Raw genomic sequence first — 57671 nt, forward strand, 5'->3', positions numbered from 1 at the left:
CTCCTTTACGGGGTCAATTAAGCCCCAGAAAAACAATACAACCTATAACCTATCTACTCTGTGACTATCTATTTATTCTACTGATAATCCAGAGTTTTCACCAACTATCATTGAACAATTATCGTATCATCTCCTTTTTATCTTTCCAATATTTTAATAGCCTTTCTAGGCGTTTTATCACTCGATCTTTACCAATGAGTTCAATTACCTCAAATAATCCCGGACCATCTTTCCTGCCGATTAAAGCCACCCTTACTGGCTGGACCAACAGGCGCAGTTTTAAATTCAAACTTTCGGCTGCTGACCGAAAAATCTGTTCAATAGCTTCTTTTTGAAAATCAACCATCGGCCTTAACTTATCTAACAAAAAAGATACCTCTTTCGATGAATCAGTTTCGAGAATTTTTTCTCCTTTTTGATCATAGTTAAAGTCTTCAGAAAAACAAAAACGTGTTTTACCAACCAACTCCGATAAAGTAACCGTTCTCTCCCTAAAAAGGCCAGCCACCTTCTCTAAATATTCCCTACTTACTTCTAAAGGCAAAACTTTAGCCTCTTCTAAATAGCTTTTCATAAGATCAGTAAAAACTTTTGGGTCTTTTCTTCGAATATAGTCTCCGTTAAGCCAGTTTAGCTTATCCAAAGAGAAAACCGCACCAGTTTTATTTACCTTCTTTAAATCGAATAACTCTTGAGCTTCGGCCAACATAATAATTTCTTTATTTTCACCAGGAGACCAACCTAAAAGTAAAAGATAATTTACCAAACTCTCAGACAAATATCCGGCTTGCCGATACTCCCTTATTGATGTAGCCCCAAACCTCTTAGACATTCTGCCGCCACCAGGAGAAAGGATTAAAGGCAAATGGGCAAACTGAGGAATCTCAAAATCTAAAGCTTTATACATTAAAATTTGCTTAGGAGTATTAGATATATGGTCCTCGCCACGAATCACACAATTTATTTTCATAAGTGCATCATCAACCACGCAACTAAAATTGTAAGTTGGCGAACTGTCACTTTTAATTATCACTTCCTCAGGCTTAGGCAACTCAGTAAAGACAATATTACCTCTAATTAAATCATTTATCTCAATATTCTGAAAATCATATTTAAAAAATACGGCACCGTCTTTTTTATAAGCCTTACCTTCGTTAATAAGCTTTTGAGCATACTCTCGGTAAATATCAAATCTTTGAGACTGCTGATATATTTGGTCCCAATCCATTCCTAACCATTCAATACTTTCTAAAATTTCATCTAAATACTCTTTTTTGGAACGTTCCTGATCGGTATCTTCAATCCGCAGGATAAACTCACCTTTATTTTTACGAGCATAAAGCCAACTGAAAAGACAAGTCCTGGCCCCACCGATATGCAAATATCCAGTCGGCGAAGGGGCAAACCTGGCTCTCAAAATTGGTTTATTGTTAACCATCAAGGTCTCCTCCTAAGCTATCTAAACTTATCTTTAAACTCTCGGCTATTCTTTTGGCTCCATCAATATTACCCAACTTTAAGTAAATTTTCGCTAAAAGCCTATGGGCTTTATCGGTAGGGTGAAACAATAGGCTCTTTCGACAATGAATAAAGGCTTTCTGATAATCATCCTCTTGGTAGGCCATTTGTGAAAGAAGATAATAACTATCAGAGTCACCCGGTGAAACCCTTAGAATCTCTTCTAAATATTCTCGGCTCTTTTGATTGTGACCTAAGCTATGTAAAATATTAGCCATATTAAAATAACCTTTCAGGGAAATTTTTTCAAACCTAACCTCATTCAAAAGATCTAGCTTTTTTAACTCTAAGGAAGCAAAGTTAACTTGATCTTGCTTAAGCTTAGGATTTTTCTTAAAAAAATCAACTGAAACAAAAATTATCCCCTTTTGACCAAAATAAATACATTGATATCCTCGATCTCTTAACAGCTTGATTAACGGAGGTGGTGAGTCACGAAAATAAGTCAAGGCAAACCCTTCTATTTGATATTTCTCTACAATTTCATCAAAGACTTTCTCATTGGCCATAACTATTTCACGATATCGAGAAAAAAACTGATGACCGTAGAACTCTGCCCTTCCGTCAATGAAAACTTGCCGTTGCGGGAAAAAATTAAATATCATTGCTGCCCCGAGATTAAAACTATTAAACATCCTCTCGGGCAACTCACGACTCTTCATAAAATCAATCATATCCTTCGGATACACCGATAAGTCTCGAGAGAAAAATATGCTCCGCTTATTGATCTTACCATCTCTAGTGATATGGGCTCTGCCTAATTTAGGAAACTGTATAACTTTCTTGGCCATCGGAATAGAAAGATTGACTGAATAAACTACAAATAAAACCTCCAGCAAAAGTAAACCCTTTTTATGCAAAATTGTTCTTAAAACAGTCTCCTTAATCACTGGATAACGATCAACAAATATTGCTATTGCCACCGGAATAAAAAAATACATATTCCGTAGCGAGTTTATAGAAAATATAAGCATTAAGACGCCGAGGCCCAAATAAAACCAATTCAAGCTGCTTAAAAAGCAAAGGCACAATATAGCAAAAATAATAAAAATAAAAAACTGCGGTTGAGCATGAATATTACGTAAGGGGCTTTCCAACTCCTGTATATATTTATAAAATAGAGCTTGTTGGCCAGTAATCATACCCTTGATAACTGTTAACGGATAACCAATCACAGCTAGCGGCTGAGGAGTAAAAAGACAAGCAAAAATACTACCGAAAAAGACCACCTTGGCCATTTTGTAAAAATCTTTATCTTCGGAAACTTTATTGAACTTACTTAGAATTAAATAAAGAATCAAAATCAAAGGACCCAAAAAGAAAAAGCCGTGAACATTAACCCAAATCAACTGGACAAAAGGCAACAGCCAAAGCAACCACTTTTTCTTAAAAACAAAAGGCAACAAAAATATGATCATAAAAAGAAGACTGAAGTTGTCCGGTCGCAAGGTAAAACGCCTCAAAGCTAACTGCAGCCCATAAACCAGCAAAGGAAACCCAAATACCCAATTAGCCTTCAGAACCATCACCGTTAAAAGAAAAAATATCAAGGAAAAAAGCACTATTCTTAGAATAAAAAATCCTTGTAAACCAAAAGAATCATGAAAGCGATAAATTAAGGCTTGATACAACCATTCGTGATCAACCCAACCCTTACCATTCATAGTAAAAGAAAATATATCCGTCTTAGGGATAACTTTGCTGATAGTAATATATTCGCCAACCTTGGTGTGGAAAAAATAATCAGCACCACCTAAATTATAACAAGCACATAGAACCAGATAAGAAAAAAAAATGAATAAAATTGGGACTTTTAAAAATCTAACTATTGTTTGAATAACTTTCATGGCTTATTAAACCTTTCGCCCAGCTTAAAAGCTTTAAGGTTAACTTCAAAACTACCCTTTTTGCTAAAGGTTTCTTCCAAAATAGAAATTATTGTTTTTCTCGCTAGAAGCTTTGGCTTCAAAGCGCTTAAAACCCCCAAAACTATAATGTTAGCTACCTTTATATTCCCACACTCCAAGGCCATTTCATTTAAAGGTAAAGCTATTGTCTTTATACCTGTTTTTAAGTTTATTTTGGGAATCAAGTCGGAATTTAAAATAACTAAACTGTTTTGCCTGAATTCACTTCTAAATTTATCCAATGAAGGCTGGTTAAAGATAATCGCAACGTCAGGGCTATCCATAAAAGGAGAGGCTATCGATAAATCAGAAATTTTTACTAAACAGTGAGCGGTTCCACCCCGCATCTCTGCTCCGTAAGAAGGAAAAAAAATAGTATGCTTGCCTTCACAGGTAGCAGCTCTAGCTAAAATCTTACCCAAGCTCATTAAGCCTTGACCGCCAAATCCTGAAATTAAAATATCTGTCTTCACTATTCTTTAATAACTCCTAAGGGAAATTCTTTTACCATTTCTTCTTCAATCCATTTTACCGATTCCAACGCTGACTTCTGCCAAATTGTCGGACAACTACTTAAAACTTCAACTAAAGAAAAACCCTTTCTGGAAATTTGATTCATAAAGGCTTTCTTTATATACTGACGAGTCTTAACTACCTGTTTAGGACTACTAACTGAGCTACGAACAATATAAGTTACCCCGTTAAGATCTTTAAGCATTTCGCTTAGATGTAAGGGCCAACCTTCACCACTTCCAGGATCTCTTCCCCAAGGAGTAGTAGCTGTTCTTTGCCCAACGACAGTGGTCGGAGCCATTTGGCCTCCGGTCATACCATAGCAAGCATTATTCACAAAGATACAAGTTAAGTTCTCTCCTCTATTGGCAGCATGGACAGTTTCAGCCAAACCAATAGAAGCTAAATCTCCATCACCTTGATAAGTAAAAACTACGTTTTTCGGCAAGCAACGCTTTATACCGGTTGCAACAGCTAAAGCTCTTCCGTGAGCAGCCTCGGAAACATCAAAATCCCAATAGTCATAAGCAACTACTGCACAACCCACCGGAGCAACTCCAATAATTTTATCTCTCAAACCCAACTCATCAACAACTTCAGCTACTAACCGGTGTAAAATTCCATGACCGCATCCAGAACAATAATGCGTGCTGACGTCTTTTAAGCTTTGTGGTCGACTGAATTTTTTCTTCATATCTGTTTCTTTACGAATTTAACAATATCTAAGGTAGACGGAACCCCGCCGCCAGTTTTTCCTAAAAAATAAACTTCCTTCTCAGGCAAAGCCAAACGTACGTCGTCTACCATTTGGCCCAAAGACTGTTCTACAACCACTAACCTCTTTAACTTTTCAGCAGTCTTTCGTAAACCCTTTTCAGGATAAGGCCATAAACTTATTGGCCTGAAAAGACCCGAGTTTATGTTTTGCTTTCTTAAAATATCCACGGCTTCTTTAGCCATGCGAGCCTGTGACCCATAGGCAACGATTAAAATTTCAGCATCTTTAACCTTGTAAGTAGAGAATCTTTGTTCGCTTTTTTTAATTTGCTCCCATTTTTTCTCTAATTTCAGATTATGTAACTCAAGCAAACCTTCTTTCAAAAAGAACGACTTTACTACTTTAGGAGATTTTTTCTTTAAACAACCTAAAGCCCAGTCTTTTTTGGGCAAGTTTTTCTTAAATACTTTTTTAAATTTTAAGCTAACTGGTTCCATCATCTGACCAATAACCGCATCAGCCAAAACTAAAACCGGATTTCTATAGTAATCAGCTAAATCAAAGGCTAAGACAGTAAGCTCACCAGCCTCTTCAACGCTCCAAGGAGAAAGGGCCGGAGTAAAATAATCACCATGACCGCCACCGCGAGTAGTCTGAAAATAATCTGCCTGCGAAGGAGCGATATTGCCTAAGCCCGGTCCACCCCGCATCACATTAATAATTACTGCTGGGAGCTCGGCGCCAGCCAAATAAGAAATTCCTTCCTGCTTTAAAGATATTCCCGGGCTAGATGAACTAGTCATTGACCGTCGGCCAGTGCTGGATGCACCAAAAACCATATTTATTGCTGCCAGTTCACTCTCGGCCTGAATAAAGGCTCGACCACACTGCTTCATCGCCTTAGCCATATAAGCAATGATTTCATTCTGAGGAGTTATTGGATAACCAGCATAAAAATCGCAACCGGCCTTAACTGCAGCCTCGGCCATAGCTTCATTGCCAGTCATTAATCTTCTCTTTTGTTGTCGACTATTCTTCATGAACTTCAATACAGGTTTCCGGACAAATAAAAAAACAAAATCCACAACCAATGCAATTAGTTTTTGGATTTATTTCAATATACTTAACCCCTTTTTTATTTAAATCTAAAGACTGCTTAAGGTATTTGGTCGGACAATAAAAAATGCAAAGCTCGCAGGCCTTGCACCTATCCTTATCTACGATTATTCGGCAAGAAACCGGCCGGGATATTTTTTGATTACTGTTTTTTTTACGGCTGGTATACAGCTTACTCATTTTTTTACTGATCTTGTTTCCAATGCTTTTCTTATTTTACCACTAAGACTTTCGGCATCTAAACCATACATGTTTAGCAAATCTTTTCTTTTAGCTGCCGGTATAAATTCATCAGGGAATCCAACCCTAATCAATTTAGTTTTTTTAAGTAAATCATAGGACTCATATAATTCGATAACAGCACTACCAAAACCACCGGCTAAATTTCCTTCTTCAATGGTAATAATTAAATCATGATTCAAGACTAGTTGTTTTAATAGGTCCTCATCAAGAGGTTTTATAAAACGAGCATTTACTACTGTAAGCTTAATCCCCTCCTTAGCCAACAAATCGGAACATTCTACAGCTACTCTAACCATTGAACCAAGTGCAATTAAACAAACATCTTCTCCGGCCCTGATAAGCTCTGATTTACCAATTTCAATGGCCTGTTTTTTGTCTAAAGAGTAGGCTGCTTCGCGTGGATAGCGTATACTCACTGGTTTTTTAAGACTCGTGGCAAATTCTAGCATATTCTGAAACTCTTCGCCATCTTTAGGTGCCAAGCAAACCATGTTTGGAATGGCCCGTAAATACCCAATATCAAAAACGCCGTGATGAGTAGGGCCATCTTCTCCTACTACTCCGGAACGATCAATAGCGAAAATTACGCCCAAATTTTGCAAAGCTACATCGTGAATAATTTGATCATAGGCCCGCTGCAAAAACGTAGAATAAATAGCAACAACCGGTTTAAGACCCCGCTTGGCAAGGCCAGAAGCAAAACCAACAGCATGAGACTCAGCAATGCCAACATCGAACAACCTACCAGGAAATTTCTTACCAAATAAATCAAGCCCGGTTCCTTTTGGCATAGCAGCAGTTATCGCCACTATCTTAGGATCTTTCTCAGCTAAAATAATAAGTTTTTTAGCAAAAATATCACTAAAGGTCTCTTTGACTGGTCTATCCGACTGACCGGTTTCAACATCAAAGCCTGATGTTCCATGGAAATATTCAGGATTCTCTTCAGCATGGACATAACCCTTACCTTTTTTAGTTATGACATGCAAGACTCTCGGACCACTAAGAGTCGCAACGTTAATCAAAGTAGGAACTAAAGCTTCTAAATTATGTCCATCAATCGGACCAAAATAACGAAAACCTAACTCTTCAAAAAATATTCCTGGAACAACTAAACCCTTTACGCTTTCTTCAAATTTACGGGCTCTTTTTACTAGCCCTTTGATTAAAGAAAAATGTTCTAAAAAAGATTCCAATTCATTTTTTATCCGGTTATAAATCGGTGCTGAAATTATCTTGGTAAGATGTGCACTCAATGCTCCCACCGAAGGTGAAATGCTCATCTCATTATGATTAACAACTACTAAAACATCATTCTGAGAATGACCACAAGAATTCAACGCCTCAAAACACATCCCTCCAGTTAACGAACCGTCGCCGACTACGGCTATGGTTTTTGTCTTATCTTTTTCAAGTCGCTTAGCCTCAGCTAGTCCTTGAGCCCAAGATATTGCCGTAGAAGCATGGCCAGAAATATATAAGTCATAAGCTGACTCCTGATAATTAGGAAAACCGCTTATACCTTTATATTCTCTCAAAGTAGAAAAACTTTTTTTGCGACCAGTAATTATTTTATGAGCATAGGCTTGATGCCCTACATCAAAAATAATCGAATCTTGCGGTGTATCAAAACAATAATGCAAAGCCAAGCATAGCTCAACTGCTCCTAAAGATGAGGCTAGATGCCCACCTTTCTGAGAAACTACCCTAACAATTAAATCCCTTATTTCCTGACTTAAAAGTTTCAGCTCCTCAATGGTTAGCTTTTTTAAATCTTGACTGGAATTCACCCTATTCAAAATCATTGTTCTTTAGAAATAATTGCTTCGACTAGTTTTTTAATTAATTCTTGGTCTTTTTGACTAATTTGATAAAACTCTATTCCAGTATCATATCCTAAAGATTCAGAAGACTCTAAGTCTCGCCTAGGCACCATCCAAGTTACCCTGCCCTTGCAGCTCACTACGCTACTATTTACTTCAATTTCCAAACCAACCATCGAAGAAACCTCAATAGCTTCATCAATAATAACTCGAACTCCTCCGGCGCCGATATTTTCAGTTATAGTCGCGATGACACTCTCTTTTGGAGTATGGACAATTATTTTACAAGGAAGATTAGCTCGAGGAAAACGTCTTTTTTCTGTATTTTGCCAACTCATTATTTTTCACCTCACATCTTTTTTATACTCAACCCTCTTTATTGAAAGAGCTTTGCCGGTTTCTGGATCAGCCTCAAACAAAACCCCCTGTATGCGCACATCATCTTGGGCTAAATCAAAACGTATCGGTAGATTGGTAACAAACCGCTCAACAATCTGACCTTTCTGGCGCCCCAAAACAGAATCAAAACTTCCAGTCATACCACAATCAGTAATATAGGCCGTGAAGTCATCAATAATCCTTTCATCAGCAGTGGGTATATGAGTATGCGTACCAATAACTGCCGTTACCTTCTGAGCAAGAAAATAGCCCATAGCTAATTTCTCACTTGTTGCCTCAGCATGCATATCAACAACAATTATCTTAGCTTGACTGCGAATCTCTTCTAAGACCGCCTGAATTGCCTTAAACGGACAATCCGCCGGCTGCATAAAGACTCTCCCTAAGAGGTTAACTACTGCTATCTTACTGCCAGCGACCTCCTTAATCAAATAGCCTCTACCGGGAGCGGTTTCTCCATAGTTTAATGGTCTTAAGGTATCGCTATTCGCCAAAACATCTCTTGCCTCTTTCTTTTTAAAAATATGATCACCACTAGTAACCAAATCGATACCTGAGCTAAAAAGATCTTTGGCTGTATCAAGTGTGATACTTGAACCGCCGGCTGAATTTTCACCATTAGCAATAATAAAATCTAAGCTGAGTTCCTTCCTTAAAGAAGGAAGAAAATCATTAAGATAGATCCTGGCTGGCTTTCCAACAATATCACCAATAAACAATATCTTCATTTTTTTATTCCCACTCCTTTAGACTTAAAACCTGGACCTATTTAGCATAATCAACGGCTCTGGTTTCTCTAATTACGGTAATCTTGATATTGCCAGGATAATCCATTTCTTGCTCTAGTTTCTTTTTTACCTCATGAGCCATAATAGCAATTTCATTATCCTTAACTTTATTCGGCTGGACAATTACCCGAATCTCACGTCCAGCCTGAATAGCAAAGCTCTTATCTACCCCTTCAAAAGAATTAGCGATTGTCTCTATCTGCCTGAGTCGTTTAATATAAGTTTCTAAGGTTTCTCGACGGGCTCCCGGTCGGGAAGCTGAAATTGCATCAGCAACAAGGGCGAGAAGAGAATACAAAGATATAAAATCAACATCTTCATGATGAGACTCGGCGGCGTTAATAACAAACTCATGTTCGCCATATTTCTTTAATAGGTCAGCTCCAATTTCAGCATGCGTTCCTTCTACTTGATGATCGATAGCCTTGCCGATATCATGTAATAAACCAGCCCGCTTAGCAATTCGCGAATCAAGTTCGAGCTCAGAAGCTAAAATACCCATAATAATTGCAACTTCTTTTGAATGCTGAAGAGCATTTTGGCCAAAGCTAGTACGATATTTTAGCTTACCAAGAAGTTTTATCAATTCCGGATGCAAGTTGTGAATTCCAACATCAAAGGCTGCGGTTTTTCCTTCTTCCATCAGGCGTTTATCAAACTCCTGTTTAGTCTTCTCAACAACTTCTTCGATCCGGGCCGGATGGATTCTTCCATCCTGAACTAATTTTTCTAAAGCTGTTCGGGCGATTTCCCGACGAATAGGATCAAACCCAGAAACACTAACTGCCTCAGGAGTATCGTCAATGATTAAATCTACTCCCGTGGCCATCTCAAACATCCGAATATTGCGCCCTTCTCTTCCGATTATTCTTCCCTTAATCTCATCGTTAGGTAATGAGACTACACTCACTGTAGTCTCAGTTGTATGCTCGACGGCGCAACGTTGGATAGCCTGAGAGATAATTTCTTTGGCTTTCTGATCTGACTCCTCCTTAACAGCCTCTTCCATTTCACGAATCATTTTTGCTTTTTCGCCACGCAACTCTTCTTCATAGCGCCTCAACAAAAGCTCGCGGGCTTCCTGGGGAGTTAAAGAAGATATACTTTTAAGCTTCTCTTTTTCCTCCTCGATTAATTGATTCAAAGCTTGATTTTTTTTATCTGCTTCATAAGCCGCTTGTTTTAAATTTTCCTCTTGCTTAGTTAACTCATTAGATTTACTCTCAATAAAATCAAGCCGTTTTTCTAAATTCTCCTCTCTTTGAAGAAGCCGTTTTTCAAGTTGTACCAGCTCACTCTTCTTGGAAGAATTCTGCTTTTCAAAGTCTATCCTTAACTTATAAAGTAATTCCTTTGCATCAAGATCTGCCTTACGAACAATCTCCTCGGCTCTAAACTTAGCTTCTTTAACTATCTTTTCAGCATCTTCTTTAGATTTATTAACTTTATTCTTTTGAATAACTTCGCCTAACCACCATCCGATAATTGCGCCAGTGACACCACTAATTGCAATGTAAAGTGTAAACATGTTGCCTCCTTTATTTAAACCCGCCGGGCCTAAGTAAACCAGCAGGGATTGGTGCAGATTTATTTCCCTAAATAATACAAGATCTCTTCTAATAAATTATTTTTGAGATCTACACCCAGTTTGTGATTTAAATGATACTACTTTCAGTAACGACGATGTCGACTTTCTGATCTAAAGGAAGATAGGTAGGAAGGTCTTGGGAAATTTGAAAATCAAAGGCAATGCCAACTTTCTTGGTAGATGGGGTTAACCTTTGCAAAAAGCGGTCGTAAAAACCGGCTCCGCGGCCTAACCTGTTGCAATTGCAATCAAAGCTAAGACCAGGAACAATAACCATATCTATTTTTTCAATATCAAACTTTTGAGTCTTCTCTGTGTCTGGCTCCCTAACTCCATAAGGGCCAACAACAAACTGATCATTTAAATTTTCCACCTCATAAGCCTGCAATTTTTTTGCCTTTGTATCCATTACCGGAAACAGAAATTTTTTACTTTTAATATCCTTCCTAACCATCTCTAAAATATCTACCTCACCCTTTAAAGGGTAATAGACCATAATGTTTTTTGCTTGTTTGTATTCACCCAAACTTGATAATTTATCTTCAACATCTTTGCTCCTCCTTTTTACCTCTTCTTTCGTAAGAGACAAAAGTTGTCCTAGTAATTTTTGCCGCAATTCTTGTTTTTCTCTGTTTATAACCATTTCCATATTTTACCGTATAAGCTTAACTGACAGGGTAAAATTATACCACTGGCCCAATCAAAAATCTATGAAAATTTTACCCTTTTTTGACCTCAAACTGAAGCTAAAAAGTCCTTTAAATATATGCAAAATTCGGACTTACTGTCTTTTGCAGATAAACCCACCAGCTGAATCAAAATATTTAAGAACTTTGAACCCTGCCTTTTTAAGTCTTTTTTTGACTGATGCCGGAAAATCAAAACCTTGCCTTACCTTGTAACGCGGTGTGTAATGGAATAATCTTCCTCCCTGGCGCAGAGTTCGAAAAAGCTCCGAGTAGAAATGTCCCGAATAGAGCTCACCGGCTAATTTAAAAGTAGGTGGATCATGAATAATGCAATCAAAATAGGCACTTGGCTCCTTACCAATCTCTAAACTTACGTCACCTCTGCGAATTGTGATCTTCGGAGACGAAAAAAGCTCTTGAGACACCGGATTAAGCTGAGCTAGCTCAAATACCGAATCATCTTTCTCAAAAGTAATTATTTTATGAGCCCGCTTAGAAGCCAGAATAGCTGTATAACCTAAGCCCATACAAGTATCAAGGACAATTCCCGAGGGCCTAAGGGCCTCAATCTTAGCCTCAGTATCTTTTTTAGCTGAAAGTAACCGATGCATCGGAACTGAGCCAATAGTAACTGTTGGCCAATCACCAGTAGGTAACAACTTGTAGAACCTATTGGTTTCTTCAGAAAAAAAAGATACTTTTGTAACCTCTTGAGCTTCTAGTAAATAGCAAAACTTTGCTTTAAGTTTCTGGCTTAAGTCCAAAGTGATTCCACCCTCAATTACTGCCTGGTGAACCTCTCGCTTAACCTTAACTTCTCGCTGGCCAAAGTCAACTTTAAGCTGAAACTCATCACCTGGTTTAGCCTTTTTAATCGCCTCAAATTCAACAATAGTGATAATCATCTTAGTCGATTATAAGCATTAAAGCCCATTTTACAATAAAAAATTTATATTTAAATTTCTTGACAATAAGCCCTTGAGCTATAAAATAGTAAAAGTAGTTGAAAATATTAACTTTTTTAAATCTAAGGGGGTGTTCAGATGAACAAGGCACAGTTGGTTGATGTAATCGCCGGACAAACTGCTACCAAAAAGCAGGCTCAAGAAATCATAGAAGCAGTTTGGGATTCAATTAAAAGCAGCTTAAAGAAAAAAGAAGATGTAGCTATTTCTGGTTTTGGAACATTTAAAGTAAAACAAACAAAAGCCAGAATGGGAAGAAACCCTAAAACTGGTGAAACAATCCAGATTCCTGCAAAGAAAAAAGTTGCTTTTCGCGCATCAAAAGATCTAAAGTCTCTTCTTGCATAAATAGGTTTTGTATAATAAAAAAGGGTATACTGATAAAGTATACCCTTTTTTTTATCTATAAAACTATACTGAAATCTTATTTAACTTAGCAATAAAAAAACCTTCCATTGTTTCGTTAGGAATAATTCTTCTAGTTAATCGCAAACTCTCGGAAAACCTTTTATCCTTCCAACGAAGCAACCCTTCCCTTGCATTAGTTAAAGGTATTTTAAACTGCACCAACTCTACTCTTTCCTTAAATTTATTTACAAACCAATCAATAACCCCTTCATTCTCTTCCGGTGAAAAAGTACAAGTAGAATAGACAAGGGTTCCTCCCTCTTTCAAAGCAAAAAAAGCCGAATGAAGAAGTTTCTTTTGTTTGTGAACCATCTCTTTAACTTTATGTTGTTTCCAATATTGATAAGACTTAGGGTTAGAAACTAAGAACCGCCCCTCGCTTGAACAAGGTACATCAGCCAGGATTCGATCAAACTCTTCGGGAAATTTTTTCCTTACCCAAACACTATCTAAAATAAGAGTCTTAACTGTTTCAACACCTTGAGACTTTAAATTAGCCAAAAGTTTATAATAACGGGTACGGATCTTTTCAATTGCCAAAAGATCAGCTTCCGGGGCCAAAGAAACAATCTGAGTGGTCTTTACTCCCGGGGCAGCGCACAAATCAAGAATTTTCTCTCCATTCTGAGGATCAAGAACCAACACCGGAATCATACTCGATAAGTTCTGAACAAAAACTAACCCCTGCTTATAAATCTCGGTATTTTGAAAATTACGCAAAGGTGTCTTTAGAATGAATGCCCCTTGAGGGTAATCTAACTCTTTAAACTTTACTCTTTGATCAAATAAAGCTTTCCTTAAAGTAATTAAATCGGTTTTTAGATAATTTATCCTAAACGCCGGTTCAGACTTATTAAGAAAGGTATCAGCAACCCTCTCGTAATCTTTAGGGTAGATCTTCTTTAGCTTATGTAGAAATTCTTGAGGTAGTTTGGAAATAATATCTTTCATTATTGCTTTATCCCTTTTTGTTTTATAAAAAACGGAACTAATGAAACTATAATTATATAAAGCATCATAGCCACAGCAATTGCCATATTTTGTTCAAAGTAAATTAGCATCTTCTCTACTGAAAATCCACGCATTGCTGCTAAAGGAAACTGAAGCCAGAATATCCGCGGCCCAGAAGCAACGATAATAGCCAACAAAAACTTACGCCAAGAAATTCTGCTTAGACCTAAGCCAACATCGAAAACCCGATAAGGAATCAAAGGGTTAGCTCTCAAAAACATTACCTTTGCCAAACGTGCACCTTCTAGGCTTTCATAAAACCGTTTAAAGCCTCCACCGACTTTACGTTCAACAAAATCTCGGCCAAGCAGACGACTTAGTTTAAAAAAGACTATTCCATTAATTAGTTCAGCAATATATATTAAGCCGGTACTAATATAAGCTCCAAAAAGAATCGCACCGACTACCTTAAGCGGCTCCTTGAGAGTCCATAAAGCAAAAGTGCCTAAGGTGTAAAGTAAAACAAATATTAAAGCAGCATAACCTATTGGGAATTTATCAAATAACGAGTTAATTTTAGCTTCATCAATTGAAAATGTTACTCCAATAATAATGATAACTAAAAGAACAGCCACAAAAACCAAGAAACGCTTAAATGATTTTGGTTTTCTCTCCATGATTATCCTACTTATTCAAGCCTGAAGCCCGCAATTGGCCACAGGCAGCATTGATATCTGAGCCGCGTGACTCTCTTAAAGTAAAGAATACTCCAGCCCTTTTAAGCTCTTTTCTAAAACTATCTAATTCGGCTTGATCCGGAGATTTATACCCCGCATCTAAGCAGTTAAGTGAAATAAGGTTTACCTTATAACGCATGCCTCTTAAAATTCTAGCTAAAGCTTGGGCATCTTGTTTGCTTGTATTATACCCCCTGAGCAAGGCATATTCAAAAGTAATTAAGTGCTTTTCCTTGCGACTAAAACTTCTAGCCGCCTTGATTAACTCTTCTAAAGGATATCTTCTATTAATCGGCATCAGTTTAGTGCGTTTCTTGCTGTCTACACTATGCAAAGATATCGAAAGCTTAACTCCCAGTTTTAAATCAATCAGCTTTTCTATTTCCGGAATAAGACCGCAAGTTGAAATAGAAATTCTTCTTTTTGAGAAATTAATTCCTTTGGTTTCCGTAAGCACTTGGATTGACTTAATCAAATTTACAAAGTTATCCAAAGGCTCTCCGATTCCCATAAAAACAATATTAGTTATGCTTTCGGGAGCTATGAGTTTGCCTGCTTCTAAATATTGGTTTATAATTTCCGACACTTTTAAATTGCGCTTAAACCCACTTTGCCCACTCAAACAAAAAGAACAATTAAACTTACAACCTACCTGAGTAGATAAACATAAAGTGTTTCTGTCTTTTTTGGGAATTACTACCGTTTCGATGGAGCTCTCGTCTTCCAAGGTAAATAAGAATTTCTTAGTGCCATCGACCGAGACCTCTTGTTTCGATAACTTAACTTTTGAAAAGCAAAAATTTTCCTTTAAAAATCCTCTTATCTCCTTAGAAAGATTACTCATCGAATCAAAACTTTCAACATTCTTCCTATATATCCAATCAAAAACCTGCTGGGCAGAAAAATTAGAAAACCCCTGCTTTTGCAACAATTCTTTCAGGTCTTTTAAGGTGTAATTTTTTACGTCCTTCATAGCTTTCTTATTGTATTCTATAATCAGGATCTTTTCAAACGATACTTTCTGGTCTTGAATTTATCTACATTTAAAAGTATAATAATACTATACATTTGCAATTACCAAAAATGTAAAATAAAAAAGTTAAAATCGTGTATCAAATTTTAAAAATAATACTTCGCCTGGCTAAAAATCCTCAAATCATCTTAGACAACAGGGGCTACATATTCATTTTAAGCCATATGCGTAGTCGCTCAACTTTACTCGCACACATCTTAGGAAGCAATCCTGAGATTGGCGGTTATTTTGAACTTCACAAATCATACCTAAACTGGCTAGATCTTATCATTTTACGCCTCAGGGTCCAGCTTGATAATAAAAACATCAAATTCGCTTTAGATAAAATACTTTGGAACCGATTGCAAATCTCTGAAAAAATATGCCTAAAAGAAAACTTAAAAATAATTTTTTTACTAAGAAAACCCGAAGATACAATAAAAAGTATAATTAATATGGGTAATTGTCTAGGAAATCAAGGCTATAAAAATTACCAATGGATAACAAATTATTATTGCTCTCGTTTAGAGAACCTTATCTATTATTCATCTAAAATAAGGCCTCAAAATGGTTTATTCATCGAGTCCGATAAAATCATTCAGGATACGGACCATGTCCTTAGCTATTTATCTACTTGGCTGGGCCTATCAAAAAGGTTAAACTCACATTACTTGCTATTTAAGAAAACTGGAGTTCGGGGAATGGGGGACCCCTTAAACAATATAACTAAGGGTAAGATAATTAAAAAAAATATCAGAATATAAAGACATCTCTATTCCTCCGGCTTTACTAAATAAAGCTAAAATGGCCTATGACCAGTGTCAAAAGAATTTATTAAAGAATATTGAAAGCCTGTAATAGCTTTTATATTGTGTAAAAAAATGAAAAAGCCGCTAAATTGTAAAATTTTTGCTTACGGCAGTTCACCCTTCCTAAGCCAGTTATATACTGGTTTTTCAATTCTGGCTAAGAATCGAGAAATCAATCTGGTTCAGAAATTAAATAACTATCGTTATCAAAACAAAAAGCCAATAAGTATCGTGAAACCAAACAAATTTAAAGGCCTATTTGTAATGATAAATGAAGAAAAATTAATATTTTATGATACCAAAGACGATCCCAGATTAGATAGCCAAGCCTTAAATATAGTTGACGCCTACTTTAAAAGAAGCTATTTAGCATCAGCTATCCCCGAAAATTATAAATCTAAAGTATTTCCTTTAGGGTTACATTATAAATTGTATACCGGTAAACCGGATCGTTACGATTTGATAAGATTACTCAAACAATTTAAATCTGTTGGTTATGTAGCTAGACATTTTGGCAGACATTGCGGCCTGTCCTATAAGCCTACTCCATCAAAAATGAGCTCAGCGCCAAATAAGAATCAGGAACCGCGGGTAATCTTTAGTACCCACGCCTGGAACCCAGATAAAAACCCGCCCGGGTTATCAGCTAAAAGCAAAGAAGAGCGTATACAGATCAATGAAACAAGAGCTCAAGTAATCCGCTTACTAAGAAAAAATCTTGGCAAGCGTTTTTATGGCGGTTTTCGGCCTGATCGATATGCCGTTAGCAACTTCAAAGATATACTGCTAAAAAATGATCATTCCTGGCTTCAAAAAAACTATATTCCCTTGCTTCGGCAATATCCAATATGCATAGCTACTACTGGTTTATCCGGCTCAATCGGCTGGAAATTAGGCGAATATGTAGCCTTGTCCAAAGCTATTGTTTCTGAAAAATTAAACTATTTAGTTCCTGGTGGTTTTTCTAAAAATATTAATTACTTAGAGTTTGATAAACCTGAGTCATGCCTTCAAGAAACTATAAAATTAATTGAAAATAGAGATCTTAGGCTGAAAATAATGAACAATAATTGGAAATATTACAAAAAGTATTTAGCTCCCGATGTGCTGATCATGAGAACTCTCCGCATCGCTATGGAAATATAGTTTACATAAAAAGACGCTATGATTAATCACTACGTTAAATTAAAATTTTAGATATAGGAAAATAATAAAATTGGAGTAAAAAATGAAATTTTGCACATCAATTCATTGTATGGATGGAAGAATACAAGAACCAATAATAAAATATTTAAAAGAAAAATATAATGTAGCTTATATTGACACCGTGACTGAACTAGGCCCCTGCAAAATACTTTCTGAGAATAAAGATAACGCGTCAATTAATTCAATCGCAGAAAGAATTAAAATATCGACGCACAAACACGATTCAAAACTTATTGCTATCTCTGGACATCACGATTGTGCAAAAAATCCCCAAAATGGAAAAACACAAAGAAAACAAATAAAAGAATCTGTCCAATACCTTAAAAACAAGTATCCTGAAATAGAAATAATTGGGTTATGGGTTGATAATGAGTGGAAAGTGAATCCTGCCTAACACAAGCAGAAGATAAAGACAACGAAAACTCTAAGAACCGTACCAATAATTAACCAAAGGCTTTGCGTCTTTGGCTTTATCAATCAGAATATTTTTAAGCTGAGTATACTCTAAAAATCCTTCTCTCCCCAGTTCTTTACCGAAACCACTTTGTTTAAATCCTCCATAAGGAAGCTGATTAAAAAACATACCATAAGTATTAACCCATACTGTCCCGGCGTTAAGTTCTTCGGCTAGACTCTTAGCTTTTGATTCATCTTTTGTCCAAATACAAGCTGCCAAAGCAAATTCTGAATTATTAGCTAACTCAACAGCCTCCCTTAGCGAAGAAAACTTAACTACGCAAACCACCGGCCCGAAAACTTCCTTCTGAAAAATAGACATCTCAGGGCTCACTTCAGCAATCACTGTCGGCTCAAAGAAAAATCCCTTTTCTAAACTAGAATTATCAGGAATCTTTCCACCACATAACACCTTAGCCCCTTGTTTCTTAGCCTCTTCAATAAAACTAATTACCCCTTTTCTTTGACTCTCTGAAATCAATGGCCCAATTTGAGTCTCAAAATCTAAACCATCGCCTAATTTAATAGCTTTAGCTTTAATTATAAAATCATCAACAAATTTATCATAAACTTTATCTTCAATTAAAATTCTCGACATTGCTGTGCACATCTGGCCCTGATTTAAAAATATCGAACACAATGAACCATTGACTGCTGCCTCTAAGTCACAATCAGCTAAAACTAAACTAGCTGATTTACCGCCCAGCTCCATGACTAGCTTTTTTACACTGCTTGAGGTATACTCAATAATTTTTTTACCAACTAAATTTGAACCAGTAAAAGATATCATATCAACTCGCTTATCAGAACAAAGCGCCTTGCCAACGGTCTCTCCCTTTCCGGCTAAAATATTAACCACTCCCTTGGGTAATCCCGCCTCTTGAACTATCTTACCTAACTCTAAAGCAGTTAAAGGCGTAAGGCTCGATGGTTTTAGAATAACTGTATTACCGGCAGCTAGACTTTGAGCTAACTTCCAAGAAGCGATTATTAACGGGTAGTTCCAGGGAACAATCAACACCACCACGCCTCGCGGTTGACGAATCAGCTCGCTCTTTGCTTGGGCAATTTGAGATTGGATATCTACCGTCTCAGCTTCTAGAAACTTCTCTAAATTATTGGCAAAATAATCAAAAGTTTGAGCACTGGAAGGTATATCCATAAAAGTTGACTCTTTGATTGGTTTCCCATTATTTTGTGTTTCTAGCTGAGCTAACTCAGCTGCTCTGTTGAGAATACCTTGTGCTATCTTTAAAATAAAACTTTTACGCTCAAGTAGTGAAAGCTTAGCCCAAGGACCTTGATCGAAGGCAATCCGAGCCGAGCTTATTGCTAGCTCAACATCAGAAGCATCAGCCAGGCTAACTGTAGCTATTGGTTCTCGATTAGCTGGATTGACTATAGTTTCTTTTGTGGCTGACTCTTTAAACTCACCATTAATAAATAAAGGATAATTTGGTATCATCTAAACTTAACCTCTTTAAATAATTGAAATAAACGGGTAAACGGCACATACCATTTACTCAACTGGCCAAGTTGCCCTTCTAGCTTCATCTTTCCTTGAGTAACTGCTACGAATGAATCTAATTTTCCCAAAAATACCTGTTGCCAAACATCAGACTCAGCCGAAATCACAAAAGGAGCATCACAGCTTGCATCTAAACTAGTAACTTTACCCTCTTTGAAGGTAAATCTATAAGCACTATCATCTTGGTTAAGCTTAATAGCTAACTGCACGGTTAAACCTAACTCCTTTCCTTTTTGAGCGATAAATTCATCCTTATTCACCAAATCGACTATCGCCTGAATATGCTCTTTAGAAAACATTGGGTAACTTATTTCATTTTTAGTAAGTGTATCTTTCAAAGACTTATCTAAATCATCTAGAATGTCCTTCTTAAATAATCTAGCTACAGCCGTAGTTCTTACCGCCTCCTCTAAAGCCTCAACTAAACTTAAAGCATCAGAAAAATTATCACCGATTGCCACTGCTCCGTGATTTTTCAAAACTACTAAATTGTTAGTCTTTAGAGCTTCAATTACCTTTTCCGGCTTGGTGACAGTCGGAGTGTCTTGTTCGATAACCGGAACTTCCCCTAAATAAAACTTGGTTTCAAAAGTTAAAGCTTTTAGTTTTGAGCTGACTGCAAAATAACCATTGATTAAGGGTGGATGACAATGAATAACTACCTTTTGATCAGAATTTTTATAAACCAAACTGTGCAAAGAAAGCTCTGAAGTCGGGGTTCTGTCGCTTTCAGTCCTTTGACTGGCTAAATTAACCTTAACAATATCATCATCGCCTAATTCACCGAGTGAAGTCTGAGTTGCTGTAATTAAAATATTTTCTTTATCTAGACGACAACTTATATTCCCCGATTTAGCAACGGCTAAATCTTTTTCATAAAGTTTTTTGCCAACTTTAATAATCTCAGCTTTTAAAACTTTCTCCTGATCGTTCATTTTTTAACCTCTAAATGAATATGTTTAGTGATTAATTTATTCGGTGTAACATCAAAGGCCGGATAATAACCCCGAACCCCTTTGGGTGCGATCGGTACCCCAGCTAACTCCAACAACTCCTTATCTGGTCTTCTCTCTATTTTTATATCTTTACCAGTTTTAGCCCTTGAGGCCGGAGGGCAAATAACATAAAAAGGAACCTTAAAATGCTTAGCTAAAATAGCAATCTGATAAGTTCCAACCTTATTAGCAATATCGCCATTTTGAGCTAAATTATCAGCCCCAACAATAACCTTATCGATTTTCTTCTCCTGCATTACCTGAGCTACCATATTATCGGTAATTATTGTAACTTTGAATCCGGCTTGGGACAATTCCCAGGCCGTAAGTTTTGAACCCTGTAAGTATGGTCGAGTTTCAGTAACAAAAAAAGTAACTTTTTTCTTTTGTTCGGCAGCAAATTTACCAATTAGAGGCATAAGCCCGCTAATATTACAGTGGGTCAGAACTACATCGTTGTCTTCAACTAACTTGCTGGCCGTTTGAGCCTGAGATATGCGTTTATTCTTAAGCATCTCTAAAAAGCCGACTATAGCCTTCTCAACCGGCACACCAGAAGTAACCCAGGCCAAAACCATATCAGTTAAAAACTTAAAAGAAAGAGTTGGCCGAGTTGAGTTAAGCGCTTTGGCAACCTTATTTAGTAAAACTAAATTCACTTTTCCTTTATTCTTCCTAATAACTAAAAGAAATGTATACATAACAAGTAAAACTTGGCCTACGGCCCGAGTTTTCATCTTTTTTATTGCCAAACAGGCCTCTTGATAAGTCTTTACTTTTATGTATTTCACCTTAAAAGGAAGTAAGGTTTCATCAAGAATATAAATAGTATCTTTTTTTAACTGAATTGGCCAAAATAAAGGTGAATAATTCATAGTTTTTTCCTATATTCAGAAAGTATCTTTAAGGTGACTTCGCCGGGGACGCCTTTTCCTATTTTTTTATCCTCGACCTCAACTAAAGGCATCACCTCCATGAGGCTGCTAGTAACAAAAGCTTCCTCAGAAGCATGAATATCCTCTACTCTAAATTCTTTTTCTTTTAAGATTAAGCCGAGTTCTTTAACTATATCAATAACTACTCTTCTGGTGATCCCATCGAATGCTCCATCTTCTAATCTAGGAGTGAAAACCTCTTTATCTTTAACCAAAAATAAATTACTTCTTGAACCGCCAGCTAAAAAACACTTAGGATTTATGACTAAGGCTTCCTCTTTGCCCTTACGTTGAGCCTCTAGCCAAGAAATCCTATTTCTTAAGTAACTTATACTCTTTAACTTGGAAAGCAAATCCTTACCACATCTCCTATGGGAAGAAACTATTGCCGAAAAACCCTTCTCATAAACCTCGGAACTATAATAGCCAAATTTATCTACATAAAGCAATACGCCAACCCCTTTTCGCTTCTTATAAACAGTTATCCGAATGTAAGCATCTTCTAATTCATTCTCTTTAAGCAAAGACTTGATTTCTGTTTCCCAATCCTTTCCTACACTTTCAATTCCGATTAAATCCAACCCTTGGTTTAATCTTGTAATGTGCTTTTTTAGAAAAGGAATATTTCCTCGATAGGCTCTGAACGGCTCAAAAAGCCCCCAGCCGAATAAAAACCCTGGCTCGAAAATTTCTGCTACCTGGGATTTGTCAACTATGTTTCCGTTACAATAGACCTTCATTAACCAAATATATTAAAAAAATTCTTATGGGTAATTTTTTCCTTTACCTTGCCCCCAAGCGAATCTAACATTTTCAAACTATTGTTAACATCTCCACAAACCGGATAGTCCGAACCCCAAAGAAGTCTATCTTGACCAAACAAATCAATAGCTAGTTCAATATTCTTTAAAGATCCCCCGGAAGTGTCAACATAAACATTTTTTAGAATCTCACTCGGTGACTTTCCTAAATCTTTAACAATTTCTCTTTTTCTAAGCATTGCATAGACCCGATCAAATCTATCTTTTAAAAAAGGTACAACCCCGCCTAAAGATGAAAAGATAAAATTCAACTTATACTTTTCTAAAATACCTTCAACCATCAATAAACCAAGGAATATTGAAGCATCAAAGCTATACTCTAATACCGGCATAAGCAAGGGATCTTTCACCCTTTCAAAACCAATCGGATTGATTGTCTGAGGATGCACGAAAATAGGCAAGTTGTTACTTTCAGCTGCCTCAAATAGAGGCTCAAGCTCTTTAACCAAAAATTTACCGTTGTGGCTTGAGGCAATGCTAATCGCTCCAAAACCTCGCTGCTTTAACTCCTCAACCTGAAAAGCAACTGTTGCTAAACTTTCCGTATCAACAATGCCAGCACCAATAATTTTAGAATTTTCCTTAGTGATTTCCTCAAGGGCAGAGTTATAAATATCACAAACTCTTGCGAAAACTTCTAATTTTAAATGAGCGTCAGTTGATGGATAGCAAAGAAGCGCTTTTTCTATATTATGTTTATCAAGATAAGCAAAAAGCGCATCCCGATCAGTCCAAACACCTTTATAAAAAGCTGTGTAAGCTGATAGCTTTTCAGGGATAAAATGAATATGAGAATCACACAAGATACTCAAATATGTTTTTCTCCTTTAACTGCACCTTCTTCCCACTTAGCTACGCCCTGCATAACATCCTGAAAGCATAGCTTAGCTAAAGGGTCAAAATCAGAAGTCATAATTCTCTGAATTCTTCCTGGTTTTGAGAAAAACTCTCGCATCGACCAGGCCCCAAGCCTTCCTAAATCTTCAATTGTCAAATGGTCAGTCGGTATTACCGGATGTAAAAAATCCCATTTACGAAAATCAATCTTTCGTGGATCAAACCACCCTTTCTTTAAGCCAATTCTCCACATTGGTGAATTCGGAGCCGGTGTTACATAACCAACCCAAAGAATATCCGGATCAACAGTGTCAGTAAACTCATGTCTTTGTTTAACGATCTGTTCAGTGTCATGATCAAAGCCAATCATAATGTCCGCAACCACAGCTACATCCTGAGCTCGCAAGATATCGATTGTTTTTTTAATATGTTCAATGGTTACCCCTTTAGCAATTTTCTTTAACTCTTCCGGAGTAGTTACCTCTATTCCAAAAACTCCCATAAACAGACCAGTTTCTTTCATTAACGGTAAGATCTTTTCACAATTTACCCAGTCAATAGCTCTCCCTAAAGAAACCCACTTTATCGGATTTCCTTTTTCCTTCTTTAAATTACAGAACTTCTCCACTCGATCAGCATCAACATTAAAGTTATCATCCTGAATTACCACGACTTTAGTCCCAAACTTATGATGCAATAACTCTAGTTCCTCAATTACCCGCTCAGGCGATTTAGCTCTCCAGGTTAAAAAATCATTAGGTGAGCGAGGATCGTACTGGTTCCACTCATAACAAAAGGTACAGGCTGAAGGACAACCTCGAGAGGTTATCATTTCAACAAATGGTTTCCAATGAGTATGACCAACGTATTTATCCATCGGAAACAAATCATAGGCTGGCAAAGGTAAACTGTCTAAATCAGTCATTAACGGTCGGTGTGGCCCCATCTGAGGCTTGCCATCGATCCTTGACGCTGTTCCAGCTACATCTTTAGTTGAAGTACCAGCTTCAATTGTTTGAACCAAATCAAGAAAACCTTCTTCCTCAGCCATAACTACATGATCAATAGCCGGATTGTCTTCTAAGGTTTCAATCGGAGTTGCTGAATACCAAAGACCACCAACAACAACTTTAACATTCGGTAAAACCTGTTTTATCTTAGCGGCGGCTTGATTAAAATGCCAAACAACTCCAAAGCCAACCGCACAATGAATCATATCACCGAGTAAAACTAAGTCAGGATTAATATCTTTTACCTTTTCTCCCAACTGATCTAAAGCGATACCTAAAACTGTACAATCAAGCACCTGTAAATCATTATAGCCATGTTCGCGGATATAGGCTGCCCATTGAGCATATAGTTGATTAGGAGCAAAATGCTCTCCATGAGTTGCCCAAGCGCCTACTTTTGGTGATACAAATAAAATTTTCATCTCTTTAATCCTCCTTATTTATCTTCTGGGTGATCTTGTTTAAAAGGAATTACTGGCTTTGTCCAAGGAGTTTGCTGGTTAATAACTGCTATCTCCAAAGGACAGACATTTTTATCCTGTTTCAAAGCAAAAATAACAGTATTAGCTACTGCTTCTGGCTCCATTAATCTATCTTCAGCTATATCCTTTAACTTCCCAGTTAAAGGGGTTCTGGTAACTCCCGGGAAAATTGAAGTAACTTTAATTCCGAAATCACGCATCTCCCAAAAAAGCCCTTTAGCGAAAGCTCTGAGAGCTACTTTAAGCGAAGTGTAAACAATAAAATTACGCGGTGGGGGATCAACCATAACCGAACCGCTAGTTATATTAACAATATTTCCTCCACCTTGATCTTTCATCGGACCAACGACTAACCGAGCAAGCATAACGTAACTAAAATAATTAGTATACATTATCTTTTCGATATCTTCAATTGGCTGATTCCAAAAAGGATGCTGGCTGGACACACCGGCTCCGTTAACTAGACAATCAACTCGGTTAAACTTAGATAAAGTCTCATTGACTAAATTCTCTAAATCAGCTTGTTTAGTAACGTCACACCTTAAGCATAAAACTTTATCCGGATTCGGCAAAGTTTTTTTAAACTCTTCCAAAACTTCTAGCCTTCTTGCCGCTAAGACTAAAGTCAAACCTTCTTTGGCCAGACTTTCAACGATAACCTTACCAATCCCGCCGGAAGCCCCGGTAACAATACAAACTTTTCCTGTTAAATCAGACATAACGCTCCTTTCTTAATGAGACTGCCCTTTTAAGGTCTTAGTCGAATTATCCAATAATCTATTCATAAAGAATCCTAGAAAAAATAAAATTATAGTCATGATGAAAAATAAAATTTTAAAACCAATGATTGAACTTGCTAACAAGCTACCAAAAAAAGCCCCTAGGCCACCAAAGCCTAGTCTTAAAGAACTATTTAAACTAGAAGCATCTCTTAAAATTTTATCCGGCAAATGAGCCAAGTATGCCGACAACCCGGTATGTGAAAGAGCCCAGCCAGCGCCCCAAAAAACAATGGTTAAAATTATTAACTGATATTGCCAACTGAACAATAAAATAGCAGTAAATACACTCATCGATATATATCCTATACGAGTAATTTTAATATTCCCAAAAGTAGAGCTCAAAAACCCACCTAAAAACCTAATAACTATCGCGCAAACTGTTGAAATAGTAAAAATCGAACTTATCGCAACTTGCCTTAAAGCAAAACGTTCACTCAAATAGACTCCCAAATTTTGTTGTAGACCATGGAATAAAAAACTGCCCAGGCCAACTGCTAAGAAAAGACGCAAAGCTTGCTTGTCTTTAAAAGTCTCAAAATAGCTTATCTTGAACTTTTCCCCTCTAAAATCAAAATCCTCTAAATAAAGTAAAATCAAAATGAAAATAAAAAAACAAAGAACTACCGGGGTTAAATAAATCGCCCGCCAAGGTAAAAAACCGCTCAAGAAAACTCCCAAGCAAGCTGAAACCGTAGAAAGAGCAAAAAATGTCCCTAAGTGCTTAGCCTTTTTGTCTGAATCTACGGCCTTCCCAATCGTAATAAAAGCTAGAGGTACGAAACCTGAACCAAAACAACCCATCATAAATCGAAACAAAAATGCCTGGTTTATACTCTGGGAAACACTAAAAAGCAAAGTCGAAACACTAAAGCCTATGATTGATATAAGCAAAAGATTTTTTACAGTAACGCTTCTCGATAGAGGCCCCCAGAAAAAAGCAAAGATGCCATAAGGAAGCATATAAATCCAGGTAAGCCGGACAGCTATGTTTTTAGCAACCCCAAAATATTCAGCAATCGTTGGAACCAAAGCTGCTGTAGCTGATAAGCTAAAAGCAATAGCAATAAAAATCAAACAAAAAATTAAAAAACTTCCTTTAGGCATTATTCCTTCTCAATTATCTCCTTAAATATCTTCATATTTGAAAGAGAATGATCATTGATCATTTTTTCAGCTTGCTCATCATTAAATTTTGCGCCAGCAGCCATTTTAAAATCTTGGATCCAAGTCATCTCAGTCCCACCTTCAACCTCACGATACAACCAAATAATCTTCATAAATTCAAACGGGGCCATTGGCTCAACCCGAGATGCATAAGCAAATTTATCTTCTTTAAATAAAAGTCGGTAAGACTCCCAACTGCGGCCATTTTCATGGGTAAGCTTAAAAACTATCTTGTTTCCGGAAGTTTCTAAAACATCGCTTTCAACATATTCCTTAAAAAACTCTTTCCAACGTGAAATATCATTGCTCATATCAAAAACCTTATCGTAAGTTGCCTTAATCACTACTGAATTTCTAGTGTGTGCCATTTTTTCTACCTCCTTTCAATGAGACTTAGTCTTTTTCTTCGCCTTCGGTTTGAAAAAGACTGTAGTCGAATTGATCCCGCCGAGCCTCGGGTAAATTTACGAAGGAAATTTACCCGATATCCGGGCGAGGCGGGATTACCTATATTAATTATCAACCATAGCTACCACTCTCGCCCAGGCAGCTCCGGTTTTTCTTATTCTAACTGGAAAACAAATTACTTTGAAACCAAAATCAGGTAACTTATCTAAATTGGCTAATCTTTCTATATGAATGAATTCACGTTTTCTTCCATAAAAATGGGTTGGCCAAAGCTTCTTTGGATCTTTTAACTCTTGAAACTCTTTAATCATAAACTTATAAGGCCGATCAATACCCATAGTATCAACACCGAAAATATTCACTTGCCTTTCAAGCAAATAGTCAATAACCGATACATCTATCCCGGGATAATCAGAAAAATACTCTTTTTTGCCAAACAACTTATCCGAACCAGTATGCAATAAAACAATATCTAAAGGTTTTAATGAATAGTTAATCTTTTTTAGGCCGGCGTCTATATCTTGAGCAGTAATAACCTCTTCTGGTTTCTTATGCGTTAAATCGATTTTTACTCCCTGCTGGTAACACCAGTCTAAAGGTATTTCATCGGCAGTTTTTGAAGGGCGCCCCTGGGACTTACTACCATAATGATAAGAATAATCGAGATGTGTCCCACTGTGGACCGATGAATAAACCATCTCTAAAGATAAAAACTCTTCATCGGGCAAGTCTTCTTTTTTAATCATTCGCTCACCCTGTTCATAGCGAGCTTTACTTTCCGAATCACGCGACATCAAAACCTTATTTAACTTCTCAACCCCTTCACTGTGAGAAGTGCGCTCAATTCTTAAAGGATGTACTTCAAAGGCTTGGTCATCTATCGGCAGGCTCAAATCAACTATTTTCATATGTCTGTTATTTGCTTACTGCTTTTTTTTAGAAATTGTTTCGGTTATCTCTAAGGGAGTGGAAAACTTTGTAACCTCATCGGCCTCAAGATTAACTTGAAAGTTTTTCTTTAAGGCCACTACCAATTCCACTACTTCGGTTGAATCTACACCGATCGAATCATACATTTTCTGATCTTCTTTTAATTCCTCTTTACCAATATCTAATGTTTTACAAATAAGCTCAATTACCTCTTCTTTTAGCGCCATATTTACCTCCTCAATTTATTCTTTCTCAATTGCTAAAACAACATTTATTCCGCCACGACCTCTGGCCAAGATAAGAGCTTTCTTAACCTCAGCTTCCCTAGATTTATTCGGAGTATAATCTAAATCGCAGCAAGGATCTTTCATTTCATAGTTAATGGTCGGTAGGATGGTTGAACTTTTCATCGAAAAAAGTGTCGAAATTAAATCTAAAGCTGTTTGAGCGCCCAATAAATTGCCATACATACTTTTAGGAGCACTTAAAGCAATATCTTTTATCCTTGTGCCGAATACATTCTTTAAGCTTCTGGTTTCAAGATAATCACCAAGTTCAGAAGCCTCAGCGTCTAAGCAAATATAATCAACCGCATCTTTTTTCCAACCAGCATCTTTGAGACATTCTTCTATCGCATACTCAAAATTACTTGAGTCGGGCCGGTAGCGTGAATAATGGTATCCATCAGAAGAAAACCCGATACCTTTTATAAACCCATACACCGGTACCCCTCTTTTTTTGGCTTGTGATTCCCTCTCTAGAAGCACAGTGCCTGATCCTTCGGCAATTACAAAACCGTCTCGATATAAATCGTAAGGTCGGTAGGCTTTTTTAAAGTTAAGGTTATTCTTTGATAAACCACCCCGAGAATTAGCACATAAAAGTGCGTAGGGGCTAATCGGGGCTTCCATACCCCCAGCTACAACATAATCGTTTTTACCTTGGGCTACGGTTTTTGCCCCATACCACAAAGCTAAGGCTGATGAAGCCTTGTCAGCGACTATGGTCTTACTATACCCTTTAAATCCGTAATAAATAGTAACTTGTCCTTGAGGGGCTGCCGGAAACCAGGCACTAGCCATATAAGGCGAAATACCTTCTCTTCCTTCAATATACATATCACGTAATTCGGTTTCAGCAAAAAGCCAGCCACCTAAAGCATTACCCATAAAAACGCCAACTTTATTTTTATCAATATTATCTAAATCAATTTTTGAATCTTTAAGTGCCTGCTCACAAGAAACAAGAGCCATATGAGAAAAAACATCGATCTTTTTTACTAAGCGACCGGAAAGATGAGTATAGTGATCAAGCTCATGAACTTGACCGGCAATTCGTGAAGGATAACCGGAAGAATCAAAACGGTTTACTTCATCGATAAACGATCCGCCTCGCTTAAGGTTAGCCCAAAAAGTTTCTTTCTTCAATCCACAAGGTGAAACTACACCAATACCAGTTATTGCTATTCTTTCCATTATTTAAGCCTCCCACCGTTTGAATACAATTGATGAATGTATTCCTGAAAATCCACTGCTTGTTTTTAATATGTAATTAGGCATAAGTTTTCGTTTTTTATTAGGAATATAGTCTAGATCGCACTTTGGATCTTGTTCTTCCTGATTAATGGTTGGCGGGAGATAACCACCTTTAAAAATCATACAGCAAAGTACAGCTTCAGCAGCATTAGCTGCAGCTAAAGGATGACCAATCATTGACTTTATCGAACTAATCGGAATTTTATAAGCTAAGTCACCAAAAACTTGCTTATAGGCATCCGTCTCAAAAGTATCGTTCTGCCTGGTGCTTGAACCGTGGGCATTAATATAACCTATCTCTTCCTTCTTAATCCCTGCCTCTTTAATTGCCTCCTCCATACAGCGAGCCATTGGCTCACCGCTAGCCGGTAGATCAGTCATATGATAAGCATTGCAACTTGTGCCATAACCTAAAACTTCCGCATAAATTGGAGCCCCGCGCTTTTTAGCATGCTCAAGCTCCTCCATAATTACAATTCCCGCTGCCTCAGAAATTACAAAGCCATTTCGCTTATTATCAAAAGGACGCGAGGCCTTATGTGGCTCATCATTATTTTTAGCTAAAACATTTACCACGTCAAAAGCACCAAAGGTAATCGGAGTAACCGGAGCCTCACTTGCCCCGGCAATAATAAATTCCTGCCTGCCCTCACGAATAAGCTCATAGGCAAAGCCTATCGAATCGCTTCCTGCGGTACAACCAGTTGAAACCGTACAGTTCATACCTTGAGTTCCATAAACTGCTCCCACCTCAGCGCTGGGACTATTAAACATAGCTGCATCATAAAGATAAGGTCGACCTTTTCTTGGATCAATTGGTTTTTTACCCCACTCGGTAACTAATAAAAACTCCTCTTCCATGAAGCGGGTTCCGCAAATTGCATTAGCTAAAACTACACCACAGCGACGGCGGTCAACGCTTTCAAAGTCAATTTTTGAATCGCTAACTGCCTGTTTAGCCGCGGCAACTGCAAATTGAACATACCTATCCATACGCTTATGCTCAGCGATTCCATAGTTCAAAGGATCGAACCCTAAAACCTGAGAAGCAATCTTTGAAACAAAAATACTAACATCAAAATTTTCAACTAGCTCAACGGAAGACCTACCTTCAATAAGGTTATTATAAAACTCATGTTTATCTTCGCCAGCTCCCGAAATTATCCCAACTCCAGTAATAACTACTCTTCTCATTATTTAATACTCCTTAATCTTTTCGGGTAATCTTAAAAATAATATTTCCACCATCAGGACAAGTTACTGTATCAATAGAATTATGATCCTTCATGAAGAAAAATTTAGCTCCAAAATTAAGAGCAAAAAGAGCCGGAAAGGCGACATGCCAGGCTGCCCCACAAAATCCATCAATACACTTTAAACCTTTTACCTGCCACTTATCACCCAGCTTATATTTATAAGAACATTTACCTTTAGCTTTAACAACTTCAATCTCCATGTTTTTAGGATTAGGTCCTTTGTGGTTAGGGTCTTTAGGAATAAATTTAACTTTGTCATTCTTGTCTAATAGCTCAACTAAAAATTCGGCCTTTCCACCATCAGGGCAAGTAACTTTTAGAGATTTCTGATTATCCATAAAGCCAAACCGGGCGCCAAAACTTAGAGCATAAGCAACCGGAAAAAGTGCATGGGCTAAACCTAAACAAAAATGTTTAGGCGGATGGGTAAAATCTCCCAAAATAAACTCATCGTTAACTTCGTAACCATGATAACACTCTCCATAAACTCCAATACAAGTTAACTTCAACCTAGGAAAAGGAGTATTGATATCGGCACAGTTAGCCTTGCAATATTCATCTTTACAATTTTTCATATGATTTTAGCTCCTTAATAAATCTATCCTTTTTTAAGAATTAATCGAATTTATTTCTCTCAACAACTCTTCTTTAGATAAAAATCTACCAGTCTCCTCTAAATTATGCACTAGCTCAACTATTTTTTGATTAAGCTTAGCCGGCTCACAGTTAGCTATAGCCTGATGTATGATTTCTCCGTTAATATAGTCAATTTCTGATTTTTTCCCACGCTTTATGGATTGTAAAATTGAACCATATAAAGGTTCTTTGCTTAAATTAGTCATAATTTTTGAGAATAGACCAGCTGCTTCATCTAAAGGCATCTTAACTAAGCCTTCAATTCTCTCCTTGGGATAAGTTAAAAGACTGGCTAATTCTATATTAGCCTTGGTTATAATTTCATAGGCTTCTTTGTTCAGCTTAATTGCCAAGCGGGCTAAGTCTATATCAACAAATGCCTCCTGCATCGAAACTCCCAGAATAGCCGGAATGCAATTATTTAAATTTACAAATAACTTAAGATACTTAGCACCTTTTATATTATCTGAACTAACTACGTTGAAGGCTGGTTTAAGTAGATTAACGACTTCTTCGTATTTTTCTACTTTAGTATTATATATATTTCCTAATACGAGTTCACCTTCAAAATTATGGATAACCTTATCCGGTGAGTAAAAAGTTGCCCCAAACATAACAATCCCGCTCAGTATTTTATTTTCGGGGATAAAACTATTAACAATATGATCGGCCTGTATTCCATTTTGAGTAGTTAGAGCTAAAGAATTTTTCAAAAATTCAAAATTGTCGTTGATAATTGCTTCAAGATCATTAACCTTGGTTGCAAAAATGGCTAAGTCTACCCTTTCAGTTAACTTTGTATCAACCTTAACTTCTTGCTTATGACTACCGCGGACACCCTCTAAGCTCAGGCCTTCTTTTAGTAATAAACCTTTCTGATGATCACGAACAACGCCGACTACATCATGGCCATCTTTAGCAAGATAACCTAAAAATAATCCGCCAATTGCTCCGCAACCTAATACTGCTATTTTCATAAATTTATTCTACTCTTTTATATATTTCGAATATTCAATGCCCTGCTGGCTAAAAAGTCTTTTCATCATATCTTTAAAGGCCGGGGGCACTTCTTTAAAAAAAGCGATAACCACATCTTGGTCTTCTACGGCCTCAGAGTTTCTTTTGGTAGCTAGTTCTTCAGCGCTTTCTTTAACTAGTTGCTCAGCTATTGAGCGATGAAATTGGGGAAGATTTTCAATTACCTTATCAAAATGTTCTTTTGCTTTATCGGACCACTTAATATCCATATAATCCTCCTACAGTTTATCAATTGCCTCAAAGGCTAAATCAGTCATCTTCATTTCAGCCCCGAAAAAACGATAATCACTAAATCCCATCTGGCCGGTTATGAGATTGTCCGACACTACACAAATTGCCGCAGCCCGTTTATTATTAAGGTTAGCAACCGTTACAAAGGGTGAAGTTACCATGTCTACGGCAATCGCTCCTTTCTCAATATAGGGGTTAACAATTTCTTTGGTCTCACGAAAGATAGCGTCGGTAGTCCAAATCCCTCCTCGGTGAACAGATCCGGCCCCGGAAAAAGAATTCTCTAAAATGTCGGTTACCTCATTGTCTACCTTAGGTTTATAATCGTCATCAACATAATAACGAGTTGTTCCATCTCCACGCAAAACATCGGTCACTAAAACATAATCCCCGATATTAATGTCCTGACGTAGAGCCCCACAAGAACCCAATCTAATAAATGTCTTAACCCCTCCGGCACAAAGTATCTCAGTAGCTAGGGCTGAGTCAGGAGCGTAAAATCCTCCATTACCGACAGTAATTTTTCTCCCCTTATAAAGCCCGGTCCAAAAGGTATAAGCTAAAAAAGTAAAGTTCTTGACTGGATTTTCTAATTTCTTTAGACACATTTGAGCCCGATGTTGTTGACCGCTTACTAAAACAATATCACCAAAATCACCCGGCTTAAACTGCAAAGAAGCTAAAAGCCCCTTAGGATCCATATGAACATCTCTCTGCATCATAGCTATACTCCTCGATTAATTAGTTTTGTTTTATCTATCTTTCCGGTTCTATTTTTAGGTAACTCTTTTACAAATTCAAAATAATGCGGCATTTTAAAATGAGCTAAGCTCTGTTTTAAAAAATCTTTTAACTCTGAATCATCTAAATTTTCCCCGTCTTTAGCAACAATGAAAGCTTTTGGAACTTCTCCACGTAGTTTATCACCCACACCAATAACAGCCGCCTCTTTTACTTTGGGACATTGGCTTATTTTTTCTTCGACTTCAGCCGGAAAAACAATCTCACCAGCTACCTTAATCATATCTTTTTTTCGCCCAACAATATAATAAAGGCCTTGGCTGTCAAACGATGCAATATCTCCAGTTCTAAACCAGCCATCTTCGGTTAGGGCTTCTTTAGTTAAATCTGGCTCTCTAAAATACCCCTTAGTCACAGCTTTACCTTTAACCATTAGTTCCCCTTTCTTATCAAGCCCGAGAGACTTACCTTCAGGATCAACAATCTTTACTTCTAAGTCAGAGGTAAAATTACCAATGCTTCTTATCTTATCATCGCCGGGCGGTGAAATAGTATTGGGAGCGGCGGTTTCGGTCATCCCCCAACCATTGGCTAATTGAGCATTAGGATAAGCCCTATGAAAACGCTTGAGTAGGGCTGGTGAAGATGGCGCACCGAAAACAACTGCATAACGCAGAGAAGAAAAATCAAAACCCTGGTATTCTTTCAAAGATAAAATAGCCATAAACATTGCCGGAACAATACAAAAAATAGTTACCTTATGTTCTTGAATATTCTTTAAAAACTCAAAAGGATGAAAGCGTGGCATCAAAACTAACTTACAAGAAAAATAAAGCATCAATAATATGTAATCTAAGCCACCGACATGAGAAAAAGGAACTCCGCCGCATAAAAATACATCACCGGAAGAAACGCTTAAAAACTGATCAATAACCTTTGGTGGGTTACCGAGTTGTGAATAGTTAAGCATTACCCCTTTGGGATGACCAGTTGAACCAGAAGTATAAAATATTGCTGCTAGGTCGCTTTCAGAAATATCTAAAGATATCTCATCGGTCTTCTCAAAGCTTAATTCAGTAACTATTTCACCTAAGTCAGGACAACTGCTTTTAATTTTATCTAAATCAACTCCCTTTCTAGGCTGGATAATTAATAGTTTAGCCTGACTATGATTAAGAAAGTTTATAACTTCCTCTTCAGTAAGCATATAGTCTAAAGGCACAACGCAGGCTCCAAGACAAAATACTCCTAAAAAACTATAGATAGTTTCCGGAATATTAGGAAGGAAAAGGGCCACCTTATCATCTTTGCCAATACCCTTAATTTGCAAATAATTACTAACCCCCAAAGCCATAGCTTTAACCTCTGAGAAAGAAATACTCCTTCCTTCAAAGATAATAGCTGATTTATCCGAACAATTTTGGGCGTGCTTTTTAAGTAAATCCTGAATATGCATTGAAATACCTAGTAAAATTAAATTAGTAAAATTTTACTATATTTCCTATTTCAGTCAAGCTTTTTTTACCTTTCTATATATCTGATCTCGAAACGGTAAATTAAAGGTTATTTGCGTTTTAGTAGACTCAAAACCTCAAGATGCGGGGTATGGGGAAAAAAGTCAAAAGGCTCAATAAAATCAATGCTATATTGATCGCTGAGGCCTTTTAAATCAATGAAAAGAGCGGTTGGGTTACAAGAAGAATAAATAATTTCCTTAGGCTCTAGGCGCAAAATGGCCCGAATGATCTTTTTAGAAAGACCAGAACGAGGTGGGTTTACGACTAGAAGGTCTACATCCCTATAAAAAATACCTTGAGTATTCAAAAACTTACGAACATCGGAAGTAAAAAAAGAAATATTATCAATATGGTTTAATTTAGCATTTTGCCAAGCCAAATCGACTATCTCCTTAACTACCTCAACCCCCCAAACAAACTTTGCTTGATTGGCAAGATGAATACCGATAGATCCTAAACCGCAAAAAAGATCTAATACTCTCTTGTCTTTAGAAAGACCCCCATAACTAACAAGCTTCTTATAAAAGTCAGCAATCATTCGAGGGTTTACCTGGAAAAAAGTATCAATCCCAATTTTAAATCTGAAATCTCCCAATCTTTCCTCCAAGAACTCATCGCCAAACAATAGTTCTTTTTTATCAAAAATAACCGCATCACTTAAAGAATCATTAATAATCCAATAAATAGACTTTATTTTTGACTTTAATTTTAATTTATTTAGTTCATCAATAAAGCTTTGTGAATTTAATTCTTCGCTACTGGAAGTAACCAAACCGACCATTAGCTGATTGGTAAATTTAGTTTCCCGAACTATCAAATTTCTTAAAAAACCTTTATGAGAATATTTATCATAAACAGAATGCTTATTATCTTTTAAAAAATATTTAATCGCCTCTAGAATTAGTCTTAAATCGGATGAGAAAATTAAACACTCCTCCAAATCAACAACTCTTCTCTTTTTATCCTTGCTATACAAGCCGCAAACGACACCTCTCTCGTAACCAAAGCTAAACTCCATTTTGTTACGATAATACCACTGCTCTGAAGAATTGATTGGCTTTAACTGAGTAGATAGCTCTGAAAGTTCAAGTAAGCCTTTAACTCTAGCTTCTTTAGTTTCAAGCTGTTGTTGGTAAGGAATATCTTGAAAGCGACAACCGCCACATTCAGAAAAATGTTTACAAATTTTCATTTTATTATTAGACTTTTGAGTTTTTTTCTTTTAGTCAGTCGAGGATAAGAAACAGGAGCGCCTAAAGCTATAACCGCTTCTAGCTCAAGGTTAGGCCTTAACTTAAGATATTTATGAACCTTTTTCTTTTGATTAAGAATCTCACCTAGCCAGCAGGCGCCTAACTTTTTAGAATGAATACAAAGTAATATGTTTTGAATACAAGAACCAATGGCCATTAGATCTTTCTCATAATTATAAGAGGTCTTCTTATCTAAAAATACTAAAATAAGTTTATCGGCTGATTTGATAATATGACCATAATGAGTAAAAACAGCCAAAGCATCCTTTTTCTCCTTATCTAGAACCATAAACCGCCAGGGCTGGTTATTGAGTCCCGAAGGCGCCCAGCGACCAGCCTCTAAAATTTTGTTAACCGTCTGCCTAGAAACAGCCCTCTTTTTAAACTTTCGCACTGACCTTCTATCTTTTATTAACCTTAACGCTCTCATAGCTAGCTACTCCATTATTCTTATCGCTAAACCCTCTTTTATCATAAAGATTATCGAGCGGGCTTTCAGGGATATTTACCATATCCCTTAATATATGCGTATAAATCATTGTAGTTTCTACATGCTTATGCCCTAACAGTTCCTGGACTTCTCGAATATTAACCCCATTCATTAAAAGATGTGTTGCGAAGCTATGCCTGAGAGTATGCACGCTGGCGCGTTTTATAATTCCGGCTTTCTTTACCGCAATAGCTACAATCTTTTGAACTGTATTGGGACTTATATGATGTCTTCGGATTTTACCACTCCTAGGATCAATTGAAAGTCGAGAAGATGGAAAAGCATACTGCCACCCCCACTCCTTAGCAGCTTTAGAATATTTGTGCTCTAAAGCATTCGGTAGATATACCTCTCCATAACCGGCAGCTTTATCTTCTTCGAAAATATTCTTAACTTGCTCTAAATGTTTTCTGAGAGAACTACCTAACGCCTGTGGCAGCATAGTGCTACGGTCTTTATCCCCTTTTGCTCCGCGTAAAAATAAAATATTGCTCTCAAAATCAATATCCTGCACTCGCAAGCGCACGAGCTCCATAAGCCGCAACCCTGAACCATAAAGCAATTGCACAATTAATAAATCTTTATTCCTTAGTTGTTCAAATAACCCTTGTATTTCCTTAACTGACAAAACTGTTGGTAATTTAGGGCCCCGCTTTGCGCGAACGGTTTCAGCTAAATTATTTACTTCTATTTTTAGAACATCTCGAAATAAAAATAAAAGTGCATTAAAGGCTTGGTTCTGGGTCGAAGATGAAACTCGACCCTCTATAGCTAGATATGTCAAATAATCTTTAACATCTTCTGGGGTTAGCTTCTGAGGATATATCTGCTTTCGCTTTCCTTTATTTAAATAATCAAAAAATCTCTTTGCCCATGTAACGTATGTCCTTTCTGTGCTATAAGAAAAATGCTTCACTCGAATGGCATTCGTCATTTTCTTTAACAAATCATCAAAATTAACATCTTCATCTTTAAATCTAGATACTTCGACAGATTTAATCTTATAAATTTGAGGTGGAGCAAAATTGTCTACATATATACTTATCGCTTCTTTGGCCTGCTGAAATTGCCACTCTTCAATTTTTATAATCTTTAGCTTTTCAAAAAACTTTTCTTTCTGTTCCTCAAGTGATGATTTTGGACGAATACAACAGAATTTAAGAAATCTATCTACCCAATAGGCATAAAAAGGGGCTGTTTTTTCTGTAGCTAATTTCTTTGAAATTAAAAATCTTTGAAATTGAGATAACACACCTATTTTCATGACTTTTCTTTCTTTGCCATAAATCCAATGATATACATAATATACATTTCCTGATATTATAGATAAATTACATAATTAAAGCAACATTTTTCTTCCAAAATCATTAAAAACATGCTAAAATTTTACTATATATATCAATAAAATATAAAAACATATATTATGCATATTAATTGTTAGATGTAAAATAAAATGATAAAAGGAGAAAAATGAAGCAAATTTTGCGCTATTTTTTGGTTTTCTTTTCCCTAATTATATTTTTAAATTTATCTCCTTTTGCTTTTGGACAACAGGACCAATCCTCCGGTGATTTTATTGATGGGAATTTTGAAGAAATAGGTCGTCTCAAGAAAGATTCTCAGAAACTTGATACCAGTAAAACCGGCGATCTGTTTATGGATACATGGATGGGGATATTAACTAGCCCAAAAGAATTTTTTTCTTGGAATACAAAAGGCGATGTCAAACTGGTCTATGATGGGAGTAACACACTGGTTGAATTGACACAGAGTAAAGAAGGGCCTGCGTCTATAAGCCAATTCTTTGGTTTTAAAAATAAAGATGCGTCAATTGAGTTTGATGTTAAAATTATAAAGAAAACTACCTCAGATGAATTAGAAGTGACAGTAGCAGATGTGGGTGGGCCTGCCTGGGGTAAACCCCCTGCAATAGAGATTCCGCTGGAGACATTTCGGCTCTCAACCATTTATCCGACTAAACATATCTCCATTGACCTTTCAAATAGTAAATATTTTTTAGATAAACAAGCTAAAGATGAAGCTAATGATATGGACTTAGTTGATGCATCTATTTTTGGTACGATAACTTTTCGCTTGAAGGGAAATGCTGAAGAACCAACAACAATACGATTGGATAACCTTAAGGTTACTTATTATAAAAAAGAAGGCGAAGTGAAACGTTATTATAAAGATAATCAGCCGAAGATAGATAAATTCTATAAAGATGGTAAGCAGGAAGGTCTGGAGAAGCGTTATTATCGCAATGGACAGTTACAGTCGGAGCACCCATATAGGAATGGTAAACTAGACGGGATACAAAAGTATTATGCTATAGATGGAAAAGTCTGGGAAGAAACGCCTTACAGAGACGGCAAGCGAGAGGGAACACAAAGACGTTACAGAAATGGGGTGCTGACGGAAGAAAGATTATATAAAAATGATAAGATGGTAGAAATTAAAATTTATTATAAAACTGGTGAAATAAAATCAGAAGCAACGATTAGGAATGATAAGACAGAAGGGTCATCTAAAGAGTATTATAAAAATGGACAAGTAATGGAAGAACGTATCTATAGCGATAGCCAGAGAGTAGGCGTAACAAAGCATTACTATGCTAACGGACAGCTAAAAGCAGAGATACCTTACAAGAAGGATAGAAAAGATGGCATTGCGAGGATTTATAATGAAGAAGGCAACTTAGTAAAAGAAGAAGTTTGGGAAAAAGATAAACTCATAAGTACTAGAGAGAAATAAATATTAAATTACCCATCTAACAAATCAATCCAGCCGACCCTCCCCGCGCGCTGGCGCGCTTGGTCGGGCGGCTGATTTTTGTGTTATCTTAAAAAATGAATCAAATACAAATGATAATAAACATAGGAATAGGTGTAATATCTGGCTTAATAACCTTCATTGTATGTGAATACATTCTTAAACCATATCTAAACCAAAAAATAAATCCTAAAAAAGTTACTAATTTTTTTAGAAGTGGACCATTTTTGTTTGTCTTGGCTGTCCTGATTGCTTTTATCTTAAGTGCCTCCAACCAACAACTGAGAATGACATTATTTGGCCATGGCTTAGGCTCTTCTACTGTCGTTAGGGAATTAGAAAATTTATATATGTCAATTCCCGAAATGAAGGATGAAATAATTAAATCATCTGAGGGAAAGTTAAAGGAAAAAGATTTAATTAACTTGTGTCTGCAAGAAAAATTATATTATTTGAAATTAAAGCAAACCGGGAAATATTCCTACAAACAAAATAACGCAAAGGAAGCTATTAATTTTTCAGGCAATCATAAAGTATTGTATCCGAATAGTCAGATTTACTCTGAAACAACATATACAAATGGCGAACGTTTAGATGCAAATTTTAAAGCTTATTATTACAATGGGGTCATTAGAGCAGAAATTATAACCGACAAATCTCAAATGAACGACACCACGAAAATTGTAAAATATTATTACAACAACGGCAAAATATGGTGCGAATATAGATATCACGACAACAAACACATGACTGGTATTATTTATGACAAGGAAGGTAATATACTAGGTAAAGGAAAAGGTCTTTTTCTAGCAATTCTTATACCTGGTTATTTTGAAAAAATCGAAAGACAAGTTTACGACGTGCGCTACAATCCAAATACATTTTATGATTATGGATTATGAGAAAATTAATAAAAGATAACAAAGCAATCCAGCGGACCAATTCCGCCGCTTCGCGGCTCCATTGGCCGCTGATTTCTATGTTAGACATAAAAAAATAGAAAATAAGGAGAAAAATGAAAATAAAAGCAAAGGAGCCGTGGTTGGCAGTTTTCTTGAATCGCTTGTTGCCCGGATTAGGGTATCTTTACACGAAGAATTTAGTTAGAGCAATTATTGTATTTTTAGTCACCATATCATTAACGTTTATTGCAGTTTCGACATTGATCGCTTTTGCCAAAAACGATACGACTGTTACATCCAAAGTATTATGGGGAGTCATTATTTTTGTTGCAGTCAATTTTATATTTAATTTCGCTATCTTGATAGATGGGTATTTGTGTGCAAGGAAACATAATCTTTCTAATGACGTAAAGCCTTCGCGCATGGGGCTTCGTATTTTTGCTATCATTGGAACTATAGTTTTATTGTTAACTGGAGGTATCTCTATTTTTCCGGTTATCTACATAAGAACTCATTTGATACAGTTTTTTAAAATGCCTACCACATCAATGGCTCCAGCGCTAAAACTTAATGATAAAATCATGGTAGATAAAAAAGCATACAATAGCAATAAGCCACAAAGAATGGAGATAGTTGTATTTCTTCCTCCTCACGATAATAGAAAGTATTACCTGAAGAGAATTATTGGTTTACCAGGAGAAGAAGTGGAAATCAAGGACGGCAAGGTTTATATAAACAACGAGGTCATAACTAATCTATTCGTGACAAATAACTATTATTATAATCAGGGTGATTACGCCAAAAAAGGTAAAAAGATAATCGTGCCCCCAAATAATTATTATGTTTTAGGCGACAATAGCGTTTCAAGTTTGGACAGTAGATTCTTTGGATTTGTTCCCGAAAAAAATATAACAGGAAAAGTAGTTAAAATATATTGGCCTCCTGAAAGATCAGGAAGAGTTAAATAATAAAAATGTCTAACAAGTCGATCCAGCGGACTTAAAAGCGCCGCCAATTAAAGCGCAAAGCGCTTTTAAGCCGCTGATCTTGATGTTATGAGAAAAATAAAATGAAAAAAATAAATAAAATTTTCTTTGTTTTAATTTGCGTTCTTTGTTCTGCGCAATTAGCACTTTATGCAGAATATAATTCAACCCTCTTAAAACATCATATACAATTTTCTCCACCTACCGGTTGGAATCAAATTTCACTTGGCCCTTTTGCCGCAGATATAGAAGGAATTGCATTCCGCAGCCCTGATGAGAAAGCGGTAATTACCGTATCCTTGCCCAAAAAAACTAATTTTATTTCGTTTCATGGTGCTCTTATATTATTTCGTTTAAGCAAAAGGCCAAAGGAAGAAAAAATAACATTTTGTGATGAGTCATGCTATATTTTTGATTTTGAACAAATCAATAAAAATAATATAAAAGTACTGACAAAAACCTATAAATTTTTAAAGAAAAACAAACTATATACAATCAGCTATTATTCATCTCCCAATGAATATCGACAGTATTTACCCGAATTTAAGAAGGCGTTAGCAACGTTTAAAATTATTGAATAAATGTCTCATAACAAAGCAATCGAGCGGACAATCCTCGCCGCTAAATAGAATTCGGGAAAGCTCGGCTTGCCACTCATTTTTATGTTAGACGAAAATAAAAAAATGATTAAAAAGATAATAGTAATTATTTGTTTTAGTTGCATAATCTGTTTAAATTTAGCATATTCTAAATATGTTGACCCAGACGCGATTGTTAGGATAACACGCAAAATTACTCAAAGAATTTACAAAGATATAATTTCAATTAAAGACGAGTATGAAGAATTGAAGGGTTTTGATGAAAACTTTTATGGTAAAGGGACGAGATTCCAATATCGCATAGTTAGTCCCACAATCGAATATATTTATTGTCCTGGTACATACAATCAATCTTATGAACGAGTTATGGAATTGTATTGCAACCCTCAACCCCCTGCTATTCATCTAAGGTTAGTATTCCTTAGCGCTCCTTGTGGCACAAACAAGTGCGACATAGTTAGCATTTGTCCGGATGGAATCGAAGCCCAAATTTATATCGAAGAAATTGATCGTTATCTAATATTCAGTCAGCGTAGTGGAAATGCTGAGCTTGATACAAAACTTATGGAAATTTTCCGCAAACACACAAAAAAATACAAAACAAAAGAAATACCTTGGGAATAGGCTCATCTAACAAGGCAATCCAGCGGACCTTACCTCGGCCCTAACGGGCTTCGGCAAGGCCGCTGATTTTTGTGTTAGATGTAAAATGAGATCACTAGATGAAAAAAATATTTCTATTAACATGCTATTATAGGAGGGGTATATGAAAAAAATTTTATTGTGGATGGGTTTTATAATAAACCTTTTAGCATTCTTAGGTATTGCCTGCTATGGGTCATGGTCTGTTTGGGCTGGAATACTAAGCATTTCTAAATCAGAATATGCAAATATGTATATCGTTTTCGGAATAGTTCCTGTTTTAATAAGCATTCCTTTTAATATCTTTATGAATCTTTGCTTGAACTCAATTCTGGATAAGAAGAAAAGATTCCCAACAAAATGGGTTATTTTTTCCCAATCAATCATATTTATTTTGACACCAATCGCTCTACTTACTGGGATTGCAGATTTAATTTCAGATGCATGGAGTTTTTTTACACTGCGTTAGATACCGTGCAAGTAATTAAAATTATTTAGGAAATTAAAAAACTTCTAACAACTCAATCCAGCTGACCCTTTGACTCGGCCTTTCAGGCCTCGCTCAGGGCAGCTGATTTTTATGTTATGTGAAAATAATAAAAACATTCTCGCACAAAAAAAGGAGGAGAAAATGGACAAGAAAAAAACAGATTGGACAAAACCAAGCTTGATAATGCTCGGGATTGATGTTCTGGCGCTGTTCATTATGATGATCGTTTTGGGAAATCTTGTTAATAGATTTAATGAATTATACAGTCAATTCAGCATTGAATTATCACCTATTGCACAATTTAGCTTAACCGGATATAAAATATTTTTTCTACTGCTTTTAATTGGGCTTTTGGGCAAAGAGTTTTTGAAAAATAAAAAGGCAACATTCATAATAAATATATCGGCACTAGCTGTTACCCTTTTTATATTTGTGCCTTTTATAATTTTAGGAATATTTTTTCCTTTGTTTAACTTAACAAGCATGGGGGGATAAATTTAAAAGTTTTAATAATCACATAACAAGACAATTCAGCCAACCTTCATCCGTTGCCTGTTGGGTTGGCTGGTATGCCGAACCCTTCATAATAACAAAATGCTTCGCATTTTAAGTATATGGATTCGGCATAGTTCGACTAAGTATTTTTGCTCGCAAAAATGCCAGTCTCATTAGCTGATTTTTGTGTTATAGGAAAATAAAACGGAGGAGTTAAGATGGAAAATGTAAAAAAAATATATAAAGAAGGAGTAGTAAAGGGTGTTCGTTATTTTGTTATTACATTATGGGTTAATTTTCTATGCATTCCGTTGTACATGATAAAAAATTTCTTTGAGCCAGAGCAGGGATGGAATTTTCAAGAACACACGTTATTAATTATTGGTTTCTGTATTCTAGTTGTTGTATATTTACCATTTGCTGTTTATTTGGCATCGAAAAGATCAAACCAACTGAATACTCCTATATTGAAAACAAATATTTCGATATAATATTTGTATAACAAGGCAATCCACCTGACCATACTCGCCGCTTTTAGCGGCTCGTCTGGCCGGTGATTTTTGTGTTATGTGAATATAAAATATGAATAAAATTGACCTTTTATTTATAGTCTGTCTTCTAGCCTTACGTTTTCTACCTAGAAAATCAGCAAAATATAGATACTATTGGGTGTTTCCTTTATTAGTCTTTTTTTTAGCTATCGGTATCCGAATTAATTCTAAAATCGAGAGTCGGAAACGTTCAGAAAGAATTCAAGAGCTAGAAAGCAATCTTAACGCTTTGCGCGATTATAGCTCTATTGCAAAACTTAATATTTTAGGCTTACCTGCTCGTGCAGGTTCAGGCATAAAATTATCTACTCCAATTTCAACTTCGCTAGAGAATGCAATAATTGAAAAGGATGGCAAATATTTCCCCACGTGCAGCAAGGAAGCGGAAGAAAAATTTAAGCAGACTATAAAATCTTATCCACGATTTCCATTTTCATACTATGGCTTAGCCGTCTGTCTCAGGAGTAAAGAAGATGAAGCTTGGAAGGATTACGCAAATCAAGCCATAGAAATATTTAAAAAAACTATCAGCATTAAAGATCATAATTCTGGGCACGACCAAGCAATGAAAGAATTAATCAGATATTTAGAAGAAATAAATTAAAACTAGGTAATTAAAACACATAACAAAGCAATCCACCTGACCCTCCTCGCGGCTTCCTGAGACCGCGGGCTCGTCGGGCAGGTGATTTTTGTGTTAGGAGGTAAAAATTTACGCAAAATTTTCTTTCTTTGCCAAGATTAGAATGCTATAATTGTTTTTAGGAGATAACTATGTTCTGGATTTGGATAATGATTATTATGATAGTAATGGCCGCTGGGGTTGTAACCTTAGCTCTCCTGCCGACCTCTAAAGAATTGGCTTATTTAGAAAAATTACGAAAAATAGCTGATGATTTGCTTTATAGACTAAAAAACACCTTAAGAGAAGCCTGGAAAGAAAAGAAAAAACTTCCACTACCACTTGTAATTTTGGGGGCTGTCTGGATATTGAATGGCTTATATATAAGCATAAGTACTTTAATGACCCCTTCTCAAATCACAAAACTAGAGACTCTAGCTGGTATATTCAGGATCTTAAGCATCGGTTGGATTATTATTGGGGTAACTTTATTTAACGGCTATATTTTAAGTAGAAAATTTGCCTTTATCGCCGCAGGAATAGTAATTAGCCTTGGTATTGCTGTTATTGCAGTACCACCGCTTACCCAAGAAGAATATCTTCTGCAACAATATGAAATATATCTACAAAATCAACAGTATCAACAAAATACTCTAGGAATTAATGAATATGTAACCTCGCGGCTGGTAGATCCTGGCGAAGGTAGGCCTACGAAAGCTGAGATAACCAAAGAACAAGCTATAGCTATAATCAATATGCTTATTGCCCTGATTACGATACTTTATCTAATTACTCCGAAAGCTAAAAAATATTTTGGTATCGAAAAGGAGCAATCTTTTTCATTTAAAGAGGGAATTGGTAGTTCATTTCGTCGCTACCGCTAATCCAACCAGTAGCCTAATTCTTTTAATATTCGAGGACGTTCTTGCCAATCTTTTAAAACTGTAACCCAAATATCTAAAAACACTTTCTTGCCATATATCTTTCCGATCTCAAGACGCGACTCAATTCCAACATTTTTAAGTATTTGGCCATTTTTACCGACAACTATTTTTTTCTGAGAATCCCTTTCTACATAAATATTCGCCTTTACGTATACGACCTTTTTTTTATCCTTTATTTCAGAAATCTCAACTGCCAAGGAATGCGGTAACTCCTCATCCAACTGTAAAAATAACTTTTCGCGTATTATGTCAGCAACCCTAAATTTATCAGGAAAATCAGTTAAAGTCTTAACATCGTAATAAGCTTGAGCTACCGGCAAGATTTCCACCAAAACATCTCTCAACTTGTCGATATTTTTCCCAGTCTTAGCTGAAAGCGGAATATAATATTCTAAAAAACTATCCTTCCCAGCCTTCTTAGACTTCTCTTCCCACAAAGCCATATAATCATTAAGGAACTTTACTCCTTTATCCACTTTGTTAAGCACAATTATGGTTTTTACTTTTTGAGTTGTGATAATTTTCATTAGGGTTTCCTCTTCCTGCCCGGGTTTGCGGGAAAGATCAACCACGTAAATTATTAAATCACACCCTTCAATAGATCTTTTAGCTATCGTATTAAGATGAGAGCTTAGTTTATCTTTAAACGAATGGATTCCCGGAGTATCGACAAAAATTGCCTGGGCATCTTTTAAATTCATAATTCCCCTTATTTGATGCCGAGTTGTCTGAGGAATGCTAGACATAATACTTATCTTATCCCCAACCAAAGCATTAAGGAGCGTTGACTTTCCTACATTCGGACGACCCAAAATTGCTATAAAACCTGATTTAAAATTTTTACTAATCATAGTTAATCCTTCCAATTAATTGGTCTATACCTCAAGCCTCATTCCGGCTTACCCTGATAAATACTTTTCAAAGATAACTCTAAAAAATCAGCCGCCAGCGGATTATAGCCTTCATAAGCAAGCAAAAAGTAAGCGGTTGAAGCTAAAGACCCGGTTCGACCACCCCTAGGAGTTCTCCAGCCATGGCCAGTATCTGCCCCCGGTGAAGAAGCATAGGGTAAACAAGGATCTTCGCGACCCACCAAAGAAGGAGATGTTATTAGCATTTTCTGTAATTCATTAAAATAAAAATAAGCTTTCTTTAAGTATTCTTTTGACTTCTCGGGATCCTTATCTTTGAAATAATCAGCCATTATCTCAAAAGCTAATATCATCTGACTGGTCCATTCCCCAGATACTACTCCTCCCCGAGCAATATGTTTAGCCTTGGCAAAATCAAAACCAGTTAATTTTGACACTCTTTCCTTATATTGGAATTCGACTGAAACTTGACAATTCTCAATAGCAAAATCTAGAATTGCCTCTGGATTCATACCCAAAGAATAAAGCGCTTCCGGGCCGAAAGAACTTACCGACCAAGTATAGGTATCAGTCGCTATAGTAGAGTCACCCTTACCTCGCTTAACCGGCTGGCCATAATCACTATAAGCATAGCGCGCTACCCAATTTTTTATTCCCTCAGCAATATCTCGATATCTTACGTCACCGCTAAGCTCATAAAATAAACGGAAAAAAGCGAAAGCATCAAGATTGTGTTCGGTAGAATACCAAGAAACTTCCGGTCCACCCTTAATTCCTGCCTCTTTGTCCATCATCTTAATCAAAAATCTACTCACTGTCTCAATTATTGGTAAATATTTTCGATTGCCGGTATGCTTAGTATAGCAAAGTGCCGCCAACCCTATCCAAGCATTAGGCCCGGAATGTTGAACATATTCGAAAACTCCACCTCGAGTGAAATAAGCATTATAGATAAGTTTATCAGTATTTATTTTATCTAAATAAAAATTAAGAATTTTTTCTGCTCTTTCAGTGTCACCACGAACCAAAAAAATAATTGCCGCTAAAGACTGATCATAAGTAAAACAAACCCTTTTAAGACTATTGTCTCCTTCGAAACTAAGCACCAGGCCCCGGGAAAGATCCTGTCGGTTCTTAATCCAAGAATACATCCCTTTTATTATCTGAGAAGAAAAACCTATTCTTTCTTTATCTAAGCTAGCTACTTCTTTTTTAATATCGCTCTTTGCTGAAGACTCAACCCCTTCAGAAAGAAGCTCTTCCAAGGCTGAGGTTCTTTCTAAAACTTCAACATAATCACTTACTAATTTTTGATTTGCCTTAGTCAAAGAAAAATTATGCCAAAACAAAGACAAAGCGACGGCAACTAAAACGAACCCCGCTAAACTTACCGAGAAAGGAATGCTCTTCTTCACAACTGCATATTTAAATATTCTATTACTTGCCGATTTATCAATATCTAAAAAATCTAGACCAGCCAGATATTGGATAAAATCATCCTCGCCTTTACTTCTTAGCCAAGAAACCTTTGCCTCCAGGCATACCGGTTTAGCTATAAAAGGAAAATTTACCCTTAATGATATTCTTGCCCCAGGAGATCTTAGCTTATCGTAAAACCCACGCCAAAGCTCATTAACAATAAGGCAAATTCCACCTTTGCCGATGTCGCGTGTGAATCCTTGCAACCAAGGCGTGATTCTTCGACCCTGGCTATCAATAATAAAAAATTCGACCGGCAAAACAGTAGAAATTCTTAGATATCTTCGACGGTTACTCATAATTTAAAAAATTCTTTATTCCTTTACTATTAAAATTCTTGAAAGAAACCGGTGGAATTTTAGATAAATTAAAAAAATGAGAATTTCCTATCTAATACTATTTCTCTATATTTTTTAATTTTTGATAGAAGACTATAAACTCTTTCAAACCACGCACATTTTCTAAATCCGCATCTTCTAAAATATAAGCGAAATCATCATAACCAAGCAAAACTGCCTTCTTTAGTTCATTAATCGCTTGCTTAGGTTTTCCGGTAAGCGAAAGGCTACAAGCAAGATTATAATGAATAACCGGGTCGTCCGGTTTCAAACTCACTAATTTTTTATCTACAACCAAACCTTGGGTATAAAGACCTTTGCGAGTATAGGCATCCCCTAAAGAAATTAGCGCTCCGACAAAATCAGGGCGTTCCTTTAAAATATTTTCATAAAAAGATATCTCTAAATTACTTATTTTTCTAGATTTATCCTTATCCTTCTTCATTTAACCTTTTCCAAAATAATCTCTTCGCGTAATCTATAAATGGCATCTTCAAGGAATTTCTCAAATCTTGAGTATTCCTCAGCCTCAACAAAACGTTTTTTCATCTTAAAATTTTGATGGAAATCAATACCCTGGTCAAGTTTCTTGTAAGAAACTTGAAGATCAAACCAAGGATTTTCCAAAATAAATGTTTCCGGTAAATATTTAACTTTCAAATTTTCCGGCAAAATTATCCTTATCTTAGAATCCCGGCCGTGTAATCCTTCAAAATCTATCGGGTACTTCCTCTGATCTTTACTAATAAGTTTATGATCTAGCTGAAGTTGATCTAAAACCGGAAGGATTCGTAAATCCCCAGCCGGGTTTAAAACTTTTTTAGCTTCAAAATTATAAGTAAGCATTGGATTTTTGGAAAAATCGTCAACATTTTTAATACTATAGTCAACAAAAGTAGAAAGCGACGATATCTCCCGCATTTTTTTACGGAGATCTTCTTCGATTAAGGCCGGGTGTGTATACTTTAGATACCAACGATAAGAAGCAGCAAAAAATCCACTACTTATCACTCTGCGAATAACCTTCGCATTCTCGTCAGCATCAACTGTAATTTTCATATCATATTTAACTCTATTTTTTTTCAATGTATCGGTAGTAACAATCTTCCAGCCTTGATCAAAAAATACCATCACCGAACGATTCTGATCAGAAAGCGGTATATCCATAAAAGGAGTTGTTTCAGAGGTAGGATCCATAAAGATTAATTTATCGTCAATTTCAACAGCAGCAATAGCATGGTTAAAATTAATTGAAGGGAAGCTTTCCTCGATAGGATAAACGCTATCAGTAGGGATAAGCACCGGATAAGCCTTAAGGCCAGCTTCTCGGAGCAAAGAAACTAATAATACCGCCTGGTCCTTACAATCGCCATAGCGATTCACAAACACTTCTTGGGCTGAGTGTGGTTCGTGTCCACCTTCTCCATACTCAATAGCTACATACCGAATATTTTTAGCCACAAATTCATGAATTTCTCGAGCCTTGCCAAAGTCATCGGTGGCAGTTTCAATGATTTTACTCAAAAACTCTCTCATGCTTTCAGTTACCTGAATTTTATCTTGATAGAGAGATTCCCACCACTCATAAATCTCATCCCATGAAGAAAAGCTCGATATTAGAATTGCTGGGTTAACATAAGCGTAAGACGGCATTGAATACTCGGGAATTATTGGTTTTATTCGATTGAATTCCCACCTATAGACCTTTGAATCATCACTTTCAGATAAAGATGGCTTAAGATCTATGCCTTCGGCATAATTTTGATTAAAAAACTTAAAATTTACCGGGCTCTCTCTAGGCGTAACAAGATTAAAGTACGCTTTAAACACTGGGTATTGCTCCCTTAAGCGATAAATAAAGGTAAATTTGTCCTCGTTAACTAATTTTGATGAATAAATTTTGAATTTATATTCAATGAATGAACCAACATCTACTGAAGGCATAGAAATAATTCGAGCTCGCGAATTACTATAAAGAGGAAAATTAAGATAGCGGCTAACGTCGCGGATATTCTCTTCTCCGACATATCTAACCTGCCCTTCCTTAGTTATCGTACGAGCAAACTCTAGCTCTATACGCTGGTAAGTTGAATCATACCCAATGTCGACTTCAGCTAATTTTTTGCCTCGCTCTTTTAAAACTTGCTCGATAACATGAACCGTAGATACCGAAGTATTTTTAGGAGTAATCTCCGTCGCCTCATCTACAAGAAGATAAACTGCAGCATCGTCGTTTATTTCAGTTAAAAAACTTTCTGCACTTTTAGTGATTTCTTTTATCTCTAAAGGTATTCCTTCCTCTACTTTGGCCCCAATCGCTTTAATTCTTTCTTTGGCCCGAGACTCAAAAGGCGGTGTAACTTTAGCATATATTTTTAAAGCCTTAGGGAAAAGATTTTTCTCCTCTAATACTGTTCCATAAAGATAAAGGTATTCTGGGTCTTTAGGCAGCGGTTTTAATTGTTCAAAAATTTCAATAGCTAAGGCGTACTCTTTAAGCCTGGTATAAGCCTTAGCTAAAATAACTCTTGCCTGAATCAGATCAAAACCTTTAAACAGATCAATTGTGCGCTGATAATCCTTGAAACCATAATAGAATTGGCCAAGCTCAAGGCGTAAGGAATTATTTTGGGGGTCACTCTTGAGAAGTTCTTGATGTTTACTAATCAGATCTTCATATCGCTCCGAGAAATCACCAAAATCATCAGAATTAATGGGTTTATCCATTGGCTGGGGAGCACAACCTAAAAGGGCAGCAATAGCTACAAACAAAATAAACCTGGAAGCGTAAACTTCCCAAATAATATTTTTTCTAAGCTTCGGAGTTCTAAAAATAGGCATAAATTATTTTAACTTTCCTAAAAACTTCTCAATTCGAATTATTGCTTCTTTTAAATTGTCTAAAGAATTAGCATAGGAAATTCTAATATAGGAACTAAGCTCTTTACCAAAAGCTACTCCCGGCACTACAGCTACCTTTTGTTCAAATAAAAGTTTTTTAGCAAAGCTCAATGAATCTATCTTAAATTTTTCTAAAGAAGGAAAGCAGTAAAATGCTCCTTGCGGTAAATTCGTAGTTAACCCTAACCGATTTAGCTCTTTTACGACAAGCTCTCTTCTGCGTCGATAGGCCGAACGCATAGCTATAACTTCCTTCTGACTAAGCAAAGCTTCCGAGGCAGCGACTTGAGAGATAGTCGGCACACACATTATTGAAAAAGAATGGATTTTAGACATTGCTGCGATGATCTCCTGACTAGCGCAAGCATAACCTACCCGAAAGCCAGTCATCGCATAACCCTTGGAAAATCCATTAAGCAAAATCGTTCGCTTTTTTGCCTCTTTAGACAAACTAGCAAAAGGGCTATGTTTTTGATCGTAAATCAATTCATCATAAACTTCATCGCTAATAACCAATGTCTTTTTATTAGCGATAACCTTCCATATTTTTTTAAGCTCTAGAGAGGTATAATGTGTCCCGGTAGGGTTGGAAGGATTATTTAAAATAATCGCTTTTGGGTTAGCTTTAAGAAGCTCTTTTAATCTCTTAATATCTATTTTAAAATTATCTTCGGCCTTTGTAGTTAAATAGAGAACCTGGCCTCCAGAAATCTCAACCAGAGCCGGATAAGCGACATAATGCGGAGTCACTACGATAACCTTATCTTTTGGCTCTAAGATAGCCCTCAAAGCCAAATCTAAAGCCTCACTCACCCCAACAGTTATCAGGATTTCGGTTTTAGGATCATAGCTTAAAGAAAATCTTCTCTTATAGTGGTTGGCTATGTCCCGACGCAAAACAAAAAGCCCCTGGTTTGAGGTGTAAGAAGTCATTCCTTCCTCAAGGGCGGTAATTGCCTTTTCGCGAACCCTCCAAGGAGAGATAAAATCTGGCTCACCGACCCCCAGAGAAATAACCTCTGGCATTCCCATAACTAAATCGAAAAATGCCCGTATCCCCGAAGGGGCTAATTTTTTAACTCTTTTAGAAATCATTCATATCCCTTTAATAGGTTATTGCTAATCTTTGATTCTTATCTTTCTTTACTAAAATAACTCCATCTTCTTTATATTTCTTAAGCATAAAATGAGTCGCGGTTCCTCTTACCTGATTTAAAGGAGCGAGCTTCTCGGAAACAAAACTGGCCACCGTATTGATATCGTCACCTTCAACCACCAATAATAAATCATAAGTTCCTGAAAGAAGATAACAACTTTTTACTTCCGGGAAACGATAAATTCGCTCAGCCACTAAATCAAACCCCACATCTTTCTGAGGAGCTATTTTAACTTCGATTAGAGCCCGAACACTCCGCTCACCTTTAATTTTCTGCCGATTAATCACAGTCTTGTAGTTTACAATAACTCCTTTTTTCTCATAGCTTTTTATAGCCTTACTGAGCTCTTGCTTACTTTTACCAGTTAACTTCTGAAGCTCCTCCAAGGTAATCCGAGCATTACTTTCTAAAATCTCTAATATATCATCCATGTTAAGCCCTCCTTTTAGCTTCTCTATTGTATCAAAATAGCTTTTGCTTGTAAATTAAGCTCTCGCCGAGGGAATTTGCACTTCTAAAACTCTTCTTAAGAGTATCCGGCGCGGCTCTTTAGCTTGCCCCTGGAATAAAAAATAAAAAAATCTCCCCTCTCTAACGAGACGCAAAGGTAATACCTGATCATGCTCTAAGATATTTGAACTGGAAAAATATTTTATATCTATTTTGTGGTCGTTTTCGATGGCTTCCTTTAAAATAGCAATTTTTTTATCTTCTTTGATTTTAAAAATATCATTACTGCAACTATAAAGCGACACGTAATCATCTAGGCTTTCAATCTTTTTATTTTTAAACCCATCTATAAGCTTTAAGAAAGTTTGGTAGGTCACCAAAGCATCGTCTAAAGCTCTATGCAGCCCACCTTTACAATCAATGCCTAATGACTTAGCTACCGTTCCTAAATTGTAACGAGGCAAATCAAGCCCATCTCTAGCCATCGCCAAGATATCCACTGTCGGTAAGTTTAAAGGTTCCCGTCCAATTCTCTTTAAACTATAATCAATAAACTTTGCATCAAATTCAACATTATAGGCACAAAGTACTGTCCCTTTTAAAAAATCAAGAAGCTTATCGGCTAGCTTTTCAAACGGCGGAGCATACTTTAAATCTTGATCTGATATTTTATGAATTTGATAGGCTGCCTGAGGTACGGCCATTTTAGGGTTTACCAAACTATGAAATTTATCAACGATCTTTCTGTTCTTAACTTTAAAAGCCCCAATTTCACAGATGGCGTCACCCATGACCACATCTAAACCGGTAGTTTCTAAGTCTAAAAAGGTTAGCTGATAATCTTCAAGCGGTTTGCTTAAATCTATATCCATTTGGTCTTTGCTACATTTAATTAATTACTTTGGCTACTATCTCTCTATGCCTAGCTCGAGTATCAAAATCAATCAAAACTACCTGTTGCCAAGTTCCTAAATCAAGATGGCCTTGACTAACCGACACAAAAAGGCTAGTTTTAATCAAGGAGCTACGTAAATGTGCGTGTCCGTTATCATCCGACCAAGTAAAGTTATGAGCATAGTCCTTACGATAGGGCAAAAGCTGTTCAAAAGCTTGCTTTAAATCTTTTTCTAACCCCGGTTCATACTCCATAGTAGTGAGAGCTGCGGTTGAGCCGATAACCGACAAAAAAATAACCCCTTCTTTAAGGTTTTCTTTTTCAACTATTCGCTTCAACTCAGAAGTAATGTTGATTATATCGCAATTGCCTTTAGTCTTTACTTTGATTCGATCTGTTTTCATCTCCCCAGACTCGCTTACACTATGCTTTCGATCTGTTTGTTATTTAATTCTACTGCCCGGCTCTACCTTTTTATCGCAAACAATAAGACTAGCATCATCTTTGCTTTGAGCAACGAGCACCATACCCTCAGAAGCGGCCCCACGGATAGTTTTTGGCTCTAGATTAACTAAAACCACTACTGATTTGCCGGCCAAATCTTCAACTGCGTAAAAAGGTTTTATACCAGCAACCAATGAAATGGTTTTTTCACCAATGTCCACGGTCAGCAAATAAAGTTTTTCGGCGTTCGGATGTAATTCAACCGTTAAAACTTTACCCACCCTTAAATCAAGCTTAGAAAAATCGTCAAAAGTTACCATTATCTACCTCCATAAATTACAATAATTAAAAAACAGGTCTACCAATAAACAATGGGGCGATCTTAAAGGTAGGAAATATACAAATACACACTATCAACTCGCCAAAATAATATCTTTAAGTATTACCCAAAGAAGCGTGATGATAATCGCTGCGGTAACAATATAGAAATCGTTAAAATAAAAAAATTCTCTTACGGCTTCGGTGCGCCGATGCTTTTTCTCAGGAATGTTATACCTTTTCTTAATCGCTGGCGCCACCTTTAATACATCTTCCCTTTTAAACCTTAGAAATTCTCCCGCCACCTTAAAATGAGGTATAAGCCGAGAACTTGCTAATTCAATTACATCCTTCTCGGAAATCCCCAATACATGGGACACTTCCCTAGTACTAAGAAGCTTTTCTCTCATAGTTTAAACACCAATCAATCTTTTCTTTCTCAGGTTAAATTTTATGAGCTATCCAATCTTCCACTTGGTCCCGATCAAACAAAAATTTATTCCCTTCTTTTTCTACTGGAATTTTACCGCCTTCAACCCATTCCATAATTTTTTTTTCGCCGACTGATAGATAATCAGAAAGTTCCTCTAAGGAAATCTTCCCTTCGTTCATCCTGCATTTACCATTAAACACAGCCCCTTTTTCAATAGTAATTTGAGAAACGTTAACGTCTCCAAAAACCTTAGCAGTTGAAGTTAATCTTATGCCTTCGGTTGCTTTAATATTACCCTTAACTGTTCCGGCAACAATTACTTCTTCTCCAGAAATATCTGCTTTTACATCTGCGCTTGAACCAATAGTTAAGCTCCCCTTGGTGGTCAAGCTACCTTCAAACCTGCCATTTATTCTCAAATTCACGGGGTCAGAAAAAACTAAGCTTCCTTGCATGGCAGCATTCACATCAAGGATTTTGTCTTCGCCTCTTCGTTTACTCATCTTCACACCCCCTGTTAAAATATTCCTATTATATATATTAAATATTTAATTTTCAAGTTTCTTCAAAAAAGAAAGCGACAAGTAAGATATAAGCGTCGCCATAAGGGCCGCGCTTATATAACCACAACCAACAGCCAAGCCGATAGCTGAACTTATCCAGATACTAGCAGCAGTAGTTAAACCCTTAACCCCTTCGCGGCTACGGATAATCGTTCCAGCGCCTAAAAACCCGATACCAGTAACTACTCCGGCAGCAATTCGGCCAGGATCTATCGCCGTCTGGCCCTGATATATCTCAAAAATGTGAAGCGAAACCAACATTATCAATGTTGACCCGGTACAAACTAAAATATGAGTACGAAGACCGGCAGAACTAGCTTTTTTTTCACGCTCAAAACCAATGATACTCCCCAAACAAAAGGCAATCAGCAGTCGAAAAATAGTATCAAATAGATTTAACATTTCAATTAGGTTTAGCCTCTAAAGCAATATTACTCTCTTTACCTATTTTATTATACAAGTAAAACCCTAATCCTGCAACCATTGCCGCATTGTCTCCCGTATACTCTTTAGAAGCAATAAAAACCTTAAGCCCTCGGTCCTGGTAGTCTTTTAGGCGCCTACGTAAATAACTATTCGCTGTAACCCCACCCCCACAAACTATAGTTTTAACTTTTAGTTTATCCACCGCCTCTTCGGTTGCTGCGATAATAGCTTCTAAAGCTGCATATTGGAATGAAGAAAGAAGTCTTTTTTTCATCTTCGCATCAAAAACACCTTTTTTCTCCATCTCGATTTTCTTGTAAATTAAAGCCGTTTTTATGCCACTAAAGCTTAAATCTAAACCACTGCGACCGCAGTTAAACTTAAAATCGGACCTTTGGTCGTAGTTAAACAACCTATCAATCAGTGGGCCTCCAGGATATCCCAATCCATAAGCTTTAGCTACCTTGTCAAACACCTCACCACAAGCATCGTCGCGGGTTGAACCGACCAAATTAACTCGATCGAAATCATCGACTCGGTAAAATTCAGTATGCCCCCCGGAAACTACCAACCCTAAAAAAGGAAAAGGAATTCTTTTATGATAATCTAAAAAAGGAGAAAAAATGTGAGCTTGTAGATGATTAACGCCAATAAAAGGTTTTTTCAGCGCCAGAGAAAGGGCCTTAGCAAAATTAAGCCCAACGACCAAACTTCCGATTAACCCGGGGCACTGGGTTACTGCAATTAAATTTATTTTCTTTAAAGGAACCTTGGCTTTTATTGTAGCTAGCTCAACAACCCGGTCAATACTAACTAGGTGTGCCCGGGTAGCAATTTCTGGAACTACCCCACCATACTTTTTATGCTCGCTTAGAGAAGAAAGAGTAACGTTAGAAAGAACCTTGTTATTTTTTAAAATTGCACAAGAAGTCTCATCACAAGATGTTTCTATACCAAGAGTGTACATAAATAAAATTAACTATATTTATTCACTGCCTTTCAAAACTAAAATGCCTTTAAGCAAATCAACTGCTCTTACTATCTGATAATCTTTCTTATAATCAAAGTCATCTTCTTTGAGCTTCTTAAAAACATCTTCCTTGTTTTCTTTACTCTCATCAGGGACTACCACGATGTCTGGATTGACTCCCTTTTCATGAATACTTATTCCATCAGGAGTATAATATTTAGATGTGGTTAGCCTCAGAGCCGATCCATCAGAAAGAGGAATTATCGTCTGGACTGAACCCTTACCAAAGGTAGTTTCACCAAGAAGTATTGCTCGATTGTTTTCCCTAAGGGCTGCAGCAACAATTTCGCTTCCCGAAGCGCTTCCCTTGTTAATCAACACCACTATCGGAATATCTAAATATTTCTTCTGAAAAGGAAGAGACTTGTAAATACTTTCGTCTTGATCGCGAGTTTTAGTTGAAACCACCACCTTGCCGTCTTCAAGAAATCTACTTGATACATCGATCGCTGAAGTCAACAACCCCCCAGGATTATTACGTACATCAAGGATAAAGGCTTTCAGATTATTTTCTTGCAGTTTTTCTAAAGCTTTTCCTAAATCTTTAGCTGTAGTCTCACGAAACTCAGAAATTCTGGCATAACCAATACCATCATCCAAAATTACCGCTCGCTTAATATCTTTTATCTTAATAATGCCACGAGTAATCGTAACTTCTTCAAGTTTTCTAGTAACTTCTCGTAAAATTGTTATAGTAACATCAGTACCGGGTTTACCACGAAGCTTCTTAACCGCTTCATTGAGAGTAATTCCTTTAGTTAACTCACCTTCTATTTTAATAATTATATCACCAGGCTTAACTCCTGCTTCCCAGGCCGGGGTATCTTCAATCGGGGAAACTATTGTCAATAGTCCATCACGAATGGTGATTTCAATCCCCAACCCGCCGAATTTGCCTTCAGTCTCAATAAGAAGATTTTTATAATC

General features: G+C 36.7%; 64 protein-coding genes (1 of these 64 running past the window's edge). 14 read left to right on the forward strand and 50 right to left on the reverse strand.

Features of this window, described 5'->3' with window-relative positions:
* Positions 1 to 118: 118 nt before the first annotated feature.
* The 12 genes from gltX to K9L86_05560 form a co-directional block, all read right to left on the reverse strand.
* A complete protein-coding gene (gltX, locus tag K9L86_05505) occupies positions 119 to 1438 on the reverse strand; it encodes a glutamate--tRNA ligase (protein ID MCF7908306.1) in 1320 nt (439 codons plus the stop codon).
* Positions 1431 to 3365, reverse strand: a complete 1935-nt coding sequence (locus K9L86_05510) for a hypothetical protein (GenBank protein MCF7908307.1) — start codon at positions 3363 to 3365, stop codon at positions 1431 to 1433. Before K9L86_05510 ends, gltX begins: the two co-directional genes overlap by 8 nt.
* On the reverse strand, positions 3362 to 3898 hold the full coding sequence (locus K9L86_05515; GenBank protein ID MCF7908308.1) for a 2-oxoacid:acceptor oxidoreductase family protein: 537 nt from the start codon (positions 3896 to 3898) through the stop codon (positions 3362 to 3364). Before K9L86_05515 ends, K9L86_05510 begins: the two co-directional genes overlap by 4 nt.
* Positions 3898 to 4632, reverse strand: coding sequence for a 2-oxoglutarate oxidoreductase (locus tag K9L86_05520; protein ID MCF7908309.1), 735 nt, complete (start codon positions 4630 to 4632; stop codon positions 3898 to 3900). The genes K9L86_05515 and K9L86_05520 overlap by 1 nt, the downstream gene beginning before the upstream one ends.
* Positions 4629 to 5696: a 3-methyl-2-oxobutanoate dehydrogenase subunit VorB gene (gene vorB, locus K9L86_05525; GenBank protein ID MCF7908310.1), complete on the reverse strand. Its 1068-nt coding sequence runs from the start codon at positions 5694 to 5696 to the stop codon at positions 4629 to 4631. The genes K9L86_05520 and vorB overlap by 4 nt, the downstream gene beginning before the upstream one ends.
* Positions 5686 to 5952, reverse strand: a complete 267-nt coding sequence (locus K9L86_05530) for a 4Fe-4S binding protein (protein ID MCF7908311.1) — start codon at positions 5950 to 5952, stop codon at positions 5686 to 5688. Before K9L86_05530 ends, vorB begins: the two co-directional genes overlap by 11 nt.
* Positions 5949 to 7817, reverse strand: coding sequence for a 1-deoxy-D-xylulose-5-phosphate synthase (dxs, locus tag K9L86_05535; protein ID MCF7908312.1), 1869 nt, complete (start codon positions 7815 to 7817; stop codon positions 5949 to 5951). Before dxs ends, K9L86_05530 begins: the two co-directional genes overlap by 4 nt.
* Entirely contained in the window at positions 7817 to 8176 is a 360-nt protein-coding gene (locus tag K9L86_05540) for a PilZ domain-containing protein (GenBank protein ID MCF7908313.1), read from the reverse strand. The genes dxs and K9L86_05540 overlap by 1 nt, the downstream gene beginning before the upstream one ends.
* A 6-nt stretch (positions 8177 to 8182) precedes the next feature.
* Positions 8183 to 8965, reverse strand: a complete 783-nt coding sequence (locus tag K9L86_05545) for a TIGR00282 family metallophosphoesterase (protein ID MCF7908314.1) — start codon at positions 8963 to 8965, stop codon at positions 8183 to 8185.
* Between the two features lie 37 nt (positions 8966 to 9002).
* Positions 9003 to 10553: a ribonuclease Y gene (gene rny / locus K9L86_05550; GenBank protein ID MCF7908315.1), complete on the reverse strand. Its 1551-nt coding sequence runs from the start codon at positions 10551 to 10553 to the stop codon at positions 9003 to 9005.
* Positions 10554 to 10680: 127 nt separating this feature from the next.
* Complete coding sequence (locus tag K9L86_05555) at positions 10681 to 11256, reverse strand: 5-formyltetrahydrofolate cyclo-ligase (GenBank protein ID MCF7908316.1); 576 nt, start codon at positions 11254 to 11256, stop codon at positions 10681 to 10683.
* 138 nt (positions 11257 to 11394) lie between these two features.
* Positions 11395 to 12207, reverse strand: a complete 813-nt coding sequence (locus tag K9L86_05560) for a hypothetical protein (protein ID MCF7908317.1) — start codon at positions 12205 to 12207, stop codon at positions 11395 to 11397.
* Between the two features lie 138 nt (positions 12208 to 12345).
* Here K9L86_05560 and K9L86_05565 point away from each other — a divergent pair, with 138 nt between their 5' ends.
* A complete protein-coding gene (locus tag K9L86_05565; GenBank protein ID MCF7908318.1) occupies positions 12346 to 12615 on the forward strand; it encodes an HU family DNA-binding protein in 270 nt (89 codons plus the stop codon).
* Positions 12616 to 12678: 63 nt separating this feature from the next.
* Here K9L86_05565 and K9L86_05570 read toward each other — a convergent pair whose 3' ends face one another.
* From K9L86_05570 to rlmN, 3 genes are read right to left on the reverse strand one after another with little or no spacing between them, the layout of a single operon-like run.
* Positions 12679 to 13626, reverse strand: coding sequence for an RsmB/NOP family class I SAM-dependent RNA methyltransferase (locus K9L86_05570; GenBank protein ID MCF7908319.1), 948 nt, complete (start codon positions 13624 to 13626; stop codon positions 12679 to 12681).
* Positions 13626 to 14303, reverse strand: a complete 678-nt coding sequence (locus K9L86_05575; protein ID MCF7908320.1) for a VTT domain-containing protein — start codon at positions 14301 to 14303, stop codon at positions 13626 to 13628. Before K9L86_05575 ends, K9L86_05570 begins: the two co-directional genes overlap by 1 nt.
* Before the next feature lie 7 nt (positions 14304 to 14310).
* The gene (gene rlmN / locus K9L86_05580; GenBank protein ID MCF7908321.1) at positions 14311 to 15336 is read right to left on the reverse strand and encodes a 23S rRNA (adenine(2503)-C(2))-methyltransferase RlmN; all 1026 of its coding nucleotides are present in this window, start codon (positions 15334 to 15336) and stop codon (positions 14311 to 14313) included.
* 134 nt (positions 15337 to 15470) lie between these two features.
* Here rlmN and K9L86_05585 point away from each other — a divergent pair, with 134 nt between their 5' ends.
* The 3 genes from K9L86_05585 (at position 15471) to K9L86_05595 (ending at position 17784) form a co-directional block, all read left to right on the forward strand.
* The gene (locus K9L86_05585; GenBank protein ID MCF7908322.1) at positions 15471 to 16139 is read left to right on the forward strand and encodes a hypothetical protein; all 669 of its coding nucleotides are present in this window, start codon (positions 15471 to 15473) and stop codon (positions 16137 to 16139) included.
* Between the two features lie 117 nt (positions 16140 to 16256).
* Positions 16257 to 17330, forward strand: a complete 1074-nt coding sequence (locus K9L86_05590) for a hypothetical protein (GenBank protein MCF7908323.1) — start codon at positions 16257 to 16259, stop codon at positions 17328 to 17330.
* An 82-nt stretch (positions 17331 to 17412) separates the two neighbouring features.
* Positions 17413 to 17784, forward strand: a complete 372-nt coding sequence (locus tag K9L86_05595) for a hypothetical protein (GenBank protein ID MCF7908324.1) — start codon at positions 17413 to 17415, stop codon at positions 17782 to 17784.
* Between the two features lie 30 nt (positions 17785 to 17814).
* On the opposite strand, the gene K9L86_05600 is transcribed toward K9L86_05595, so the two are convergent.
* The 21 genes from K9L86_05600 to K9L86_05700 all read right to left on the reverse strand — a co-directional run bounded on the left by K9L86_05600 (position 17815) and on the right by K9L86_05700 (position 37369).
* Complete coding sequence (locus K9L86_05600) at positions 17815 to 19311, reverse strand: aldehyde dehydrogenase family protein (protein ID MCF7908325.1); 1497 nt, start codon at positions 19309 to 19311, stop codon at positions 17815 to 17817.
* Entirely contained in the window at positions 19308 to 20309 is a 1002-nt protein-coding gene (locus K9L86_05605; protein ID MCF7908326.1) for a class II aldolase/adducin family protein, read from the reverse strand. Before K9L86_05605 ends, K9L86_05600 begins: the two co-directional genes overlap by 4 nt.
* Entirely contained in the window at positions 20306 to 21244 is a 939-nt protein-coding gene (locus K9L86_05610) for an S-methyl-5-thioribose-1-phosphate isomerase (protein ID MCF7908327.1), read from the reverse strand. Before K9L86_05610 ends, K9L86_05605 begins: the two co-directional genes overlap by 4 nt.
* Positions 21241 to 22044 (reverse strand): aminotransferase class IV, encoded by an 804-nt coding sequence (locus K9L86_05615; GenBank protein MCF7908328.1) that lies wholly within the window; start codon positions 22042 to 22044, stop codon positions 21241 to 21243. Before K9L86_05615 ends, K9L86_05610 begins: the two co-directional genes overlap by 4 nt.
* Positions 22044 to 22937 carry an amidohydrolase gene (locus K9L86_05620; GenBank protein MCF7908329.1) on the reverse strand — a complete coding sequence of 298 codons (894 nt, stop codon included), beginning with the start codon at positions 22935 to 22937 and terminating at the stop codon, positions 22044 to 22046. The genes K9L86_05615 and K9L86_05620 overlap by 1 nt, the downstream gene beginning before the upstream one ends.
* Positions 22934 to 24394, reverse strand: a complete 1461-nt coding sequence (locus K9L86_05625; GenBank protein MCF7908330.1) for a B12-binding domain-containing radical SAM protein — start codon at positions 24392 to 24394, stop codon at positions 22934 to 22936. Before K9L86_05625 ends, K9L86_05620 begins: the two co-directional genes overlap by 4 nt.
* A 14-nt stretch (positions 24395 to 24408) precedes the next feature.
* A complete protein-coding gene (locus K9L86_05630) occupies positions 24409 to 25173 on the reverse strand; it encodes an SDR family oxidoreductase (GenBank protein ID MCF7908331.1) in 765 nt (254 codons plus the stop codon).
* Between the two features lie 12 nt (positions 25174 to 25185).
* Positions 25186 to 26340, reverse strand: coding sequence for an MFS transporter (locus K9L86_05635; protein MCF7908332.1), 1155 nt, complete (start codon positions 26338 to 26340; stop codon positions 25186 to 25188).
* Positions 26340 to 26768, reverse strand: a complete 429-nt coding sequence (locus K9L86_05640) for an SRPBCC family protein (protein MCF7908333.1) — start codon at positions 26766 to 26768, stop codon at positions 26340 to 26342. Before K9L86_05640 ends, K9L86_05635 begins: the two co-directional genes overlap by 1 nt.
* 144 nt (positions 26769 to 26912) lie before the next feature.
* Positions 26913 to 27716, reverse strand: coding sequence for a cyclase family protein (locus K9L86_05645; protein MCF7908334.1), 804 nt, complete (start codon positions 27714 to 27716; stop codon positions 26913 to 26915).
* 15 nt (positions 27717 to 27731) lie between these two features.
* Positions 27732 to 27965 carry an acyl carrier protein gene (locus tag K9L86_05650; GenBank protein ID MCF7908335.1) on the reverse strand — a complete coding sequence of 78 codons (234 nt, stop codon included), beginning with the start codon at positions 27963 to 27965 and terminating at the stop codon, positions 27732 to 27734.
* Positions 27966 to 27980: 15 nt separating this feature from the next.
* Complete coding sequence (locus K9L86_05655) at positions 27981 to 29213, reverse strand: beta-ketoacyl-[acyl-carrier-protein] synthase family protein (protein MCF7908336.1); 1233 nt, start codon at positions 29211 to 29213, stop codon at positions 27981 to 27983.
* Positions 29214 to 29216: 3 nt separating this feature from the next.
* Positions 29217 to 30467 carry a beta-ketoacyl-[acyl-carrier-protein] synthase family protein gene (locus K9L86_05660; protein ID MCF7908337.1) on the reverse strand — a complete coding sequence of 417 codons (1251 nt, stop codon included), beginning with the start codon at positions 30465 to 30467 and terminating at the stop codon, positions 29217 to 29219.
* A gap of 13 nt (positions 30468 to 30480) precedes the next feature.
* Positions 30481 to 31104: a TIGR04076 family protein gene (locus K9L86_05665; GenBank protein MCF7908338.1), complete on the reverse strand. Its 624-nt coding sequence runs from the start codon at positions 31102 to 31104 to the stop codon at positions 30481 to 30483.
* A gap of 33 nt (positions 31105 to 31137) precedes the next feature.
* On the reverse strand, positions 31138 to 32142 hold the full coding sequence (locus K9L86_05670; GenBank protein MCF7908339.1) for a 2-dehydropantoate 2-reductase: 1005 nt from the start codon (positions 32140 to 32142) through the stop codon (positions 31138 to 31140).
* A 9-nt stretch (positions 32143 to 32151) separates the two neighbouring features.
* Positions 32152 to 32412: a DUF2621 family protein gene (locus K9L86_05675; protein ID MCF7908340.1), complete on the reverse strand. Its 261-nt coding sequence runs from the start codon at positions 32410 to 32412 to the stop codon at positions 32152 to 32154.
* A gap of 9 nt (positions 32413 to 32421) precedes the next feature.
* A complete protein-coding gene (locus tag K9L86_05680) occupies positions 32422 to 33156 on the reverse strand; it encodes a hypothetical protein (GenBank protein ID MCF7908341.1) in 735 nt (244 codons plus the stop codon).
* Between the two features lie 2 nt (positions 33157 to 33158).
* Positions 33159 to 34631, reverse strand: coding sequence for an AMP-binding protein (locus K9L86_05685; protein MCF7908342.1), 1473 nt, complete (start codon positions 34629 to 34631; stop codon positions 33159 to 33161).
* A 107-nt stretch (positions 34632 to 34738) separates the two neighbouring features.
* Positions 34739 to 35884: a 23S rRNA (uracil(1939)-C(5))-methyltransferase RlmD gene (rlmD, locus tag K9L86_05690; GenBank protein MCF7908343.1), complete on the reverse strand. Its 1146-nt coding sequence runs from the start codon at positions 35882 to 35884 to the stop codon at positions 34739 to 34741.
* Positions 35881 to 36375: a nitroreductase family protein gene (locus K9L86_05695; protein ID MCF7908344.1), complete on the reverse strand. Its 495-nt coding sequence runs from the start codon at positions 36373 to 36375 to the stop codon at positions 35881 to 35883. The genes rlmD and K9L86_05695 overlap by 4 nt, the downstream gene beginning before the upstream one ends.
* The gene (locus tag K9L86_05700) at positions 36347 to 37369 is read right to left on the reverse strand and encodes an integron integrase (GenBank protein ID MCF7908345.1); all 1023 of its coding nucleotides are present in this window, start codon (positions 37367 to 37369) and stop codon (positions 36347 to 36349) included. Before K9L86_05700 ends, K9L86_05695 begins: the two co-directional genes overlap by 29 nt.
* A gap of 536 nt (positions 37370 to 37905) precedes the next feature.
* On the opposite strand from K9L86_05700, the gene K9L86_05705 reads away from it, so the two are divergent.
* The 10 genes from K9L86_05705 to K9L86_05750 all read left to right on the forward strand — a co-directional run bounded on the left by K9L86_05705 (position 37906) and on the right by K9L86_05750 (position 45378).
* A complete protein-coding gene (locus K9L86_05705) occupies positions 37906 to 39189 on the forward strand; it encodes a toxin-antitoxin system YwqK family antitoxin (GenBank protein MCF7908346.1) in 1284 nt (427 codons plus the stop codon).
* 95 nt (positions 39190 to 39284) lie between these two features.
* Positions 39285 to 40109 carry a hypothetical protein gene (locus K9L86_05710; protein ID MCF7908347.1) on the forward strand — a complete coding sequence of 275 codons (825 nt, stop codon included), beginning with the start codon at positions 39285 to 39287 and terminating at the stop codon, positions 40107 to 40109.
* 113 nt (positions 40110 to 40222) lie between these two features.
* Positions 40223 to 41077, forward strand: coding sequence for a signal peptidase I (gene lepB / locus K9L86_05715; GenBank protein ID MCF7908348.1), 855 nt, complete (start codon positions 40223 to 40225; stop codon positions 41075 to 41077).
* A 101-nt stretch (positions 41078 to 41178) separates the two neighbouring features.
* Positions 41179 to 41676 carry a hypothetical protein gene (locus tag K9L86_05720; GenBank protein ID MCF7908349.1) on the forward strand — a complete coding sequence of 166 codons (498 nt, stop codon included), beginning with the start codon at positions 41179 to 41181 and terminating at the stop codon, positions 41674 to 41676.
* Between the two features lie 102 nt (positions 41677 to 41778).
* Positions 41779 to 42318, forward strand: a complete 540-nt coding sequence (locus K9L86_05725) for a hypothetical protein (protein MCF7908350.1) — start codon at positions 41779 to 41781, stop codon at positions 42316 to 42318.
* A gap of 142 nt (positions 42319 to 42460) precedes the next feature.
* On the forward strand, positions 42461 to 42805 hold the full coding sequence (locus K9L86_05730; protein MCF7908351.1) for a hypothetical protein: 345 nt from the start codon (positions 42461 to 42463) through the stop codon (positions 42803 to 42805).
* Between the two features lie 162 nt (positions 42806 to 42967).
* The gene (locus tag K9L86_05735; protein ID MCF7908352.1) at positions 42968 to 43321 is read left to right on the forward strand and encodes a hypothetical protein; all 354 of its coding nucleotides are present in this window, start codon (positions 42968 to 42970) and stop codon (positions 43319 to 43321) included.
* A gap of 218 nt (positions 43322 to 43539) precedes the next feature.
* Entirely contained in the window at positions 43540 to 43812 is a 273-nt protein-coding gene (locus tag K9L86_05740) for a hypothetical protein (GenBank protein MCF7908353.1), read from the forward strand.
* Positions 43813 to 43903: 91 nt separating this feature from the next.
* Positions 43904 to 44476 carry a hypothetical protein gene (locus K9L86_05745; protein MCF7908354.1) on the forward strand — a complete coding sequence of 191 codons (573 nt, stop codon included), beginning with the start codon at positions 43904 to 43906 and terminating at the stop codon, positions 44474 to 44476.
* 170 nt (positions 44477 to 44646) lie between these two features.
* Entirely contained in the window at positions 44647 to 45378 is a 732-nt protein-coding gene (locus K9L86_05750; protein MCF7908355.1) for a hypothetical protein, read from the forward strand.
* On the opposite strand, the gene era is transcribed toward K9L86_05750, so the two are convergent.
* The 14 genes from era to K9L86_05820 all read right to left on the reverse strand — a co-directional run.
* Positions 45375 to 46289 carry a GTPase Era gene (gene era, locus K9L86_05755; protein MCF7908356.1) on the reverse strand — a complete coding sequence of 305 codons (915 nt, stop codon included), beginning with the start codon at positions 46287 to 46289 and terminating at the stop codon, positions 45375 to 45377. The genes K9L86_05750 and era overlap by 4 nt on opposite strands.
* Positions 46290 to 46327: 38 nt before the next feature.
* Positions 46328 to 48088, reverse strand: a complete 1761-nt coding sequence (locus K9L86_05760) for a PilZ domain-containing protein (GenBank protein ID MCF7908357.1) — start codon at positions 48086 to 48088, stop codon at positions 46328 to 46330.
* 97 nt (positions 48089 to 48185) lie between these two features.
* Complete coding sequence (locus K9L86_05765; GenBank protein MCF7908358.1) at positions 48186 to 48572, reverse strand: hypothetical protein; 387 nt, start codon at positions 48570 to 48572, stop codon at positions 48186 to 48188.
* On the reverse strand, positions 48569 to 50968 hold the full coding sequence (locus tag K9L86_05770; protein MCF7908359.1) for a DUF3857 domain-containing protein: 2400 nt from the start codon (positions 50966 to 50968) through the stop codon (positions 48569 to 48571). The genes K9L86_05765 and K9L86_05770 overlap by 4 nt, the downstream gene beginning before the upstream one ends.
* A 3-nt stretch (positions 50969 to 50971) precedes the next feature.
* Positions 50972 to 52123 carry an aminotransferase class I/II-fold pyridoxal phosphate-dependent enzyme gene (locus tag K9L86_05775; GenBank protein ID MCF7908360.1) on the reverse strand — a complete coding sequence of 384 codons (1152 nt, stop codon included), beginning with the start codon at positions 52121 to 52123 and terminating at the stop codon, positions 50972 to 50974.
* A 10-nt stretch (positions 52124 to 52133) separates the two neighbouring features.
* Complete coding sequence (locus K9L86_05780; GenBank protein ID MCF7908361.1) at positions 52134 to 52616, reverse strand: Lrp/AsnC family transcriptional regulator; 483 nt, start codon at positions 52614 to 52616, stop codon at positions 52134 to 52136.
* Between the two features lie 54 nt (positions 52617 to 52670).
* The gene (locus tag K9L86_05785) at positions 52671 to 53507 is read right to left on the reverse strand and encodes a ribonuclease H-like domain-containing protein (protein MCF7908362.1); all 837 of its coding nucleotides are present in this window, start codon (positions 53505 to 53507) and stop codon (positions 52671 to 52673) included.
* Between the two features lie 16 nt (positions 53508 to 53523).
* Positions 53524 to 53934 (reverse strand): secondary thiamine-phosphate synthase enzyme YjbQ, encoded by a 411-nt coding sequence (locus tag K9L86_05790; protein MCF7908363.1) that lies wholly within the window; start codon positions 53932 to 53934, stop codon positions 53524 to 53526.
* Between the two features lie 39 nt (positions 53935 to 53973).
* Positions 53974 to 54294 carry a hypothetical protein gene (locus K9L86_05795; protein ID MCF7908364.1) on the reverse strand — a complete coding sequence of 107 codons (321 nt, stop codon included), beginning with the start codon at positions 54292 to 54294 and terminating at the stop codon, positions 53974 to 53976.
* A gap of 93 nt (positions 54295 to 54387) precedes the next feature.
* Positions 54388 to 54702, reverse strand: coding sequence for a helix-turn-helix domain-containing protein (locus K9L86_05800; protein MCF7908365.1), 315 nt, complete (start codon positions 54700 to 54702; stop codon positions 54388 to 54390).
* Positions 54703 to 54736: 34 nt separating this feature from the next.
* On the reverse strand, positions 54737 to 55228 hold the full coding sequence (locus tag K9L86_05805) for a polymer-forming cytoskeletal protein (protein MCF7908366.1): 492 nt from the start codon (positions 55226 to 55228) through the stop codon (positions 54737 to 54739).
* A 45-nt stretch (positions 55229 to 55273) separates the two neighbouring features.
* Positions 55274 to 55690, reverse strand: coding sequence for an MgtC/SapB family protein (locus K9L86_05810; GenBank protein ID MCF7908367.1), 417 nt, complete (start codon positions 55688 to 55690; stop codon positions 55274 to 55276).
* Position 55691: 1 nt separating this feature from the next.
* Positions 55692 to 56681: a tRNA (adenosine(37)-N6)-threonylcarbamoyltransferase complex transferase subunit TsaD gene (tsaD, locus tag K9L86_05815; GenBank protein ID MCF7908368.1), complete on the reverse strand. Its 990-nt coding sequence runs from the start codon at positions 56679 to 56681 to the stop codon at positions 55692 to 55694.
* 18 nt (positions 56682 to 56699) lie between these two features.
* Positions 56700 to 57671, reverse strand: the 3' portion of a protein-coding gene (locus K9L86_05820) for a S41 family peptidase (GenBank protein MCF7908369.1). 243 nt of this gene lie beyond the right edge of the window; 972 of the gene's 1215 nt are visible here — the last part of the coding sequence; its start codon lies off the right edge, out of view; its stop codon occupies positions 56700 to 56702.

This window comes from Candidatus Omnitrophota bacterium (assembly GCA_021735655.1).
GTDB lineage: Bacteria > Omnitrophota > Gorgyraeia > Duberdicusellales > 4484-171 > JAHKAJ01.

Coding starts and splice junctions, on each gene's coding strand:
- K9L86_05640 (MCF7908333.1), bottom strand. CDS start 26,768: ATGGCACACACTAGAAATTCAGTAGTGATTAAGGCAACTTACGATAAG.
- K9L86_05655 (MCF7908336.1), bottom strand. CDS start 29,213: ATGGAAAGAATAGCAATAACTGGTATTGGTGTAGTTTCACCTTGTGGA.
- K9L86_05625 (MCF7908330.1), bottom strand. CDS start 24,394: ATGAAAATTTTATTTGTATCACCAAAAGTAGGCGCTTGGGCAACTCAT.
- K9L86_05520 (MCF7908309.1), bottom strand. CDS start 4,632: ATGAAGAAAAAATTCAGTCGACCACAAAGCTTAAAAGACGTCAGCACG.
- era (MCF7908356.1), bottom strand. CDS start 46,289: ATGATTAGTAAAAATTTTAAATCAGGTTTTATAGCAATTTTGGGTCGT.
- K9L86_05685 (MCF7908342.1), bottom strand. CDS start 34,631: ATGCATATTCAGGATTTACTTAAAAAGCACGCCCAAAATTGTTCGGAT.
- K9L86_05590 (MCF7908323.1), top strand. CDS start 16,257: ATGAAAAAGCCGCTAAATTGTAAAATTTTTGCTTACGGCAGTTCACCC.
- K9L86_05645 (MCF7908334.1), bottom strand. CDS start 27,716: ATGAAAATAGTTGATTTGAGCCTGCCGATAGATGACCAAGCCTTTGAA.
- K9L86_05730 (MCF7908351.1), top strand. CDS start 42,461: ATGAAAAAAATTTTATTGTGGATGGGTTTTATAATAAACCTTTTAGCA.
- K9L86_05705 (MCF7908346.1), top strand. CDS start 37,906: ATGAAGCAAATTTTGCGCTATTTTTTGGTTTTCTTTTCCCTAATTATA.
- K9L86_05665 (MCF7908338.1), bottom strand. CDS start 31,104: ATGAAAAATTGTAAAGATGAATATTGCAAGGCTAACTGTGCCGATATC.
- K9L86_05775 (MCF7908360.1), bottom strand. CDS start 52,123: ATGATTTCTAAAAGAGTTAAAAAATTAGCCCCTTCGGGGATACGGGCA.
- K9L86_05650 (MCF7908335.1), bottom strand. CDS start 27,965: ATGGCGCTAAAAGAAGAGGTAATTGAGCTTATTTGTAAAACATTAGAT.
- K9L86_05780 (MCF7908361.1), bottom strand. CDS start 52,616: ATGGATGATATATTAGAGATTTTAGAAAGTAATGCTCGGATTACCTTG.
- rlmD (MCF7908343.1), bottom strand. CDS start 35,884: ATGAAAATTTGTAAACATTTTTCTGAATGTGGCGGTTGTCGCTTTCAA.
- K9L86_05800 (MCF7908365.1), bottom strand. CDS start 54,702: ATGAGAGAAAAGCTTCTTAGTACTAGGGAAGTGTCCCATGTATTGGGG.
- K9L86_05745 (MCF7908354.1), top strand. CDS start 43,904: ATGAATAAAATTGACCTTTTATTTATAGTCTGTCTTCTAGCCTTACGT.
- rny (MCF7908315.1), bottom strand. CDS start 10,553: ATGTTTACACTTTACATTGCAATTAGTGGTGTCACTGGCGCAATTATC.
- K9L86_05720 (MCF7908349.1), top strand. CDS start 41,179: ATGAAAAAAATAAATAAAATTTTCTTTGTTTTAATTTGCGTTCTTTGT.
- K9L86_05570 (MCF7908319.1), bottom strand. CDS start 13,626: ATGAAAGATATTATTTCCAAACTACCTCAAGAATTTCTACATAAGCTA.
- K9L86_05785 (MCF7908362.1), bottom strand. CDS start 53,507: ATGGATATAGATTTAAGCAAACCGCTTGAAGATTATCAGCTAACCTTT.
- K9L86_05740 (MCF7908353.1), top strand. CDS start 43,540: ATGGAAAATGTAAAAAAAATATATAAAGAAGGAGTAGTAAAGGGTGTT.
- K9L86_05530 (MCF7908311.1), bottom strand. CDS start 5,952: ATGAGTAAGCTGTATACCAGCCGTAAAAAAAACAGTAATCAAAAAATA.
- K9L86_05555 (MCF7908316.1), bottom strand. CDS start 11,256: ATGGTTATAAACAGAGAAAAACAAGAATTGCGGCAAAAATTACTAGGA.
- K9L86_05545 (MCF7908314.1), bottom strand. CDS start 8,965: ATGAAGATATTGTTTATTGGTGATATTGTTGGAAAGCCAGCCAGGATC.
- vorB (MCF7908310.1), bottom strand. CDS start 5,696: ATGAAGAATAGTCGACAACAAAAGAGAAGATTAATGACTGGCAATGAA.
- K9L86_05680 (MCF7908341.1), bottom strand. CDS start 33,156: ATGATGCAGAGAGATGTTCATATGGATCCTAAGGGGCTTTTAGCTTCT.
- K9L86_05770 (MCF7908359.1), bottom strand. CDS start 50,968: ATGCCTATTTTTAGAACTCCGAAGCTTAGAAAAAATATTATTTGGGAA.
- K9L86_05565 (MCF7908318.1), top strand. CDS start 12,346: ATGAACAAGGCACAGTTGGTTGATGTAATCGCCGGACAAACTGCTACC.
- K9L86_05600 (MCF7908325.1), bottom strand. CDS start 19,311: ATGATACCAAATTATCCTTTATTTATTAATGGTGAGTTTAAAGAGTCA.
- K9L86_05635 (MCF7908332.1), bottom strand. CDS start 26,340: ATGCCTAAAGGAAGTTTTTTAATTTTTTGTTTGATTTTTATTGCTATT.
- K9L86_05700 (MCF7908345.1), bottom strand. CDS start 37,369: ATGACGAATGCCATTCGAGTGAAGCATTTTTCTTATAGCACAGAAAGG.
- K9L86_05735 (MCF7908352.1), top strand. CDS start 42,968: ATGGACAAGAAAAAAACAGATTGGACAAAACCAAGCTTGATAATGCTC.
- K9L86_05760 (MCF7908357.1), bottom strand. CDS start 48,088: ATGAGTAACCGTCGAAGATATCTAAGAATTTCTACTGTTTTGCCGGTC.
- K9L86_05615 (MCF7908328.1), bottom strand. CDS start 22,044: ATGAAGGTCTATTGTAACGGAAACATAGTTGACAAATCCCAGGTAGCA.
- K9L86_05710 (MCF7908347.1), top strand. CDS start 39,285: ATGAATCAAATACAAATGATAATAAACATAGGAATAGGTGTAATATCT.
- K9L86_05595 (MCF7908324.1), top strand. CDS start 17,413: ATGAAATTTTGCACATCAATTCATTGTATGGATGGAAGAATACAAGAA.
- K9L86_05810 (MCF7908367.1), bottom strand. CDS start 55,690: ATGTTAAATCTATTTGATACTATTTTTCGACTGCTGATTGCCTTTTGT.
- K9L86_05605 (MCF7908326.1), bottom strand. CDS start 20,309: ATGAACGATCAGGAGAAAGTTTTAAAAGCTGAGATTATTAAAGTTGGC.
- K9L86_05510 (MCF7908307.1), bottom strand. CDS start 3,365: ATGAAAGTTATTCAAACAATAGTTAGATTTTTAAAAGTCCCAATTTTA.
- K9L86_05675 (MCF7908340.1), bottom strand. CDS start 32,412: ATGGATATTAAGTGGTCCGATAAAGCAAAAGAACATTTTGATAAGGTA.
- K9L86_05670 (MCF7908339.1), bottom strand. CDS start 32,142: ATGAAAATAGCAGTATTAGGTTGCGGAGCAATTGGCGGATTATTTTTA.
- K9L86_05750 (MCF7908355.1), top strand. CDS start 44,647: ATGTTCTGGATTTGGATAATGATTATTATGATAGTAATGGCCGCTGGG.
- K9L86_05540 (MCF7908313.1), bottom strand. CDS start 8,176: ATGAGTTGGCAAAATACAGAAAAAAGACGTTTTCCTCGAGCTAATCTT.
- K9L86_05805 (MCF7908366.1), bottom strand. CDS start 55,228: ATGAGTAAACGAAGAGGCGAAGACAAAATCCTTGATGTGAATGCTGCC.
- lepB (MCF7908348.1), top strand. CDS start 40,223: ATGAAAATAAAAGCAAAGGAGCCGTGGTTGGCAGTTTTCTTGAATCGC.
- K9L86_05610 (MCF7908327.1), bottom strand. CDS start 21,244: ATGAATTATTCACCTTTATTTTGGCCAATTCAGTTAAAAAAAGATACT.
- tsaD (MCF7908368.1), bottom strand. CDS start 56,681: ATGTACACTCTTGGTATAGAAACATCTTGTGATGAGACTTCTTGTGCA.
- K9L86_05560 (MCF7908317.1), bottom strand. CDS start 12,207: ATGATTATCACTATTGTTGAATTTGAGGCGATTAAAAAGGCTAAACCA.
- K9L86_05795 (MCF7908364.1), bottom strand. CDS start 54,294: ATGGTAACTTTTGACGATTTTTCTAAGCTTGATTTAAGGGTGGGTAAA.
- K9L86_05725 (MCF7908350.1), top strand. CDS start 41,779: ATGATTAAAAAGATAATAGTAATTATTTGTTTTAGTTGCATAATCTGT.
- rlmN (MCF7908321.1), bottom strand. CDS start 15,336: ATGAAGGACGTAAAAAATTACACCTTAAAAGACCTGAAAGAATTGTTG.
- K9L86_05575 (MCF7908320.1), bottom strand. CDS start 14,303: ATGGAGAGAAAACCAAAATCATTTAAGCGTTTCTTGGTTTTTGTGGCT.
- K9L86_05630 (MCF7908331.1), bottom strand. CDS start 25,173: ATGTCTGATTTAACAGGAAAAGTTTGTATTGTTACCGGGGCTTCCGGC.
- K9L86_05790 (MCF7908363.1), bottom strand. CDS start 53,934: ATGAAAACAGATCGAATCAAAGTAAAGACTAAAGGCAATTGCGATATA.
- gltX (MCF7908306.1), bottom strand. CDS start 1,438: ATGGTTAACAATAAACCAATTTTGAGAGCCAGGTTTGCCCCTTCGCCG.
- K9L86_05765 (MCF7908358.1), bottom strand. CDS start 48,572: ATGAAGAAGGATAAGGATAAATCTAGAAAAATAAGTAATTTAGAGATA.
- K9L86_05660 (MCF7908337.1), bottom strand. CDS start 30,467: ATGAGAAGAGTAGTTATTACTGGAGTTGGGATAATTTCGGGAGCTGGC.
- K9L86_05695 (MCF7908344.1), bottom strand. CDS start 36,375: ATGAGAGCGTTAAGGTTAATAAAAGATAGAAGGTCAGTGCGAAAGTTT.